38 protein-coding genes and 1 pseudogene are annotated in these 41,400 nt (G+C 44.5%); 19 read left to right on the forward strand and 20 right to left on the reverse strand.

All coding sequences use genetic code 11. From position 1 onward, the window contains the following. Nucleotides 1-139: 139 nt before the first annotated feature. From JGK22_RS20985 to JGK22_RS20995, 3 genes are read left to right on the forward strand one after another with little or no spacing between them, the layout of a single operon-like run. On the forward strand, nt 140-394 hold the full coding sequence (locus tag JGK22_RS20985; protein WP_293184570.1) for a hypothetical protein: 255 nt from the start codon (nt 140-142) through the stop codon (nt 392-394). Between the two features lie 40 nt (nt 395-434). Continuing rightward, the gene (locus JGK22_RS20990) at nt 435-944 is read left to right on the forward strand and encodes a hypothetical protein (RefSeq protein ID WP_293213625.1); all 510 of its coding nucleotides are present in this window, start codon (nt 435-437) and stop codon (nt 942-944) included. Continuing rightward, nucleotides 945-1,190, forward strand: a complete 246-nt coding sequence (locus tag JGK22_RS20995) for an ATP-binding protein (RefSeq protein WP_293184566.1) — start codon at nt 945-947, stop codon at nt 1,188-1,190. A 174-nt stretch (nt 1,191-1,364) separates the two neighbouring features. On the opposite strand, the gene JGK22_RS21000 is transcribed toward JGK22_RS20995, so the two are convergent. Continuing rightward, nucleotides 1,365-2,219 carry a DALR anticodon-binding domain-containing protein gene (locus JGK22_RS21000; protein WP_293213622.1) on the reverse strand — a complete coding sequence of 285 codons (855 nt, stop codon included), beginning with the start codon at nt 2,217-2,219 and terminating at the stop codon, nt 1,365-1,367. Nucleotides 2,220-2,575: 356 nt separating this feature from the next. Between JGK22_RS21000 and JGK22_RS21005 the strand changes: the two genes are divergently transcribed. The 5 genes from JGK22_RS21005 (at nt 2,576) to JGK22_RS21025 (ending at nt 7,606) form a co-directional block, all read left to right on the forward strand. Then, nucleotides 2,576-3,397, forward strand: coding sequence for a Crp/Fnr family transcriptional regulator (locus JGK22_RS21005; RefSeq protein WP_293313556.1), 822 nt, complete (start codon nt 2,576-2,578; stop codon nt 3,395-3,397). A 222-nt stretch (nt 3,398-3,619) separates the two neighbouring features. Beyond that, nucleotides 3,620-4,192, forward strand: a complete 573-nt coding sequence (locus JGK22_RS21010) for a haloacid dehalogenase-like hydrolase (RefSeq protein WP_293184578.1) — start codon at nt 3,620-3,622, stop codon at nt 4,190-4,192. 334 nt (nt 4,193-4,526) lie between these two features. Next, entirely contained in the window at nt 4,527-5,156 is a 630-nt protein-coding gene (gene mtnB, locus JGK22_RS21015; protein ID WP_293184558.1) for a methylthioribulose 1-phosphate dehydratase, read from the forward strand. A 263-nt stretch (nt 5,157-5,419) separates the two neighbouring features. Continuing rightward, complete coding sequence (locus tag JGK22_RS21020) at nt 5,420-6,454, forward strand: patatin-like phospholipase family protein (RefSeq protein WP_293313559.1); 1,035 nt, start codon at nt 5,420-5,422, stop codon at nt 6,452-6,454. A 336-nt stretch (nt 6,455-6,790) separates the two neighbouring features. Beyond that, on the forward strand, nt 6,791-7,606 hold the full coding sequence (locus JGK22_RS21025; protein WP_293220466.1) for an MlaE family lipid ABC transporter permease subunit: 816 nt from the start codon (nt 6,791-6,793) through the stop codon (nt 7,604-7,606). Between the two features lie 146 nt (nt 7,607-7,752). Here JGK22_RS21025 and JGK22_RS21030 read toward each other — a convergent pair whose 3' ends face one another. Then, entirely contained in the window at nt 7,753-9,036 is a 1,284-nt protein-coding gene (locus JGK22_RS21030; protein ID WP_293232595.1) for an SGNH/GDSL hydrolase family protein, read from the reverse strand. Nucleotides 9,037-9,602: 566 nt separating this feature from the next. On the opposite strand from JGK22_RS21030, the gene JGK22_RS21035 reads away from it, so the two are divergent. Next, on the forward strand, nt 9,603-9,947 hold the full coding sequence (locus JGK22_RS21035; RefSeq protein ID WP_293184551.1) for a Dethiobiotin synthetase: 345 nt from the start codon (nt 9,603-9,605) through the stop codon (nt 9,945-9,947). Between the two features lie 46 nt (nt 9,948-9,993). Here JGK22_RS21035 and JGK22_RS21040 read toward each other — a convergent pair whose 3' ends face one another. Together JGK22_RS21040 and JGK22_RS21045 are read right to left on the reverse strand one after the other, a co-directional pair. Beyond that, nucleotides 9,994-10,191 carry a hypothetical protein gene (locus JGK22_RS21040; RefSeq protein ID WP_293184548.1) on the reverse strand — a complete coding sequence of 66 codons (198 nt, stop codon included), beginning with the start codon at nt 10,189-10,191 and terminating at the stop codon, nt 9,994-9,996. 650 nt (nt 10,192-10,841) lie between these two features. Next, nucleotides 10,842-11,546, reverse strand: coding sequence for a glycoside hydrolase family protein (locus tag JGK22_RS21045; protein ID WP_293184574.1), 705 nt, complete (start codon nt 11,544-11,546; stop codon nt 10,842-10,844). Between the two features lie 605 nt (nt 11,547-12,151). Here JGK22_RS21045 and JGK22_RS21050 point away from each other — a divergent pair. Continuing rightward, nucleotides 12,152-12,301 (forward strand): hypothetical protein, encoded by a 150-nt coding sequence (locus JGK22_RS21050; RefSeq protein WP_293184545.1) that lies wholly within the window; start codon nt 12,152-12,154, stop codon nt 12,299-12,301. 172 nt (nt 12,302-12,473) lie between these two features. Here the strand turns inward: JGK22_RS21050 and JGK22_RS21055 are convergent, their stop codons facing one another. After that, entirely contained in the window at nt 12,474-13,133 is a 660-nt protein-coding gene (locus JGK22_RS21055; RefSeq protein WP_293225535.1) for an NAD(P)H-binding protein, read from the reverse strand. A 525-nt stretch (nt 13,134-13,658) separates the two neighbouring features. Between JGK22_RS21055 and JGK22_RS21060 the strand changes: the two genes are divergently transcribed. Further along, nucleotides 13,659-14,372, forward strand: a complete 714-nt coding sequence (locus tag JGK22_RS21060) for a DUF1997 domain-containing protein (protein ID WP_293184572.1) — start codon at nt 13,659-13,661, stop codon at nt 14,370-14,372. Nucleotides 14,373-14,677: 305 nt separating this feature from the next. On the opposite strand, the gene JGK22_RS21065 is transcribed toward JGK22_RS21060, so the two are convergent. From JGK22_RS21065 to JGK22_RS21080, 4 genes are all read right to left on the reverse strand, one after another. Next, a complete protein-coding gene (locus tag JGK22_RS21065) occupies nt 14,678-17,653 on the reverse strand; it encodes an O-antigen ligase family protein (RefSeq protein WP_293313562.1) in 2,976 nt (991 codons plus the stop codon). After that, the gene (locus tag JGK22_RS21070; protein ID WP_293208037.1) at nt 17,653-19,419 is read right to left on the reverse strand and encodes a hypothetical protein; all 1,767 of its coding nucleotides are present in this window, start codon (nt 19,417-19,419) and stop codon (nt 17,653-17,655) included. Before JGK22_RS21070 ends, JGK22_RS21065 begins: the two co-directional genes overlap by 1 nt. Before the next feature lie 79 nt (nt 19,420-19,498). Further along, nucleotides 19,499-20,173, reverse strand: coding sequence for a hypothetical protein (locus JGK22_RS21075; RefSeq protein WP_293208035.1), 675 nt, complete (start codon nt 20,171-20,173; stop codon nt 19,499-19,501). Nucleotides 20,174-20,199: 26 nt separating this feature from the next. Next, nucleotides 20,200-20,634, reverse strand: coding sequence for a hypothetical protein (locus JGK22_RS21080; RefSeq protein WP_293208033.1), 435 nt, complete (start codon nt 20,632-20,634; stop codon nt 20,200-20,202). A gap of 393 nt (nt 20,635-21,027) precedes the next feature. Here JGK22_RS21080 and JGK22_RS21085 point away from each other — a divergent pair, with 393 nt between their 5' ends. Beyond that, nucleotides 21,028-21,222 (forward strand): hypothetical protein, encoded by a 195-nt coding sequence (locus JGK22_RS21085; protein ID WP_293208030.1) that lies wholly within the window; start codon nt 21,028-21,030, stop codon nt 21,220-21,222. Between the two features lie 79 nt (nt 21,223-21,301). On the opposite strand, the gene JGK22_RS21090 is transcribed toward JGK22_RS21085, so the two are convergent. Continuing rightward, nucleotides 21,302-21,748, reverse strand: coding sequence for a PEP-CTERM sorting domain-containing protein (locus JGK22_RS21090; protein ID WP_293208757.1), 447 nt, complete (start codon nt 21,746-21,748; stop codon nt 21,302-21,304). A 97-nt stretch (nt 21,749-21,845) separates the two neighbouring features. Between JGK22_RS21090 and JGK22_RS21095 the strand changes: the two genes are divergently transcribed. Beyond that, nucleotides 21,846-22,334, forward strand: a complete 489-nt coding sequence (locus tag JGK22_RS21095; protein WP_293313565.1) for a hypothetical protein — start codon at nt 21,846-21,848, stop codon at nt 22,332-22,334. 1,050 nt (nt 22,335-23,384) lie between these two features. Here the strand turns inward: JGK22_RS21095 and JGK22_RS21100 are convergent. The 4 genes from JGK22_RS21100 to JGK22_RS21115 form a co-directional block, all read right to left on the reverse strand. Continuing rightward, entirely contained in the window at nt 23,385-24,650 is a 1,266-nt protein-coding gene (locus JGK22_RS21100; RefSeq protein ID WP_293313568.1) for a hypothetical protein, read from the reverse strand. 20 nt (nt 24,651-24,670) lie between these two features. Next, on the reverse strand, nt 24,671-24,835 hold the full coding sequence (locus JGK22_RS21105; protein WP_293208770.1) for a hypothetical protein: 165 nt from the start codon (nt 24,833-24,835) through the stop codon (nt 24,671-24,673). Between the two features lie 243 nt (nt 24,836-25,078). Further along, nucleotides 25,079-25,573 (reverse strand): hypothetical protein, encoded by a 495-nt coding sequence (locus JGK22_RS21110; RefSeq protein ID WP_293184532.1) that lies wholly within the window; start codon nt 25,571-25,573, stop codon nt 25,079-25,081. 529 nt (nt 25,574-26,102) lie between these two features. Beyond that, on the reverse strand, nt 26,103-26,780 hold the full coding sequence (locus JGK22_RS21115) for a hypothetical protein (protein ID WP_293184530.1): 678 nt from the start codon (nt 26,778-26,780) through the stop codon (nt 26,103-26,105). 308 nt (nt 26,781-27,088) lie between these two features. On the opposite strand from JGK22_RS21115, the gene JGK22_RS21120 reads away from it, so the two are divergent. After that, a complete protein-coding gene (locus tag JGK22_RS21120; RefSeq protein WP_293198968.1) occupies nt 27,089-29,302 on the forward strand; it encodes an ATP-binding protein in 2,214 nt (737 codons plus the stop codon). Between the two features lie 223 nt (nt 29,303-29,525). Continuing rightward, nucleotides 29,526-30,992, forward strand: a complete 1,467-nt coding sequence (locus tag JGK22_RS21125; RefSeq protein WP_293313571.1) for a response regulator — start codon at nt 29,526-29,528, stop codon at nt 30,990-30,992. Between the two features lie 191 nt (nt 30,993-31,183). Here JGK22_RS21125 and hisG read toward each other — a convergent pair whose 3' ends face one another. Next, nucleotides 31,184-31,828: an ATP phosphoribosyltransferase gene (gene hisG, locus JGK22_RS21130; protein WP_293184524.1), complete on the reverse strand. Its 645-nt coding sequence runs from the start codon at nt 31,826-31,828 to the stop codon at nt 31,184-31,186. Between the two features lie 225 nt (nt 31,829-32,053). Between hisG and JGK22_RS21135 the strand changes: the two genes are divergently transcribed. Both JGK22_RS21135 and rppA read left to right on the forward strand, forming a co-directional pair. Continuing rightward, nucleotides 32,054-32,704, forward strand: a complete 651-nt coding sequence (locus tag JGK22_RS21135) for a glutathione S-transferase family protein (protein WP_293313574.1) — start codon at nt 32,054-32,056, stop codon at nt 32,702-32,704. A 59-nt stretch (nt 32,705-32,763) separates the two neighbouring features. Further along, entirely contained in the window at nt 32,764-33,450 is a 687-nt protein-coding gene (rppA, locus tag JGK22_RS21140) for a two-component system response regulator RppA (protein ID WP_293313577.1), read from the forward strand. A gap of 15 nt (nt 33,451-33,465) precedes the next feature. On the opposite strand, the gene JGK22_RS21145 is transcribed toward rppA, so the two are convergent. The 5 genes from JGK22_RS21145 to JGK22_RS21165 form a co-directional block, all read right to left on the reverse strand. Continuing rightward, nucleotides 33,466-33,591, reverse strand: coding sequence for a hypothetical protein (locus JGK22_RS21145; protein ID WP_293184517.1), 126 nt, complete (start codon nt 33,589-33,591; stop codon nt 33,466-33,468). 84 nt (nt 33,592-33,675) lie between these two features. Next, nucleotides 33,676-34,512: a metallophosphoesterase gene (locus JGK22_RS21150; RefSeq protein ID WP_293184514.1), complete on the reverse strand. Its 837-nt coding sequence runs from the start codon at nt 34,510-34,512 to the stop codon at nt 33,676-33,678. Between the two features lie 284 nt (nt 34,513-34,796). Further along, a complete protein-coding gene (locus tag JGK22_RS21155) occupies nt 34,797-36,215 on the reverse strand; it encodes an adenylate/guanylate cyclase domain-containing protein (protein WP_293184512.1) in 1,419 nt (472 codons plus the stop codon). A gap of 247 nt (nt 36,216-36,462) precedes the next feature. Next, entirely contained in the window at nt 36,463-36,858 is a 396-nt protein-coding gene (locus tag JGK22_RS21160) for a response regulator (RefSeq protein WP_293157660.1), read from the reverse strand. Further along, nucleotides 36,849-40,475, reverse strand: a complete 3,627-nt coding sequence (locus JGK22_RS21165) for a GAF domain-containing protein (RefSeq protein ID WP_293184510.1) — start codon at nt 40,473-40,475, stop codon at nt 36,849-36,851. The genes JGK22_RS21160 and JGK22_RS21165 overlap by 10 nt, the downstream gene beginning before the upstream one ends. Before the next feature lie 242 nt (nt 40,476-40,717). Between JGK22_RS21165 and JGK22_RS21170 the strand changes: the two genes are divergently transcribed. Both JGK22_RS21170 and JGK22_RS21175 read left to right on the forward strand, forming a co-directional pair. Next, complete coding sequence (locus JGK22_RS21170; protein ID WP_293184507.1) at nt 40,718-41,041, forward strand: hypothetical protein; 324 nt, start codon at nt 40,718-40,720, stop codon at nt 41,039-41,041. A gap of 92 nt (nt 41,042-41,133) precedes the next feature. Next, nucleotides 41,134-41,400 (forward strand): annotated as a pseudogene (locus JGK22_RS21175) (photosystem II q(b) protein); the annotation flags it as partial.

The raw sequence follows: 41,400 nt of genomic DNA on the forward strand, positions 1-41,400 counted from the left end.
AACCAGGGGCAAATAGTCTCGTGCGATCGCCCGAGTTGCGGACAAAGCTACCCAAATAGTCAAGGATGGGTAGCTTTGTCCATAAATTAAGTTACAGTTCCTAACCCTGGGCTTTCACTTTTTGGCCGCAGGTGTGGCTGTGGGAGAAACGCCCCTGTTTATTACTTTAGGAGAACCGGAAGCGCAATTGCGCGCCAATGCCGAAACTCTCGGTTTTGACATGGAGGCGATGGCCTTCCTCGATTTGAGCCCCTCCTCAGAATTTTTTACCGAAGTTCAAACCTACGACATTTTCTCGCCGTCGGAGGTGGAACGAGAACCGACTACACAAAAGATTATCGATCGAGTCCAAGCTGTCAATTTCTACTCTGCTGCGCCGCTGCGAATCGGTTAACATCCCGGTTGGGGCGATGATGGCACAAGGAAGTCTTTAGGTGATACCTGTGGAACCTTTGCTGTATTCGCCGGATCAGTTTGCGAGTATGGTACGCCAAGAGGTGGAACAGGAAAAGACGCGGATTGTGATGATTGACAGTATTTATGGCTATCAGATTTCGATGCGCGGGCAAGATTTGGTGAATAATTTGCACGCTTTGTGCAAGTATCTCAAGAATATGGGAGTCACGGTGATCTTGATTAATGATGTTCTGCTGCTGGGTCGAGCTGAGTCAGGAAAAATGGCGCTTTGTTTGCTACCGCTAGACTTGGCAAAGTTTTGTAAAGAGTTGGTATCGGAATTTCAGAACAGCCTGAAGTTGAAACCTCAAAACGATCCGGTGACGCTGATTTTTGTGAATCAGTGTCAATCGGCGATTGCCTGTTTGGAGGCTAGCTTGCTGCGGCGCATTCTCAGCAATTTGCTGTCTAATGCTATTAAGTATTCTCCTCCGAATACCGAAGTAGTTTTTGAATTAAAACTAACTGAAACCGAGGCTGTTTTTTAGGTGCAAGATGCCGGAATTGGCATACCTTTGGCAGACCAAGAACGGCTGTTTGATTCATTTTTTCGTGCGAAAAATGTCGGTATAATTCCCGGTACAGGACTGGGGCTGAGCATTGTTAAAAAATGTGTGGACTTGCACGGCGTCGAAATTGCGTTGAGCAGTGAAGAAGATGTCGGTAGTAAATTTACCGTAACGCTGCCGCTCGCAAAACTGGAAGAAGAGCAACTGTCGCCTGCAACGCCTTAAACTAGATGCAGGCACGATCTTGAGATATTCAGTATGGAAATCGCAGATGTAATCGCGCTAGTCCATCCGGCGATCGCAGTAGCGCTAGTTTTCAAATGGTTTGTAGTAAGGACTTTAGTCCCCTAACTTTTATGAGGACTAAAGTCCTCACTACAAACATTTTTTATGATTAAATCAAAGTTCTATAGGAGCAATGGCATTTAATAGCTCTTCTAGGATAAACCGCAGCAAGGATTGAGTTGCTAATATTAAACCCAATCGGGCTTGAGCGAGTTTTGGCTGTTCTGTTTTGACTTCGCCCCAAATTCGGCACTGGCTGTAAAAAGTCTGAAATGCTGCGCTCAAACTATTGGCTAATTTGAAATAATTAACAGGTTTTTCGGGTTGATTTGCCTCAAAAACCGGAGCTAAACAGTCTAGCACTGCGATCAGTTCCGAAATTAAACTGCGTTCTGCTGGAGCTACTAATAGCAGCCGACGATCGCCCTCGTCAACCCAAGGAATAGGATTTGGGGCCGCCAGCGACCAAATTTGCGGCGCTGTGGTGACATTCGGCTGTGCGATCGCAATTAACCGATCGCGATCGGCCATTCGCAGCAGGGAACAGCAGCGTGCGTGGCTGTACTGAATCGGAAACAGCCGATCGGCGGATATAACAGGAGATAAAGTGCGATATTCTGGAACAGGGAGGGGAATTTGAGCTAATCGCTGCAACCAGAAAGCTAAACCCGCATCAGTCAGCTCTAGCTCAATTATTCCTGACGGTGCGACTTGAACGGCGAAATCTGGACAACACAGCGGCTTGAGAATTTCAGCCAACTGTGCGGCGATCGCCTGCGGTGTCTGGTCCCAAGTTGCAGCCCATTTCAGGGCGATCGCAGACACGTACACCACCCGCTCCCTATTTTTAGCCCGATTTAACGGAATTTCGCTCGTTGTGCCTTGCTCTTCGATCGCGAAGAGAAACCTTAAGAGCAAAAAACACTTCACTGTAACTTCCGGGCACTGGGATATATTTAATGTATCCATATCGGCTATTCTTGCAGTAAAAGTGCCTAGAGACTGTTACCACTTGCGCTATCTTTGTACGTTAAACTGCTGATGTCAAAGGTAGTCGATCGGCTCGCCCGGGCGAGTTCACATCGAAGGAATGGGCTTTCTAGCGATTTTTGGGGTAAATATACAATAATTTACGATCGACTCATTGCCGAATTCTACCATTTTTATGTATTTTTTGCTACATTGAGTTTTTAGGTGAAACTGAGAAGAGTCAGCACAGTTAAGAAGCGTGTCAGCTCAATGGGGGGTTGGTTGTCTCACTTAGTATCGCAATGCAGGCAAAAGCTGTTTTTCTCACTAACTAAATATATCCCAGAGCCTCACTTATGCAATCAACTTCCACACCTCTAGAAACGATCGATCGACCGTTTATCACCTGGCAGCGAATTATCGACTGGGCCCAGGAACACTACCGCTGCCGGACTTTTAGCAAAGACGAGAAGATTCCCGCCAGACCCGGACTGCTCTATTTAGTCCAGAAAGGTTCTGTGCGGCTCGTCGGTAGCGCTCAAGTTAGCGCCGCTGCAACAAAGTCCAAATCCGTTTCCAAAACTACAGAAGAAGCTTTTTTGGGCTTCGTCGGCGCCGGTCAGCCCTTTGAACTGGTTGCTCAGTCTCCCTTTACGCTCCAAGCTTACGCCCACGCCGATCACACTCACGTAGTGTGGATGTACTGGCACGATTTGGATAATTGGCCTCACTTCCGCCGGGAAATTTTGGATGCGTTTCGCTACCAGCACCAGCGAAAGCTCCTCTGGCTGAGCACTTTGGGACAGCGCCGGACGATCGACAGATTGCTGGGTTTTCTCACTTTGTTGATCGAAGAGTTCGGCGAACCCTACGTAGGTGATGGAGAACCGGATGTGGTGCGGGGCTATCGGTTGCCTTGGGCCTTGACTCACGCTCAAATTGGCAGCGCCATCGGCTCGACGCGGGTAACGGTGACGCGGCTGATGGGCAAATTGCGATCGAAAGGTTTGATTAATACTGAGGATGATAATTTAATCTGTTTGCCTGCTAAGGCTACTCCCCAAAAGACAAAAAATCAAAAGCAGGATGTAGAAGCATTCCTCGAAGACGATCTCGAAGACGATCTCGATGAAGATTTCGACGATTCTCTCGATGACGATCTCGAAGAATCTGCATAAAATCCTGCGGGTGATTGCTAACAGCACTTAGCTATTATAGTATGGCTGTTTTCTTCTTGCTTCTTGCTTCTTCGGTGTACGATGAGTTTTGTAAACTTTTCTCGTTCTCGAATGGTGCGAATGATGTCGGACAAGCAAAAATCTCCAATCCCGAACAATCAGCAACGGGTGGTATTCTGCGACTTTGACGGCACGATAACTGTTGAAGAAACTTTTGTGGCAATGCTCAAGCATTTTGCACCGGAATTGTCGTCTCAACTGATGCCGGAAATGTACGCGAGAAGGATCAGTTTGCGCTCGGGAGTGCGGCAGTTACTAGAGTCTATTCCCTCGGAATGTTATGGGGAAATTGTGGAATTTTCTAGGGGACAACTGATGCGGCCGGGATTGGTGGAATTGCTGGATTTTTTGGACGCGCAAAGGGTGGATTTTGCGATCGTTTCGGGCGGCCTGCGGGTTATGGTAGAGACGGTTATGGGTGATTTGGCACACCGGGCGATCGCAATTTATGCTGTAGATGTGGACGCTAGCGGCCCTCACTTGCAAGTCAATTCTGAGTTTGAAGGAGATACAGAATTGGTATCTAAGGTGCGAGTGATGGCGCAGCACCCAGCCCAGGAACAGGTGGCCATCGGAGATTCGCTGACGGATTTTAACATGGCTTTGCAGGCGAACTCGGTGTTTGCGCGCGATCGGCTTGCCGAATATCTAGACGAACAGCAAAAGCCGTATACTAAATGGGATAATTTTTTTGACGTGTTGGAAAATTTATCCCAGCAATGGAATTGCAACTAAACTATTGGCCAAACAGGGCATAGGGCATAGGGCATGGGGCATGGGGCATGGGGAATGGGGCATGGGGCATGGGGCATGGGGCATGGGGCATGGGGCATGGGGCATAGGGCTGCGGTATGTGTATTAGACTTGAATTGCAAAAATCGGAAAACACCCTGAAATTATCTGCGTTTATCTGTGTTTATCTGTCTGACATTTGCGGTTGAAGGATCGATCGAAGACTTATGCAATCTTGTCTATTGGTAAAGTGCGCGTTGCACACCCTGCACTTAGATATGCCAGCACAATTCCTATTAACGTAAAAGGTAGATAAAAAACTGAGGATTAGTAGAGAATGAGTGAGGATGTGAGATCGGATTTAATTGTAGCAGCCAAACATTTTTACGATCGCGGTTGGATGGCTGGGACTGCTGGCAATCTTTCAGCCCGCTTACCAGACGGCAGTTTTTGGATTACTGCTAGCGGCCGCCAGAAAGGGCAGTTAACCCCTTCAGATTTTATCAGAATGAGCTCCGAAGGCGCGATCGTCGAACAACCCGTTCCAGACAGCCGCCCTTCCGCCGAAACCAGCATTCACTTAGCCGTTTACGATTGTTTTCCAGGCGCTAAAGCTTGCTATCACGTACACTCAATCGAGGCAAATTTAGTTTCTCGGCTAACAGCAGATGATTCAGTGCCTTTACCTGCGATCGAAATGCTGAAAGGTTTGGGGGTGTGGGAGGAAAACCCACAGGTGGCGATACCCCTATTTGCAAATTATTTAGAAGTGCCTAAAATAGCCAAGGAAATTTGTGAATATTTCGCCGTTTGTGTACCCTCTGTACCCGCGTTGTTAATTCGCGATCACGGCATCACAGTCTGGGCAGACTCAACCGCCGCCGCCTACAATTATGTAGAAATTGTAGAATATATTTTTCGCTACACCCTCGCAGCCAGCCAATTAAACTTAAATTTGAGATGTTAGATTGGGCCAGTCTCGGACGCAAAATCTAATATTTCTAGGGCGTGCAGAGGCGCAGCTTGCCACTAAATATCGCGTCCAACCAGTTTTTTATTCCGGGACTTTCATTCAGTTGACAGTTGACAGTTGACAGTTGACAGCGACCTCTACGCTTAAGTCCGAGGATTGGAGTAATGAATAGTCTGATTTTAATTTCTCCCGGGCTTGGGGCTTTCAACCAATTCTTTCTGGTAACGAACTAGCAAATATCGAGAAAAGGCAAAAACATGGCTAAATATACCCGAGTTTTATCGATAGATGGAGGCGGAATTAGAGGGATTATCCCCGCGCAAATTGGAGTCACCCTAGAGTCAAAGCTACAACAAAAAAGCGGCAACCCAGATGCCAGAATAGCTGACTATTTTGATTTAATCGCCGGCACGAGTGCGGGAGGAATTTTAACCTGCCTCTATTTGTTTCCGGATGCCAAAAATCCCAGCAGGCCTCAGTGGACTGCCCAAGACGCGGTTAATTTTTCGATCGATAGTGGCATCGACTTTTTTCAAAGTTCATTTTTGAAAACACTCGAATCTCTAGACGGTTTGATAGATGAGAAATATCCGAGCGATGCGTTAGAAAAATTTTTTTGGCAAAATTTCAAAGATTGCAAACTCAGCCAACTCCTGAAACCTTGTTTAATTTCCAGTTACGATGTCGAAAGGAGAAAAGCTCATTTTTTCAATCAAATAGATGCTAAAAAATATCCAGCAGCAGACTATTTTCTCAGAGATATCGCCAGAGCCACATCTGCTGCTCCCTCTTACTTTGAACTTCCCAAAATCTACTCTTTGACAAACGAATCCTACGCTTTAATTGACGGAGGAGTATTCGCCAACAATCCCGCACTTTGTGCCTATGCCGAAGTGAGAAATAAATTAAGAATTCCCGAGACTCGCTCCGACAAAGGCCCGACAGCAAAAGATATGGTAATTTTATCGCTGGGGACGGGACAAGCTCAGAAAAAATTCCCCTACGAGGAAGTGAAAAATTGGGGTAAAATTGAGTGGGTTCAGCCTTTGATTAATATCATGATGACGGGAGTTGCTGAAACTATAGATTATCAAATTATCCAAATTTTTGATGCCATTGACAAACCCAATCAATATTTGAGAATTTCTCCAGATTTAAGCCACGAACCACGACTGCCGATTGATGATGCCTCGGCAGAGAAAATATCAACTCTGGTGAGAATTGGCAAGGAGCAAGCCCAAAAGTATAATGAAGAGTTGGATAAGTTTATCGACTTGTTGCTTGCCGAGTAATCAATAGAAATTAATTCTTTGGTACGTAGTTGCGCTTCAGCGCTCTTAGCTTATATTATAAAGAGCGCGCTTTGTGCAACTGCATACCTTTTGTATAAGTTACCAACCGCAGGGCTGGCAGACTTAAAAAATATATAGCCTTTCTCAAAAAGATGAGGTATAACAGACAGCTCATATAACTACTAAACTTAGGGGGCTAAAGCCCAACAACGTACCTCATTTTTGTGATAACCGCTATATGTTGACAAATTGTGCAATAATTGCTGTACAATTGGCGAAAATCTCAGTAGTGACAGTGCTTCGCCGTATTTGCAATTAATCGCCAGCAGTCAGTCATTGGTTAAAAATTACCAAAAGCGCGATCGACATTTAGATGAAACCTTAAAGAACAGGTGGTTTCAGCGTTTTTTAGTGACGCTGTTCCTAGGTGGCCAAGTCTTGCTGCGCCTACTCCAAGGCAAAATTGACCGCCGCAAAATCATGGAACATTTAGTCACAGTAGGCTTGGATTCTTTGCGATCCGTGCTGCTAATAGCATTTTTTGCAGGCATGATTTTTACTGTTCAATCCGCGAGAGAATTGATTCGGTTTGGGGCGGTTGGGGCGGTGGGAGGTGCTTTTGCAGTGGCATTTTGCCGCGAATTAGCACCAGTTTTAACGGCGGGCGTGGTGGCGGGACAAGTAGGTTCTGCCTTTGCCGCAGAGATAGGAGAAATGCAGGTGACGGAACAAATAGACGCCCTGTATATGTTGAGAACAAATCCCGTTGATTATTTGGTAGTCCCGAGGGTGATAGCTTGCTGTGTCATGTTGCCGATTTTAACAATTTTTTCGGTGGCGGTGGGGATTTTGGGCGGGTTGTTTGTGGCGGTTAATTTTTATGAGTTGGAACCTTCGGTATTTTTGGAATCGGTGCGGACTTTTTTGGGGCCTTGGGATTTAGTAACTGTGGCAATTAAGAGTGTAATTTTTGGGTTGATAATTGCGCTTGTCGGTTGCGGTTGGGGGTTGACGACGGCGGGCGGAGGGAAAGGGGTAGGCCAAGCTGCAACGGCGGCGGTTGTGACTTCTTGGGTGTTTGTTTTTGTGGCGGATTTCTTTTTATCGCTGTTGATGTTTCACGAGTTGGGAATTACGAGAAGCGGGGGGTAATTGTTGTTAGAAAACTCGGCGGTTGAAACCGCGTCTATACAGAAAACTCGGCGGTTGAAACCGCGTCTATACAAACGAAACCTGCCTCCGCAGGTTGAAGAAATAACTACATAAATTAAGTTCGTAGTGAGGACTTTAGTCCTTCTTCATGGCGCCGGAATATAAGGAGGGCGATAAACTCGAATTGCTTGAATAGGAACTGTCCCGTCTGTTTCGGGGACGATTTCGAGGATGTGTTTGGAGTTGCTCAAATTCTGAGCCAATGTTGTAGGATATTCGCGACTTGAATCTGCAATTTGTGGCGGAATGTATGAATCAACAAACATCGGCTTAACTTGCCACGAAATCTCAAAGCCTTTCGGAGTAGGCTTTTTCGAGTATTCATAGGCATTTTGCAGCCACCAGTTTCTCGGTTCGATCGCGACGCGGCCCGATTTTGAAACAAACATTTTGTCGTTGGTACCGCTGCCGTCGTAACCTGTTTGAGAACCTACTACGTCAAATTTAAACTTGGTAGCATCGCTGTTAATCTCAGTGATTGTAGCTTTCCAATCTTCGACGATGAGCGGTTTTTGATTGGATACTTGGATGATTGCTGGCCAACCGACGCCGAGAGTAATGCTGGGTCTGGTGATGCTGTAAAGTTCGGGAAATTCTGAGGGTTTTTTGCCGTCGATCGCAATTTTAGCAGAAATTGCCTTGCCGTTGAAGCTTCGATCGGCGATCGCATCTATCCGATTCCCTTCAAACTCCAAAACTAACTTGCCATTCTGCCACTTAACATCAGTGCCCACTGTATAAGTTTTGACTAAATTCTGCTGCGCTGTTTGAGGAGAACTTGGGTTGTATCGCAGGTAGGGTTTAATGAGAGCAGCTAGCAGAAAATTCCCCCAAGCGTTGAGGTGAATGCTGTCGCTCAATAGCTGTTTTGGCTGCAAGCGATTGTCTGTCAGATATCTGAGCCAAGGTGTGCGAATTTCCGCGATTTCGCAGCCGTATTTATTTGCCAACTCAGGCAACCATTTGGTAGAATGAGTGTTGTGCCATTCGTAGCCTTTGACTTCATTTTCATTGTCGTTTTTACCTGTCGGAATCCAGGTTATGTGGTCTGAATGCAAGAGTATTTCGCTAGTAGTGCGGCGGCGGACATTGGCAATTATCGCTTCGTAATCTTCCTCACCTCCGTAGACGTGGAAAATCAGCAAGTCTGGATAAAAAGGATACAAATCATGTTCGCTGGGACGGATTAAAATAGACGAGGCAAATCCTCCGATTGCGCGATTTTCCACAATCAAATCTGCATCGGGAAATCGCTTTTTTAAGTCCTGCACTACATCTTGCCACCAATCTTGCTGAGTGATGGATTGACCGTAAAATAGGATGCGTACTTGGTGGCGTTCTGTGGGAGTGCTGGTTGCAAGTAACCCCATTGTTCGTTGAATTCCCGCTCCAAAACTAGCATTATTTGCAAGAGGAGCGGGCGGGGGAAATGGGGTGGCGACAGCTATTTTTCTGAGAGCCGGAACTAACAGGAAGCTCAAACACAACACAAGTAGCCACAAGTATCTATAAATCTGGGAGTTTATGCTATTTTTCGGCCGTTTTGCCATTGTTTGATTTTTCCGTTATCTAAAACTTACCAGAAATAATTGGTTGAAAGCCTCTCACGAGTGAGGGAGAAATTAAAATCAGACTATTCATTACTCCAATCCTCTTCCTTCTAGCTAGAGGTCGCTCTCAAACTGTCAACTGTCAACTGTCAACTGTCAACTGTTGAACCCTAACTAGCAAGAGTAGCTGTAGGCTGTGCAATGCGAACCTTCCGAGAGCTTGTATGGTAGATGAGAATGCGGACTTCACGAGTAGCTTTCGGCTGTACAGTGCGCGCCTTACGAGTTGCTTGTTGATTCTTGATTCTGCTATATTAACAAATATACTGCGACAAAAGATGATATAATATTTGCTGATTAATTGCAAGAACTCGATCGCACGTCAAATGGATTACAAAACAGCCCGCAGTTTTCTGATCGACCAAGGAACCGCCCTGGAAACCAAGAAAAATCCCGACGCCTTCCTGATGCGCCTCAAAGAAGGCCAGCCACCCGTACCGGGACAGGTGACATCGATTTTATTAGCTTTAAAAATATTGTTTGAAGGGCTTCAAGAATCTCCAATGCTCGATCGCCAATTAATCTCGGCCCTCCATTTACTCTCCGCAGACAGTTTGCTGCAATTTGAAGCAGGACGGGCCAGAGGAGTTTCTTGGCCGCCCCTGCTGAAAGAAGACTTAAATAGAATTGCGATCGGAGTCAAGAATATCTTTTCGGGAGTCTGGCAATAATTAGCTAAGTCAACTCCCGACGTTCAACAAGAGAAATTGTCAAACTCTACTCGCGAAAGCTTTCTAGGGATGCTAAAAGAGCGGGAAGTCCCGCCAGGGAGGCCGATACTAAAGCCTCATCTTTATACACTCGCGATCGGACTCTGCGGATATTTTTAGCAGCCGAGGTTGTAGAGCCTCGCATCTCCCTATTGCTGGTTTCGACTAGCCCTAAATGTCTGGTTTCTCGGTTCAGGCAAAACATAGCTGTATCCTTATTTGATCCGTAGAGCCTCCAAATTTCTCGGGGCTTGCTCAATATTTATATTGTTACTCGGATTGGTAATAGGGATGAAACCATGAAATAATTATTCACGATAGTCAGGGATCGAGTTAAACTGTATCATAACTCTTATCAAACTCCATCGCAAATCTTATTAATTTGTTACAGAAAGTGTTTGTTTAAGCCGATCGCCCGCTGCGACACAGACACTAGCGGGTGTATCTCAGTTTTGCATTTGTAGTAGTGCGAGCTTAAGAGCTCGCGTATTGTACAATACGCGAGCTCTTAAGCTCGCACTGTAAAAAAAATGCTTTTTGCAAAAATGAGATGCTCCCGACACTAGCTACATGAGACAGTCATGCCTGTCACCGCATAAAATCTCCGGCAACAGGCCTTACTGCCCCGATAACTCCCCCCCACGATCGCCAACAAACTCTTCGTAGTGATGACTTTAGTCCTAATATGCGGACTTAAGTCCGCACTACGAACCTATTTGATATAACGGGTGCATCTCTGTTTTGCATTTGTAGTGCTGTCCCCGCTCGCGTGCTATATATAGCACGCGAGCTCTTAAGCTCGCACTGTAAAAAAAAATGCTTTTTCCAAAAATGAGATGCTCCCGATATAACTCCCTAAGAACCAGCATTTGCCAATTCTTCTCGCAGCACTTTCTGGTAGACTTTCGGCAAACTTGAACTCATAGAATTGTTCTCAATTCCATATCCCAAACTCGTCCAAGTTCCCGACAGCATCCGCAAAACATCAGTTAATCTTTCCTGTCGCAACATCTCAGGAATATCGGCTTTCCAAAATTTGCGATCGCTCAACCAAGCATAAACCACAGCATCTTGATATTCCGGTTCAAAACTGTAATCTTGCCACAATACAAAATTACCAGGCTTTGGATGATAGCGCTTCGCTTTATCTTTCCAAGTTGAAGTCAAAAATTGATACCTACCCGCCGCCGTAGTACATTTGCCAACATTCGGGCCGTTAACAATCTTCACGCACCAGTCAGGATGACGGCTCAAATCTAATACATATTTTCCGCCGTAAACAACGTGATAAGGCCGAGAAACATTGGACTCGCTAGCAGAAATAGTCCGCATCAAAGCTCGAATGTAAGGATCGCCCGTTTTCATAGCCAGCGGTGGCATTTTTCTCACCTCGCTCGCAGACTGCGAAAACTGCTGATTTCCCCGCAAATTTGCTACCAAAAAAACAGCGCAGCTAATTACAGCGCCGATGACAATTATAAATCCGAGAATTTGAAGTTCCGATCGCCTCAGCAAACTTTTTTGGCGGCGGCGCAGTTTCTCGGTTTCAAATGCAGTCATTTCCATTTCGGCGATTTCGGCTAATTTTCGATCCGCCCGCATCCGCCGCACGCGAAAATCGTGTTGGTATAGCGGCGCGGCTAATAGCGTTAAACTCGATAAAGCTCCTGCCAATTTTACCAGCCAGAAATCGAATTCACCTGCGATCGCCACATTTGTGAGAGTGGAGATTCCTGCGAGCATTTGCGCCGGATCGATCGATCGCACTGACCAATAATAAATCGCCATTTGCACCAACAGCGCCAGATTGAATGCAAAAAAAATCACTACTACAGCATTCAACCCTTCTCGCAAGTGCGATCGCACTCCAGTATGCCGCCGCTTGAACTTGCGCGCCACTCGAAAGCGGCCCGGCAGCATAGTCAGCAAGGGATTGAGGATTTTGACGGCTAAAAAGTGAGCGACAAAGAACAAAGGTAACTGAATCAGCCAAGCCGCCAGCAGCAGAGCCAGAAAGCCGATATCGTCGTTGGCGAAAGGAATGCCCCTGCGAAGGACAAAACTAAAACTCTGAGCGAGAGCAAATGCCCTTAACCACGAAATCGGATAGGGGAACCAAGCTGGCCACTTGAGAGTTTTCATCATGCGGGGAAGGGGAAATTTCAATGGCGGATTGTCAAGCTCTTAAGATTTTGCCAGATTTGGCGATCGAAAAATTGGCAATTCCTCTGCGGTTTGTACTGATGGGACTTGGGCGCGGGTGCGTCAGCCGATTTGAGATTCTTCGACTTCGCTGTACAAGTTTTAGATTTTAGATACTTCGACTTCGCTGTACAAGTTTTAGATTTACCCGTAAAAAAACCCGGTTTCTTGGTTCGCTACCAGGGACTAAAGAAACCGGGTTTTTTACCTAAATTGTTGGCTGTAAATGCGTATTTTCGTAAAAAAACCCGGTTTCTGGGAACCAGTGCACCAGTCCTAATTCAATCAAACCACGCCAGCAAACAACTCCTCAAAACTCTTTTGCGGGGCCTCCGGCTTCGCCACAATCTCCACAACCTTGTTGCGAGAAGCAGGCTGAAACAGCGCCTCCACACAGACTTGAGCTACCTTACTGCGGGGAATGCTGCTTTCAAACAGTGTATCTGCACTCCTCATGACGATCGCATCTGAATTATCCTCATTTTTGAGACCGCCCGGACGGACGATCGTATAAGTCAAGCCGGATTTTTGCAAATATTCCTCCGCCTGCTTCTTCCAAACCAGAATCAGCCAAAACAGATTCAGCGGGTGAAAAAACTGAGAAACGCACAGAGAAGTCACCAGCACAAAATGCTCAATTCCCTTAGCCTTAGCTGCCTCCACCAAATTTTTAGTACCCTCCAAATCCACCTTGTAAGGCGCAGTCGGGTCAAAACCCGGGGCCGCCCCCGTCGCGCACAGCAACACCGTACTATCGCCGATCGCATCGCCCAGAGAAGTGGCATTTAATACATCGCCGGTAACTAACTCTGCCTCCGGTGGTAAAATCTGCCTCGCTGTCTCTAGATTTCGGACGAGGGCACGCACTGGAATGCCACGCTTGACTAATTCTGCGACGATTCGGCGGCCAGTCTGACCTGTCGCTCCTGCTACAAATGCTTTCATAAGTCGAGTTATGCTGTTCTAGGGTAAGTTTTGTTACTATCTATTTCTCAATTGTAGGGAGGAAACTCCCCGACCACATCCCCAACCCGACTGATTGGCGTGTATTACAGGAGAGCATGTCAGGAACCTCAGCCCCAACGGCATGAGGCTTGAAAGAGAAATCGGACAAGCCATTCTGACCAGCCTAAGTCTTAACTGACTACGTTTTTTGAGTCATGACACCCTGAGATGCTTTCGCTAGTCTCTTGCTCTGTCGCTGGTGGTTAAACAGTTTTAAGGTCACTGAAACAGTGCTGCTAGCCCAACAAGCTCAGAAAACTTTGACCGACAAGCTAACATTACCCCGAAAGGGAGGCTCAATTGAGCAAAATACTATGCGTACAGGATTGGAAGATTTGAAGCGGTAATTGTCCCGTTGAAAGTGCAATACAAAAGCACCCCGAATTAACCAATCCCAAGGCGGTAGTAAATTCAAAAATGCAAAGCCGTCCTAGAAGGACGGGGTTTCTACCCATAATTTTGATGATGAAGCAGAATTCCGCTGAATATCAAACTGTTGAAGCTTCTGACGAAAATTGCTACGCAGATGCGAGTTTCAGACAGCCCGAAAGTGCAGGTGCGGATGCAGGCGAGGAAGTTGAGCCGATTTGGTTTCACACCCACTTTGAAGACAGCATGGAGATGTACGCCGATGCTGCAACGGTGGCCGAGCATTTCAACAATCACAAGACTTGGTTTTGTCAGTGCGCTGCGCCAATGAAGGCCCAGCCGATCGGCGAAAACGGCTACGATCTATTAATCGGTCGTTTTGGGGCCTTCGGCTACCGAGTTGAAGCAAGAATTGGTTTAGAGTTGCTGCCGCCTGACGCTGAAGGCTGCTATTTGATTCAGACTATCCCGGTTCCGAATTATACCTCGCCCGGATATGAAGTGGATTTTCGATCGGCAATGAAGCTAGTCGAGATACCGTCTGACGAGTTTGCAGCCGATTGGCCTGCGTCGCAACGCGCCCAGCTACCGCCTGCGATTACCAGCGCCACCTGGAAGCTGGATTTAGCTGTAGGGGTTTGCTTTCCCAAGTTTATTCGATCGATGTCTCAACCTCTCATTGAAAAAACCGGCGATGCGCTTTTGGAAAAAATCATCAAACAAGTCAACCGCCGCTTGACATATAAAACTCAGCTTGTTTTCCATGAAAATTTAGGAATTCCCTTTCCCAAAAACCCGAAGAAACACTAACAAAAAAACGCTCGCGGTTGAAACCATAGCGGATCGAATGAAAGATGAGGTACGTTGTTGGGCTTTAGCCCTCTTTCTTAGTTGAACTGCTTATAAGCTGTCATACCTCATCTTTTTAATACCAATTTTTAACGAAATAACAGTATTCTTGTCCCCCCCCTGATTCATGGGGGGGCTAGGGGGGTGTTCGAGTGTTGCACAATTTTAGATAATTGGTATAAGAAACATTATATTATGCTTTTCACTCGCCGTCCTGCCGAGTACCCTTCAGGAAAGCTAACGCCTGCGTTTTTGTAAACCTAGTTTCAACCGCCGCCTGCGTTTCTGCGCCGCCAGCAAGGGAAGCTGACAAAGCCCTTATTTTTACTCACAGTAACGTGACAAGAAGATTTAATCGAACCAACATTAAAACCGCTGTTATTTCTAATCGCATTTCCCCTTCCTCCCTGACTCGCGACTGCCAGCAAACTGCCCTTAACCGTATTATTTTCTACAATTGCATTCTGCATCCCATTAATTTTTTGCTCAGTATCCGCATTCACATAAATCAAAGGCCAATCACCCTTAACATTAGACAATAACTTATTCCCAAAAATCCTCACATCTCGAATCCGAGGCACTTGAGAAATACCGATGTAAGAATTGCCAGTATTACCGACAATCTCCGCTTGCCGAACCGAAGTTCCGCCGCAGCAAGCATGAATCACAATTCCCCCTCCGTCATTGCTGAGAAACTCGGAATCTTTCAGTTGATGTCGGTACACTTGAAAGTCATTATCTTGTATTAAAACATTCCAGCCGGCCCATTCGATCGCCCTACTGTTAAAACTCGTATTTTTCCCAGCGACTCCCGCGCCTGTATCGTCCGTCCACCAGCGCTTGCGGGCATCATCTCGAATCGCATTATTTTTAACAACCAAGCCATTTCCCGACGCTCGGATTCCCGCCCTCATGGTATGATAAACCCAATTATCGCGAATCGCAATACCTTTGCGAAACAGACCCGGCTCAGCACTTGGTTCCGCCGCCAGCACAAAGTTTTCTTCAGATTTGCCAGCCTTGGAACGGTTGACTAAGATACCGAAATGGTTGCTATAGTCGAATCTAACATCATATTCTTCAACAACATCAGTCTTGTCAGATTTTACTTGATATTCAGGTTGCTGGTAATTATCTGTTATACTATCGTTAAGTCGATTGTTGGCAATTAAGACATTAGCCAAAGCATTAACTTTGATATTAGCGACATAGGGATTGGCATATCGCTGCCACGCTGCTTGAAAATTCAGGTCTGGGACTGAGGAACTGGGTTCGGCAACGTTATTGCTGCGGAGGCCGTAAACCACAATATTTCTATTTTGACTGTAGTCGAGATTGCTGAGCAAGTAAATTGGCGATCGGTTAATATCTAGATTAACCACACCAATATTGCTATCAGTATTAGGATTTTCAGTAAAGATTCTTTTAAAAGCCGTGCTGTTCGGACTTCCCATCCCTGAAAGTTGCGGTTCGTATTTAGGAAACACAAATTTTGTCGGAGGATTGTACAAAGTTTGTTTAGCATCTGTCATTGCGGGAGTTTCCCCTCGAATGACTACTCCCGACTTCAAATAGATACTGTCTGGAAACTCATAAGTCCCCGCTGGAAAATAGACAACTCCGCCACCGTTAGCAGCAGCAATATCTCGGGCAAAATTAAACCTGTCAATCAGAGTGCCGCCTTGGAAGTCTTGGATATTGTATGCACAAGTCCATTTAATTTCCGATGTCCAAGGATAAGATTGTTTTCCGTATCGAGAATCTATCGGATTATCCGTTGGCCCGCCGCTGGAACTTCCGCAGCCTAACAGTTGTCCGGGAAATAGCGATGATTTTGCTTTGACAATAAAGTTGTTGATATTATTGAAATTAGTTACATAAAAACTTCCGATTAACGAGACAATAAATATACCCAAAAACATATAAAGCTGAACTTGAGGTGAAATTAATCTTCTTTTCTCGTTATCTTGAGAACAAGGATATCTAACAGCAGCGAAACTGAGAGTCCACCAGGCAATATGTGCGTATTGAGCGCAATCAAACCAGGTAACAGCAAAAACCAGATAAGCAATAGCAACTGCTGCAATCCCGCCAATAGAGGATTGCAGCGCTAAAGATAAATAATATCCCCAAAGTGCAATGCCAGCAATCAGCCCCAAAATACCAACTGATACAGTTGTATCGAGAATCCAATTGTGAGCTTTATAAGTAGGAATTTCTCTGGTGCTAATTTCACCTTTTATGTTAATATAGTCGTAGGTAAACTCGTTCAAGTTGACGACTCTCGGAGTTACTTGAGGATTCCTGATATAGGGATAAGCAATCCCTAAGCCGTCGAATCCCCATCCAAATAACGGGCGTTTTTTGATTCCTCTGGCTGCAAGTTCCCACATGGGCGATCGGCTGGACACGACTTGTTCGATGCTCGGTTTTTGCCAGTTGAGGGGTCTGTTAAGCGTCATGATGCCCGCAGCGAGGGTGCCCATCAGGGCTATACCGGTGAGAATTTTGTAGTATTGGCGTCCCAACAAATAAGCACAGGCAACAATCAAAGCTACAATTGCACTGCGGGTAGAAGTTAGCAGCAGTGCGGGAACAGCTAAAATCAAAGTAATTGCAGTTAATTTAGTATTCGTAAATCTCCAAAACCAACCGACAATAGCAGTAATTGCCGTCAACGCTAAAACTACGGCTGCGTGGCCGCGGTGGGAGTACAATCCTATGGGCTGCTGTCCTTGAAAAATGCTGCTGGCTAAAACATCACCTCTGATTTGTTTCCCCATTGTAGCGGTGTAGTCAATCCGCCAGTCAATGATTTGGGGGAAGATACTAAGAGAAAGAATGATGCCACCAATTAGCAATCCTTGGAATTGGGAATTGATCAGTTGCGGGCGCGCGATTAAGAGCAAGCTGTTGCTGAGAGTGAAGGCGGCAATTAACAGCCAGTATAGCCAGCCATCTCCCATTTGATCTTGACCGAGAAAAGAGGTTAAGGGAAAAGGACTGTGCAGAGTGGAGATAGCTCCTATTGAGAGAAATATTGTCCAAAGTATTAGAGAAATCTTCCATTGTCTGGAAATGGTTAGGACTTTTCTTTGTTCCCACAAAAGAGCGAGATTGACTCCTACTATTAGCCAGATAATTAATACCTTGGGGGAAGTCCAGATGATGCCCCGGCTGCTTCCCCAAGGGTTGATGAGAATGATGCTGAGGGCAAACAGGATGGTGTAGAGGCTTTTCATTACTCTTTGTTTTTCCTATTTTTTAGTCTGGTAATGACAGGCAATATGGCTAGGGCAAATAGTGTTCCTAATGCGGTAGTAGGTTCGGGAACGGCTTCTACGGGGAGGGCATCGTCGTCGGTGTTTTTAGATGAAACATTTTGAGTTTTTGCAGTGAGAGTATCGTCAACATACGATAGTTGTGGGTCTTGAAGTAACTTGCTGCTGATGTTGGCTAAATCTAGTGCATCGGAATTGTTATCCTCTGAAGATAGTTCTGGGTCTTGGAGTAAGTCGGCGCTAATGCCTCCGATATCTGCGTTATTTTCGTTGTTGTCTGTTGACAATGATTCTGAATCAAGAAGTAGATTACTGCTAATGTCAGTTAAATCTATCTTCTTTTCGCTGCTAGGAGTTGATGATTGTTCAGGATTTTCTAGCAATTCCCCACTGACGCTAGCTACGTTTAAATCTTCAGAGCTGGTACGAGTTGATGAGAGTTCAGGACTGAAAAGTAAGTCGCGACTGACGCTAGCTACGTCCACGTTATCGGTGGCATAGTTATTGTTACCTTTGGCAGCACTGTCAAAAAGTAGCTTCAGGGCTAAGGTAAGGGTATTACCACTTCTGAGAGAAGAAGCGGGAACCGCCCGAATCGGACGACCGCCACCACTGGGGCTTGGTGCTGGACGCGGACTCGGCGCTGGAATCGGACTGGGTGCTGGACGCGGACTCGGCGCTGGACGCGGACTCGGCGCTGGAATCGGACTGGGTGCTGGACGCGGACTCGGCGCTGGACGCGGACTGGGGCTGGGGGCTGGGCGAGGACTTGGGGTAGGAGATGGTCTTGGAGTCGGGCGCGGACTTGGGGTAGGGGATGGTCTTGGGGTCGGGCGCGGGGAGGGTGTAACAGAAACGCATCCGCCACCACCGCTAGCACCGGAACAAGGTTTAGGGCTAGGATTTGGGGTAAATGTGCTTGTCCAACCCCATGAAATACCATTGTAAATTTTGACAAATCCAACAGTTTTATTGTTGATTATTTTAGGCCCTATAAACTTAGCTAAGTAAAGTTCAAAATTCCAATCATTGTTGTAAAAGTAACTTGGTTTTGGCCTTTGTATAGAATTGTAAGGTACGTCGAACGCAGAAAACAAAAGGTCTCCTGTTTGAGAGTTGGTTTTTCCAGATAATCCTCCACCGGGATAGAAAGGGTTGAGAGAATTGGGAGTATCAATTAAATCAAAATAAGTTTTTGTCTGACCATAAACCGTTATAGGCTGACCGCCAGTATTAACAGTTGCTCTTTGAATCCAAAAAGTATCATTATTGATGTTTGGATTTGGTTCATCCTGACGGTTCCGCTCGTAATCTACGGAGAAAGAAGCTCCTACTCCACCTTTATTGCCACCCGGAATAGGAAATGTCACTCCTGGATACTTACCAGCTAAATCACCTCCACAAGGAGTCAGAGGTTGACAGGGATAGTAACTTGTAACATTAAAATCTCCGTTTAAATTTGCACCTTTTTTGAATTGCCAGTTAGCTCCATAGCTTTGTCCTAGTATATTCAAAAAATCCCTGCTTCCACCCCGTTCTATTTCCTTTATATTTTTCGTCTTTACAGTAACAATGCCATTAAGATTGCCATCGGCACTACTTACCTGTACAGAATCAGAAGAACTATTTGTTTGACCTTTGATATTAAACGCAAGGCTATGCTGACACATCGGCTCTGTCAGTACCGCTGTTGCTAAAATAATCACGGATAATTTTTGCGATTGCATTTTGGTATTTCCTTATTTTCAAAAAAGATTAGGCTTCGTTCAAATATGATGCCAAAGGCAATTGGGAAGCAAATCTGGCTTAGGAAGAGACTAATTTAATTTCTACCCAGGGAGTAGAAAATAGACCTTTCACAATTCCTTTTAACTGCCTACGTTGTCCATTTTTTAGATTGACGTAAGAAATCTCTGTATTAGCATTTTCGTAGGTCAATCGAACATCATAAGTACCGGGGGTGAAAGTTCCGAATGACAATGAACGACCCCTACTCCGCTCGTAGGCTCCAAATAGAAGCCTATTCTCATTCCAGTAAAATTCTCCTTCCCAAAATACTGTGAAGCTTTTTCCAGGTGGAACCAATGGAAAATCACGCTCAGTCAGAGGTATAAGACTCAATGCAAAGTCATCCATAAAAAGGGCTTTATCATTGAATCCTATGAATTCTGGGGTAAGGTGGTACTTATTGAAACGGATGGGTACTGAGGTCTTGTTGGTAATCCGAATACCAACTCGCCAAGGGGTCTTTATATCAGGCATATTTTCTGGGATGCTCACTACCTGATTCGGCACAACAGTTTCAAAGATGACTCCATCTACTTCAACTGAATTGTTGGTATTAGTTAACTGAACAGATGTTAATTCAGTAGTTTTGACTGCGCTCATATTTTTTGAAGCAAATACTTCGGGAGAAACATGAGCTACTGCTACTCCTCCAGACAAAAATAAAGCCACCAGAAATAGAAAAAAATACCTCATATCTCGCCCTCTCAATTACCGGACAATCAGCGAACAAACCAGAACCACACCGCCGCACCAATTACCATCAGCCAAAATAGTTTCCCGCCACGGACATTCGACTCGGACGGCTGCTTAATCAAAGTATACTTGTAATATCCCTTCATCGGCTGAGTATACTTCTGAATTGGTCTAGACATCGGCCAATCAAACGCAGATTTCGATCGCTCGGACGGCATCCGAACTCCACTGGGTGAAAAACCGTAGGATAGTGGTAGGCGCCAATGCTGCGGTAGGCTTTCTTGTTCGGCAATTTGCTTCTCCGTCAGCGGTACAAACTCCAACTTATACTCACCAGTCAGATGAGGTCTCATTATTTGATAGAAACTGCTACGAAATTGATGGCGTTCGAGCTTTGATGGTGGTCTGTAATTATATTTGTTGCAGCAATGTTTATCAGTGTAGTGTTCTTGCCAGTTCATAATTATTCCTCGTTGATGTCCCTGATAATGAACGAAGAGATTCATAGCGATGGGATAAGTCTAAGCGTAATTAAATAGATTGATAATAGTTATAAAAAAAAACTATCTTAAAAAATTTAACTAATAAATAAAATTTATAATAGTAAGTAACTCAGGCTTAATTTAAGTTGATAAAACATTGCAATCTACACAATATGAGTATTTATATGTAGGTAGGGTAAAGTAGAGTTTACAGAATTTTTACAAGAGTGTCAGTTAACTTGACGGGCTTTTTAAAACAGAGTGTTGCCGAGCGTTATACATGGTATGCGGTTGACTATAAAATTGGTGATTCGACAGCCGCAAAAAATACAATTTCCTCTCGAACTTGGCTCAAGTGAGTCTAAGTGTTGTATGCAAGTAGTTTTACTTAAGTGTGTGATGCCAGTCGAAAGGTCGATCGCACTTTTCGCACCATGCAACTCAAAAGGTCGATCGCACTTATTACACAATTTACTCAAAAGGTCGATCGCACTTATTACACAATTTACTCAAAAGGTCGATCGCACTTATTACACAATTTACTCAAAAGGTCGATCGCACGTTTAGACAATTTACTCAAAAGTTAGACAATTTAGTCAAAAGGTCGATCGAAAACAGACAGACAACAACCTCAATAAATACTCTACTACTTCTGAGTTTTCCTGTTTTTGAGCTTGAGGAATATACCTAATCCGGTGAGTGCTAATAGCGTTCCTAATTCAGTCGTAGGTTCGGGAACGGCTTCGGCTGGGAGGGCATCATCGTCAGGGTTTTTAGTTTTGGAGGCTAGGGAGTTGTTATCCTCTGAGGCTAGTTCTGGGTCTTCCAATAAGTCGCCGCTGATGCCAGCTAAATCAAGTTCATTTTCGTTACTGTCGGTTGATGATAATTCTGGGTCTTCGAGCAAGTTGCCACTGATGCTAGCTAAATTGACTTGGTTTTCGTTGTTGTCTGTTGATGATGATTCTGGGTCTTCAAGTAAATCACTGCTGATGCTAGCTAAATTGACTTGGTTTTCGTTGCTGTCCGTTGATGATAGTTCTGAGTCTTCAAGTAAATCACGACTAACGCCAGCTAGGTTTGCATTGTTCAAACTATTGTCCGTTGATGATAATTCTGGGTCTTCAAGTAACTCACTGCTGATATTTGCTAGGTCTGTGGCATCGCTATCAACACCAAAAGTTGCGTAGGTGCGGGCAGCGCGAATTGGCGAACTGGGCCGCCCAAAGGATGAGGGCGATGTAGTAGTTGTTGTTGATGTTGAGACAACGACAGTTGATGATGTTGACCCCAGTGGAGATGTCACCCAAGGTGTAGGAGTTGGCCAGGGTGAGGGAGTCCAAGGTGAGGGAGTTGGCAAAGGTGTCGAGGTTAGTCGAGGTGATGGTGTTGCTGTTGTTGCCCATGGTGCAGGCGTAGGCCAAGGTGATGGAATCCAAGCTGACGGGGTTGGCCAAGGTGATGAAGTCCAAGCTGAGGGTGTAGGAGTTCGTGATGGAGTCCAAGCTGAGGGTACTGGTGCTGGCCCGGGTGTTGGTGCTGGCCCGGGTGTTGGTGCAGGTGATACTAATATTATTGTTGATGGTGTTGGTGACGGGCTTGGTGCAGGTGCTGGACGCGGTGTTGGCAAAGGTGAAGGGGTTGGTCGTGGTGTTGGTTTTGGTGATGCTGTTACGTAGCCTATGCCACCGCCGCCACTAGCACTACTAGCGACCGGTTCACCTTTGGGTATACGTATGGGTGGCAAGTCGAAGTCGGGAATGATGGGAATGATAAACGGGAATGGCTTTGGGCTTGGAGTTGGAGTTGGCTTTGGAACGGGAACGGGATCTGGTTCTTTGCGACGAGTTACTGTGTTTTTCCAACCCCATCTGATTCCGTTGTAAATGGTGATTGTTCTTTTCTTACTTGTTGGTGGCGTAGTCTCTTGAACTAGGTAGAGTTGCGCTGTGAAATAATTGTTTCTTCTAGCAGAACTTAAACCTGAATTATATGGTCGATCCATAAAGAAGTCTTCACCCGCAAAATCAGTGTTGTTTGGACCGTCGTAGTAGGGATTTTGTTTTTTATTAAAATTATCGATAAAAGGAACACCATGTATCCGAGATGCACCTGGTATAGTGCTACCGTAGTTAGCTTGTACAATCTGAATCCAATAAAGTTTACCTTCACCTGGTTGAGGATCGCCCTTTCCTGGATGATACTTTAAGTGAAAAAGAGATCCCACTCCCCGATAAGTTTCATATTTTGTTTCAGGGATAGACGTACTAGCCCCACCACACGGATCCTTAGGAGAGCAAGCTTGATAAGTTATTACCTCAAAACTACCCTTTAAGTCCTCTGCGGCTGCATTAAAAGTCCAACCAGACCGACGTTGATCAGACAGAAAAGACCATGCTGAAAGAGTTCTTTTAAAAATAGGCGTTCCACCATGGGGCAGAGGCTCCGACCATAATCCCATACCTATCTCCGTTGTGGTTTCTCGATTCTTATCTATTTGGTAAGTAGATACGGGTTCGTAATACCTGGTAGCACCGGGAGTTGGGGGGATAATATTAAAAGCAATACTTGCTTTGCCCGTCAATCCAACTATCAAGAATGATGTTAACAAAACTTGGGAATATTGTCGAAATAACATGGGTTTTGACTCCTAGAGGTATGAGGTTTAAAAGAAATATCAGCTTTTAAGGATAATTAGATGAAATAGGCTCTTTCACTTTAAGCTCAATTCAAGAACGCACTAAGCGAAAGTCTACAAAGGGAGTTGATATTTGACCGCTCCAGATATCTAAAGTCGTGTATGTTTCTACAGACTCGTATATTTTAACCATTGTTTGATCGCTCCTATATGTAAACCTAACTTGGTATGTTTCTAGAGTTAGAGGTTCAAAAACCCATATGCCACCATTTCCGGTAGGAGTCTTAAGTCCAAACTGCTCTTCCCAAAGCCCAAAAATTTCTGCTTCGGGAAAAAAGGTAATATCCTCTCCGGGCATAACGGAAAGAACATCAGAATTAGAGGGCCCGCTAAGGCTAATCCACCCACCTCCGAATGGAATTAGTCCATCTACTCCCATAATTTCTAGAAATAAGGTGAAATAAAAGCTAAATCTAAGGGGAGTAGATGTATTATTGGTAATCCGAATACCAATCTGCACGGGGATTATAAAGGAGGAGTAGTAAATTGATATAGGTGATAAAAATTTCATTAGGTACAGAAGTTTATGTATTAAATTGTTTTTGGGTATGCTTAAAACTCGCTCTGGTACTAAAATTTCAAAGCGAACACCATCCATTTCCACAGCATTGCTGTCTGCTTCTACTGGTTGAACCAAGCGAAGATTTACAAAAGGAGTAATCAATAGTTCTGACTTGCTCTCTTCTACATTTGTTATTTCGACATTATCTATCCCAGGTATTACTCTGTTTGCACAGTTGTGTTGATAGATAAACCTAATTTGATAATTTCCGGGCAATAGTGCCTCAAATAACCAGAAATTATGAAGTTTTATCGACCCGAAAAATTCGTTGAACTCAGTAGAAATTTTCAGTGCAAGTAAGTTATTTTCCCAGGCAAGACTTGCGTCGATCGTGATAGTTTTGGATTCTCTAGGCTCAACTAACATATAATTAATTTCTCTGGTTTCGTAGCACTCCTGCGATAAGTTTAAGTTCGATATAAATTCAGTCAATCTGCCCGCCCATCCTGTTCTATATCTGTTCGGTTGAACTTCAGATTCTGGCTTTTCGTTAACTAATTGCCGCTGTAAGGCTTGACCCTCGGATGTTACAATTTCTGGAATCAAGGTTCCAGAGAGGTTGAAGTGGAAAGACATTGAAGTGTTATTGGTAATATGAATATATAATTCTATAGGAGGCGTGATGCCCGCTCTGTTTTCAGGGATGGTGAGCGCCGTAGGGTCAGGCAGCATAATTTCCATATTAATGCCACTTACTTCCATTGCGTTGTTGTCACTGAATTGTTCTGATGTCATGTTGGTTAACCTTTTGATTTTTAGAGATGAAGGATATCAATACTGATGAATTGCAACGGATTGAGAGAAGTAGCACCGGGCTTGTTTTCGGGGATAGCTAGTGCAATAATTTGTGGCTCTCTGATTTCCAGTAGGAGACCAGATTGTTTGATTTTATTGCTGTTATTCGCTCCTTGAGATGTCATATAGCCTTTCTCAAAAAGATGAGGTATAACTGACAGCCCACACAACCCTTAAACTAATAGGGCCCAAGCCCAACAACGTACCTCATCTTTCTGAGAACTGCTATATTTTGAACCATTCCAAGTTTTGAGTGTTCATTGCCAACTGCTTTTATACTGGCATAGGTTATTACCACGATCGCAGAAATTACTAAAGCCAATAAAAACCGCAAAAGATACTTCATCGCTCTCTGGATTATCAAATAATCAGCGAAAAAACCAGAACCACACCGCCGCACCAATTACCATCAGCCAAAACAATTTACCGCCACTTCCTGAATCTGACGACCCAGTTAGCAAAACATACCTGTAATACCCCAGAACTTGCCCAGATTCGTTCTCAAGAGGCACAGAATTATCTCGACCATCCCAATAATTTCGGGGAGGATATTGCTGTTGATAATCCGAAATACTTTGCCAAGGAACTCGGGATGTTGGGCAATAATTGTGAGGAATATTCTGCTTGGTATTCGGTGGATAACTGTAGCATAGCTGCTGTCGGAAATGCAGTGATAAGCGCTCTCTTTGAGCCAGTTCCTTTTTAGTAATCGGCACAAACTCCGACTTCAAGTCGAAAACAGGGCGCGGGCCAACTTGGCTACAGCAATTACCACAAAACTGATTGTGAGTAAGGTTTGATGGTGTAGAGCAATTAGATTTGTCGCAGTAATGTTTTTCACTACCCTGTTGTTGTCGGTACATAATTCCTCCTGATTAGTGCAGGCGCGAGTGAATATTGCTAACAATATTCCTTCCCCTGCCTTCCTTCAAATACGGGACTTTCTGCAAACCAACTACAACCACAACACCCGATCGATTGCCACAAACCCAATGAATCTTTAAACAACAGTGGCTTTCGATCTCAACAATCAACCAAACAATGTCTCTGATACAAATGAACGAAGAGATTGATATCAATAGTCACAAACTTAAGCGATGAATGACAAGCTTGTCAACAGTTATTATAAATTATATTACAATAATTATATTGTGATAAAAAAATTTATATTAACTCCCTGGCTTAATTAAAATTCAGAAAACATTGCAAATTGATGAATAAAGTTCATATTTATTCATAGAGTCAAGAGTGTTAGGGGCGATCGCTTATTATGTGATGGACGGAAAGGTCGATCGCACTTTTCACACCATGCAACTCAAAAAGTCGATCGCATTGCACAATGCCAGCCGAAAGACCAACGTTATCAACCGCAAATACTTGGTCAAATGTAATTCAACTTTGTGTATCCACTACGCAAAACTCTACATAAGGCGTGAATACTTGCCCCGTCCACATCGCATCAAACGATTCCTCCTCCATCAAATAATGATAGTATAGGATTTCTTCATCGCTGCAATAGTTTTGTCGATCCTCGTTGTATAATCTTGACCATTCCTCATTTATTAAATAATGATAGTATTGTACTGATTCATTAGTGACTTCATACTTCAATCGAATCGAATAATTCCCTAAATTTTTTAGCGGAAATCCCAAAAATTCACGATTCGTAAAAGGCAGAGACAATAGTAAAGTTTGCTCGCGTTTTTTTTTATTGTGATGTTTGCGATCCCAACCAATACGGGCATTCGGAAAGACCATTACAGACTTCCCCGGCTTAATTAAGTGAAAATCAAATACGTGAGGATATCCAATGCCGTCCGCTTGGTATCCAGCATTAGTATTTTGACCGTCTGCTGCTAGAATTTCGGGAACAAAGTTATGATGGAAGCTAAAACAATACGAGTTTGACCTGTTGTTGGTAATGCGAACATATAACTTGACCGATGTATCATGATTTGATTTGGGTTTTGATGGCATGGGCACAACCACTACCATTTTTGACACAAATATTTCAAATCGGATGCCATCAACTTCGACAGCATTGTTATTAAAAAATTCTCTTTCTGTCATGATGCTTTCCCTCCTTATTCATTCATCCTAACGGTTTTCGATTGGGTGAAGATATCGGGCAAAGGACGGGGAAATACCTTGTCCCTGCGGTATTTAATAGAATTAAAAACTGCTCGATCTAGTATTGTAGCCGATGTAGTAGAAAACCCGCTCCCCTCGCCCCTCGGCAACCAGCAAGTGTCTCAGATCACAAGGCCGGTCGTAGCGAAGCGGGGCGTAAGCCATCGCCCTCACTGCCCAAAAACCTAAAAATATGTCAAATTAAGTAAGGGGTTATAAAATAACTCTTGCCATATCCGTAGACAGTTATGACAACAAAACTAAGAGCTACAGACACAGACAAAATGGAGATAGACTTGCAGCAGTTCAGGGCAGACCAAGAACTGATTCTCAACCAAGTAGATAATGCGATCGCTCTTTTCGACTCGTCTGACAGCTTAGTTTTGTTTAACAAAAAATTGGCCGAGACTTGGGGACTGTCCCCAGAATGGCTGGCAACCAAGCCTAAGTGCGACTTGTTGTTTGCCGAAATTGTCGATCGCGGTTACTTGTCGCTTCAGCAGTGGGAAGAGTTTCAGCAAGCACTGCAAACATCTCAGGATGAAAGTTTATCATTTTATTTCGAGCAATCCAATGCCGTTTGTTTGGAAGTCTTCGCCACAATTACCAACAGCGGCGGGCGGCTGTTTACCTTTCGAGACGTTACCGTATACCAAAACTCCCAAGCTAGTTTGAATGCAGAAGTCAGGCGCCTGACATTTCTTTTAGGCTTAACTGAACGCCTGCAAAACTCTCACAGTTTGCAAGAAATAGGTCAGTTTGCCCTCAGCTATCTGGTAGAAGCGACGAATGCTGCTTTCGGAGACGTAAAAGTGATTAGCGGTAAGGGAAAAGACAGGCAAGCGGCGGCGATTTCCAACCAAGTTTCTACTCAATTTCTGGCTAGTTACGGGGAACCAGTCGCCGCTGGAATGCAAGAATTGCTCGACAAAGGTATTCCCTACGGCACCGGTTTGCTGTGGGAAGTGGTGGAAACTGGTAAAGCTTTGTTTGTCGATGATTATGCCGAACATCCCAATGCTGTGCCGCAATTTCGGCATCCGGGAATCGGACAATTGGGCATTTTTCCGATCGCATCTACTGACGGCACAATCATCGGAGTGTTGACGCTGGAGTCGCGCAACGTCAAAAAACTGCAAGCTTCCCTCCACCAAGAAGTGCTCACGGCTGCTTGTCGGACTCTGGGGGCCGCAATCCAGCGGGCTCAGACACAAGAAAACCTCCGCCAAGTTAACGAACAATTAGAGTATTCTTCTCAGTTAAAATCCGAGTTTTTAGCCTCGATGTCCCACGAATTGCGGACGCCTCTCAACAGCATTCTCGGATTTTCTGACTTGCTGCTGCGCCAAACATCCGGCCAGTTGAGCGATCGACAAGTTAACTATGTAGAACTGATCGAAAAAAGCGGTCAGCACTTGTTGCAGCTAATTAACGATATTCTCGATCTTTCTAAAATTGAAGCAGGAAAAGTAGAACTCAATTTACTGCCTGTTCGCGTTCACGAACTCGCCACAGACTGTCTGAAAATGATTCAGCCGCGGGCAGACAAAAAGCGAATTGCTTTGTCTTTAGAACTCGACTACCGCATTACTAAAGTTTTGCTCGACGAACGGCGAGTGCGACAAATTGTGATTAATTTACTTTCCAATGCTATCAAATTTACCCCCGAACGGGGACAAGTTAAACTTAGCGGGCGTCTGGCCTACGGCAATGAAATTAATGGCGATTACCGCCCTGATTGTTCTCCTGTAAATGCCAGCACTCCCTACTTTTGTCTTGAGGTGAAAGACTCGGGTATCGGCATTCCTCAGGATCGCTGGCACTTGCTATTTCGACCTTTTCAACAGGTGGATTCTTCCCTGACTAGGCGCCACGAAGGTACAGGTTTGGGTTTGGCTTTGACTAAGCGTCTGGCGGAATTGCACGGCGGAACTGTTTCTTTTCAATCTATTTGCGATCGCGGCAGTTTGTTCCGCGTTTGGCTGCCTTTGACGGAGATGCGTCAAGAGTTGGGCAGCTTTGCTGCTTGTGCTTTGGATGCTAAGTTAGTTCCTGCTTCTGCGATCGCATTACCACTTGGCAGCAAGCGGATTCTGGTGGTGGAAGACCAACCTTTTAACCAAATGTTAATTTCAGAGGTGATGGAATTGGAGGGCTACGGGGTAGAGATTCTGGCGGATGGGAAGGCAATGCTCGATCGCATCCATGCCGCCTCTGCTGCGCCGGAATTGCTGCCAGATTTGATTTTGATGGACATTCAGTTACCCGATGTTGACGGGTTTGAGTTGATGCGCCGAGTCAAAGCAAATCCTGTCTGGGAGTCGGTACCGATGATTGCGGTGACGGCGATGGCGATGGCTGGCGATTGCGATCGATGTTTGGAAGCTGGCGCTTCTGCTTATTTGAGCAAGCCGCTGGATCTAAATTTGGCGATCGCTACAGTCCGTTCTTTTCTCAACTAACAATAATTATTTGCAGTTCCAGCAGTGCCATTTATTACAATTTATAAGTGAAAACGTTAGACTCAATAGTAGATAAATTTCTATAGGACTTGCGCGCACTTGCCTCAGAAACCCGGTTCCTGCCAAAAATATCGAGTTTAATAACTAGAAATATACGAATCAACCAGGTTTCGAGCATCTACACGCGCCAGTCCCGAGCTAAATTCAATATACATCATATTCCATGTCAAACAAGTCGCCCTGCATCATGTTGGTTGATGACGAGCCAGCTAATCTAATTTTACTGGAAGAGTTATTGCAAATGAAAGGATACGCCACAGTATCAGCGCGATCGGGCGATGAAGCCCTCTCCCTCGCCCGCGCATCTCGACCGGATTTAATTTTACTAGATATTATGATGCCGGATATGGACGGTTTTGATGTGTGCGAGATCCTGCGGAATGATACCGCATTGCAAACTGTACCGGTAATTTTTTTGACTGCCCTCGATGACGATACCTCTCGCCTGCGAGGGTTGGAAATAATGGCAGATGATTATTTAACAAAGCCTTTTAACAGTCGCTTGTTGCTGGCGAAAGTTGAAAATATTTTGCAGTTGAGCCAAATGCGATCGCAAGTTGCGTCTTCCCAATTCAACCAGCAGGTAAAAGAGCAAAGCAAGCGCCAAATTGCCGCCGCCTGGGAGGCTAACGAATATCTTTCCGAAAAATTTCACCTATTTGTCCCGGAACAGCTTCTCGAACGAATTGCGCCCCAAGGGATAGAATCAATTCAGTTGGGCAATGTCACAGAAGAAGAGCTGACTATTTTATTTTGCGACATTCGCGGGTTTACTGCGATCGCAGAATCTCAAGAAGCACGCGAAACCTTTGAATGGTTGAATGCTTTTTTTACGAAAATGAACGATTGCATCACCTCCCACGGCGGGTTTATTGACAAATACCTCGGCGATGCCATCATGGCAGTATTTGACCAGCCGCATTCTCACGCTATAAATGCGATCGAAGCCGCAGTAGCCATGCAAGAAAGTTTGCATGAATTTAATGTCGAGCGCCACAAATACAATTTAGAATATCCCGTCAATATCGGTACTGGAATTAACACAGGTATCGGCATGATCGGCACCTTGGGTTCCGATCGCCGGATGGACTCTACAGTCATCGGCGATGTGGTAAATACAGCTTCTCGGTTAGAAAATTTAACTAAAATATACGGTTGCCAAATAATTGTTAGCGAAAATGCGATCGTTCATGCGAGAGAATTTCTAAATAGCATAAGTCCGAACTCAAGCTCAAAAGAAAGTTTATTATTAAAGTGTGACTTGGAAGCCGAAACACCGGAGAGTATAATTTCAACTACTCACGCAACAGCAGCCGACAGCCATTCGCCCACCCACAACTATTACTATCGCTGGATCGATCGAGTAACGCCGCGCGGCAAGCAGCAAGCTATTGAAATCTACGAAATCTGGCCAGCATCCAGTCCCGACTCTGAAGCCAAGCAGCTTACCCAGGCTTTATTTGACAAAGGAATTCAAGGATGGCAATCCGAAAGATTTGTCGCCGCCTTGGGATATTTTCAGCAACTAATCGAACAAAACCCTGCTGATACAGTGACCCGTTTTTATATAGAAAAATGCCAAGAAAAACTAGGTCTTATACCTGCCAATATCAGCTCCGAAATGAGATAAATAAAAAAGGTACGTAGTTGCGCTTCAGCGCTCTTTCATAGAAGGTACGTAGTTGCGCTTCAGCGCTCTTTCATAGAAGGTACGTAGTTGCGCTTCAGCGCTCTTGAGCACCCAATCGCAACTACGTACTTAAAAACTAACTCCATAAGAGTGGCTGTTACATCCTGGACTGATCCTAATTTGATCGCACATCAAACCGCCGTCAAAACCTGCTCTCTCAACTTCCCAATCAACTCATTAACCCCGCCAGAATTCAAACGATAACTCAAAGGATGACCAATCAAATAAGCCGAACTTTGAAACAAAACATCAATTTCCACCAAACCATTTTCCCGCAAAGTTTTGCCAGTCGAAACCAAATCCACAATCGCCTCCGACATACCCGTAATCGGCCCCAACTCCACAGAACCATAAAGAGGCACAATTTCCACCGGCAAATTCAAATTATGAAAATATTCCCTCGCACAGTGTACGAACTTAGAAGCAACTCTACCGTGAGGAGGCAAATCCACACTGCGTCTGTAAGAACTAGATTCCTTCACCGCCACCGACAGCCGACACTTGCCAAATTGTAAATCAATTAAATTTGCAACTTTCGGAGTTTTTTCCCGCAAAACATCATAACCCGCAACGCCCAAATCAGCTTGACCGTATTCCACATAAACCGGCACGTCGTGCGTCCTTACTAGCAAAGCTTTTGCCGTTCCGGTAGTGTCATAAATTTGAAGTTGGCGGTTAGAGGAATCGAGAAAAGCACTGAAGTCTAATCCAACGGATTTAAACAGTCGAATGCTATCTCCTAACAGTCCGCCTTTGGGAAGTGCTACGGTAATCATATTGATTTGCGATTGTAAATTGCTTAATTTGGGATGCGGAATCGGCGCTGCCCGAGCGGAAACAGCTTTTTCCTCAACCACAATAGCACAAATTGTTCAAATATCAAAATAAGTTCAGGTATTGCTAATAATTGTGTTTGTGTATAATATATTGTATTGAGGCTGAGTTAAATCGAATTTTCTTAAGGATTGTCTGCTAAATAGATGATAGCTGAAAGTAAAACTATGACCAAATTGACTCTGGTAATCGGCAACAAAAATTATTCGTCTTGGTCGCTGCGTCCTTGGCTGGCGATGAAACAAGCTGGAATAGATTTTGCCGAAGTGAGAATCCCCCTAGACGGGCCGACAACCCATGGGGAAATTCGGCGCTATTCTCCTTCGGGAAAGGTGCCAGTTTTAATTGATGGCGACTTGAAAGTGTGGGAATCTTTAGCAATTTGCGAGTACGTTGCAGAACGCTTTGCAAATGATTTATGGCCGGCGGATGTAGCGCAACGGGCGATCGCCCGTTCCATCTGCGCCGAAATGCACGCAGGCTTCCAAAATCTCCGCGAAAATATGCCGATGGACTGCCGCAACCGCTATCCGGGAGAAGGAATGACCCCCGGTGTCGAAGCAGAGATCGATCGCATCTTGGCAATTTGGCGCGAATGCCGCCAAAAATTCGGCACCAGTGGGGATATGCTGTTCGGAAAATTCACAATTGCTGACGCCATGTTTGCCCCCGTTGTCATGCGTTTTGTCACCTACGAAGTCAAATTAGCTCCCGAAGCAAAAGCTTATGCTGATGCGCTTTTGGCACTGCCTGCAATGCAGGAATGGCTAGCAGCAGCTTGCAGCGAATCGGAAAGTATTCCACATCTTAAAATCTAGCAAAAATCAGTTTGCTTAACCTAAAATCTCCTACCAAAAATCTCATAGTTAAAATCAGGATGCGGATTCTTTTAGTTGATGATGAAGTTGAGTTGACTGACCCTTTGAGTCGAGTTTTAAGCCGCGAAGGTTATACAGTTGATGTCGCATTTGACGGCGCAACTGGCAGCAATTTAGCAATGCAGGGAAATTACGATTTGCTAATTTTGGATTGGATGCTGCCGAGACAATCCGGATTAGCAATTTGTCAGCAATTGCGATCGCAAGGACGGAATACCCCAGTCCTATTTCTCACCGCCAAAGACACCCTAGACGATCGCGTACAAGGACTCGACGCAGGCGCAGACGACTATCTAGTCAAGCCTTTTGAACTGCGAGAGCTCCTAGCCAGAGTCCGCGCCCTACTGCGCCGCCCCCCTACTTTTGACCCCGAAGTGGCTGTCGGGCGCCTGCAAGTTGCAGATTTACAGCTAGACTACGACAATCAAATAGCCTATCGGGGCGATCGAACAATTGACCTATCAGAAAAAGAATGTCAACTATTAGAATACCTAATGCGACATCCCGGTCAAATACTAACACACGAACAAATCCACCAATACCTGTGGAGTGAAGCAGAAAAACCCAGCAGCAACGTATTAGCAGCTCAAATTCGCCTCCTGCGCCGCAAAATAGAAGCACCCGGTGAATCCGTCCTAATTCACACAGTTTACGGCAGAGGCTATCGCTTTGCAGAACCCAGTTAATAATAGGAATTCTGCTCATCTTCCATCTTCCTTCGTGTCCTTTGCGCCTTCGCGGTTCCATCTTTCTTCCGAAGCATTCTTCCTTTTACGCCAGAGGCTATCGCTTTGCAGAACCCACTTAATAATAGGAATTCTGCTCATCTTTCATCTTCCTTCGTGTCCTTTGCGTCTTCGCGGTTCCATCTTCCATCCGAAGCATTCTTCCTTCACACCCTAAAGCAATCCCTACATATCTTGACAAACCAAAGTAATTACCGTCACCTCCGGCGGACAAAATAACCTCCCCGGCGCATAAGTACCCAAACCGCGATTCACGTACAACCAATTACTCCCAACCCGATGCAAACCGCTAGCCCATTCCCAGTGACGAACTACTCGATCGCAAGCCGACACAAAAGGAACAAATTTTCGGATTCCTTCAGGAATCAAATAACCAATTTTTCTCACCCAAGCATACAAAGGCCCGATACCAGGAATCACAATTTGACCCCCATGAGTGTGTCCCGAAAACTGCAAATCAATCCGCCACTGTTGCAGATTTTCAGCAGTATCAGGATTGTGAGACAATACAATCCGAGGAATCGCCGGATTGATTGATGCCATTAGAGGCGCAGGTGCAAAATCGCCAGACCAAAAATCTGCAAACCCAACTAAAGCCAATTCAGACCCCAAAGGATAAATCGCTTCATTGTACAAAACCCGAATACCTGCGTTATTCAAAGCATTAGCAACCTTAATTTTTGCCCCTGGATAATAGTGATCGTGATTGCCCAAAACAGCGTAAATTCCCACCCGACTTTGCAAATTTTTCAATCGCTGCACCAAGCCGTAAATAGGCGCCGGATCGTAGGTAATAAAATCTCCGGTTAAAAAAATTAAGTCTGGTTCCGCTTCATTAGCCGCCACAATCGCCTCTTCTAGCAACCATTCCGACAGCCGCTCCCCGTCATAGTGAAAGTCCGTAAGCTGTACAATTTTAGTACCCGATAGATTTGCTGGAAGATTAGCGATCGGTATTGTTAAACAGTCTACTCGCAGTTTCCCAGTTAATAACCTGTGCATAAATATAAGGTTTATTGAGAGAGCGCAACCTCTAGCTTAGCAAATAAACAGACAATACTGCAAAACTAGATGTTTTTCCCTCTTTTTTCTGCCATCTGACTAATAACTACTAACTGATGACTAATGACTAAGAAATCAGGACACGGCTAAGAAATCAGGACACGGCAGTGCCGTTTCCCTACAATTGATCGCGGTAGGGAAACGGCACTGCCGTGTCCGACCTATCATACTGACTAATGACTAATAACTAATGACTAATGACTAATGACTAATGACTACTGACTTCATTCATGATAAATCACCTCAAAAGTTTCGACAGCTTTCTTCTTACCTTTAACAATCACAGAGCCAATTTTCCTAAACTCAAACATATCTTTAGTAACGCTGTACACACTATCGCTCACCAAAATTTGTCCTCCCTCAGCCATTGACTGCAACCTAGATGCAATATTCACCTCATCCCCTATGGCAGTATAATCCATGTGCTGCGGCGAACCAATATTACCAACAACTACCTCCCCCGAACTAATCCCAATACCAGTCAGAAAATTATCCGTAATCCAAGGAACCGACATCCTCCCAATCCGTCGCTGCATATCGATCGCAGTTTCGATCGCCTTCCTTTCGCGATCGGCCACCTCCGAAGGCGCCCCAAACATTGCTACAATCATATCTCCCACAAACTTATTCACAGTACCTTCATGACTAAAAATTACCTCTACCATCTCCGTGAAATACTCATTTAAATACATCACTATTTTCTCAGCAGGCAGCTCCTCACACTTAGTAGTAAAATCTCTAATATCCGAAAAAAGCACCGTTAAATTGCGCTTAGTTGGATTTAGAGAAATATCTCCTTTAGCTTCGATAACTGCTCGCACCACCTGGGGAGAAAGGTATCTTTCCAAATTATTTTTAATTCGTTCTTCCTTCAATTTACTTTCATGTAAAAGCGCATTCTCGATCGCCGCGGCCGCTTGCGATGCCAAAGCCGTAAATAATTTTAAATCCTGTGCCGTATAGTTTACAAGTTCGTTATGACTAATATTGATAACGCCGATTGTACCGTTCTGAGTTGTTAGAGGTGCACAAATCATAGAACGCATCTCATTGTCTCCCATAACATATCTCGGATCGGACAATACATCATTGACTATTTCAGCTTTACCAGAAACAAAAATATGACCTGCTATCCCCATATTGGAACCGATTTTTGTTTTATGGTTGTACTCTTTACCCCTAGCAGAAACAATCTCCAGTTTTCCTGTCTTTTCATTCATTAGCATCACTGAAATATTGGTAGACTCAATCAACTTTTTCGCTTCAGTTACCACCAATTGACTGACTTCAGCCACACCCAAACAAGTAGCTATTTTGCTTGAAAAATCGTACAAAAAATTAACTTCTTCGTACTTATCTAAAGTATCAACAGCCAGAGTTCTTATATCCAAGTCGGCGCTGGCAGCATAACTCAGCATATCGGCAATAAATGCTGCTTTTTGACTTCCTGTTACGTAACCGATAACTTCATCGGCTAGGATGATAGGATAAGTATTGAAGTAGGTCTGACAATCTTCGCCCAATAAAATAGCCCCTTCAACATTCCGAATAGCCATCGGAGCGTCTAAAACACCGAGCGCGCCCTCAATAACCACCCGCAAATCTCTCTTAGAAATCAATTTTTTGAGATTGATACGAACCATTTACTTTGCTATTAATCATGAGTGAGCGATCTATCGTTATTCATTCGTTTGTAACCAGTCAGCCAATTTGAGGATAGAGATTTTAGATTTTAGATTTACAAGGGCAGATAACTCTGGGAGCTTGAAACTTAGTCTAAAATTTTTGGAGCATCCACGACTATAGCCGGGGGATTGTATCCGTTTTTGGGCAGGCTAGCAACCACCAAAAACCAAAAAATATTCTTGTGAATTGATTGTATACCTCTCGCTACATCTGTGCCGTCAAACCCAGAATTTCCCTAGCTTTGACCAGCACTTCTTTCGGGCGAAAAGGTTTAGTCATATAAAGATTTGCCCCCACAGCCATACCGCTTTGCTTATCATATTCTTGTCCCTTAGCTGTCAACATAATAATGTAAACGTCCTCCATACCTAGTTCATTTTTAACCGTATTGCATACCTCTAACCCGCTCATTTTCGGCATCATCACATCGAGAAAAACCAAATCCGGCTTTTCTTCCTTAATTCTGTTCAACGCCTCAACTCCATCTCTCGCAGTCAGCAACTCTACATCATCCTCATCTTCCAACTTTTCTAGAGCCTGCTCCATCAAAATCAGAATATTCGGTTCGTCATCCACAATTAAAACTTTTTTCACAACAATTTCCCATGAATGTGTTTGCTCAGCCCGTTATCCTCTACAATATCTCCCAAAACAATTATGGAGACTTTTTCCAAGCCCTTAGTAAGGCGCAATTTTTTGACTAATTCTTGCTCTTGAGATAAGGCTTCGTCAATAATAATTAAATCCAGCTCGATCGCTCTCACTCGATCCAGGCATTCTGTAACATCAGATGCCTCCATCACATTATATCCCTGAAAAAGCAACGCAGCCGACAAAATTTTGAAAGTAGAAGCATTGTTAACAACGACCAACACCGTCTTATTAGACATCCCTTGTCGCAGCAGCAAGCCGATCTCCTTTAACAGTCCCGCTATATTTATAGGCTTGGTAAAATACCTGTCAACTCCCAAACGCCAGCCCCTGTCTCTGTCTTGAATTAGAGACACGATGATAATCGGAATCCCCCGAGTTTCTGGGTCATTTTTGAGAACTGCCGCCACATCAAAACCGTCGATGTGAGGCATCATTACATCTAAAATAATCAGATCCGGTTTGACTGCTTTAGCCTGAGAAATAGCATCTCTACCGTTAATTGCCTCCGCGACTTTATATCCTTCTTGTTCCAGTGACTGCCTCAATATATCTCGGATGTTAGGCTCATTGTCAACAACTAAAAGTTGCTGGCCTCCTTTAACGCCGAGCGGAGTTCTGCTGAGCACTTGCTGTTTCAGTTGCCCGATTAAATCATTGATAATTTTGCATTTTTCCACCGACTCAATATTTTTAACTAGCGGTATACTAAAGAAAAAAGTGCTGCCCTTGCCTAACTCGCTTTCTAGCCAAATTCTACCGCCGTGGTGTTCAACGATTTGTTTAGAAATTGGCAGCCCCAAGCCAGTGCCTTTAGGCTTTTCGGTCAGGATATCTCCCACTTGTTTAAATCTTTCAAAAACTTTGCTTTGGTCTTCTGGTGCAATGCCGATGCCAGTATCAATAATGCTAATAACCAGCTCGTCACCCTCTACTCTTGCCCGACAGGTGACAGAACCTGATTCTGTGAACTTGACTGCATTCGAGATTAAATTGATCGCGACTTGAACCATGCGATCCCGGTCTACTAATACCTGTGGCAGTCCGGGACTAAAATCTTTAATCAACTTTAAATTATTCTTTTCTAATAAAGATGACGTAGCGGCGATCGCCTGTTTTAAGATTTGCACTGGATTTGTCGGCTGTAACTGCCATTCAACTCGCCCCGCTTCCATCTTAGCAATATCCAAAACATCATTAATTAAAGATGTCAGCCGTTCAGCTTCTGAGACAATAATGTTAATATTATCTGCAACTTTATTTAAAGCTTTTTTGATTTTTCTGTCTTCCGATACGACTCCGGGAACAATCACTTCTTCTAGTTTTTCTTTAATCAGCGAAGCAAAACCCAAAACCGAAGTTAAAGGCGTCCGCAGTTCGTGAGAAACTGTAGCCAGAAAATCAGTTTTCATTCGGTCAACTTCTCGTTCCACCGTCACATCTCGAATCAAAATCACCGAACCTAGAGATCGATCTGCTTCGTCTTTTACCGCTTCTTTCAGAATAGTGGTCGCTAAAGCTTGACCTATCCTAGAATTTTCTAGTTCCACTTCCAGCGTCACAATTTCTCCCTCTCTATGTTCAGTCGCCTCAACCAATTGGGCTAATTTTTTAGGAAATATTTCGGATACTTTTTTCCCCTTCAGGTCAACATCTTTTAATTCAAACATCGCCAGCAGTGCCGGATTAAACCTGGTAATTTTAGCTTCAATGTCAGTGACTAATAACCCGTCAGCCAAATTGTCAACGATCGCATTTAAGTCTGCCAAAGTCGTCCGCAATTCCCAGGACTGCTTTTTAGTGCGATCGAGCAATTCTGCTTGGTGCATAGCTACTCCCAATTGACTGCCAACCTGAGCCAGCAACCTCACTTCTCCTGCTTCCCACTCACGGGAACCAGAGTTCTGGTAAGCTGCTAGCAAACCCCAGAGATTTTCCCCCACAAAAACAGGCGCTACACAATATGCTTTGGCTTGAATTTGTTCCAGAATTTCGATATGACATGGAGAGTGACCAATTTTATAGATGTCATCAACTACAAAAATTTCTTGATGGCGATACCTGCCACCCTCAGTTTTTTGTAAATAATCATCTTGCCAGACTGTTTTAATTTTATCAGTTACTAAAGGTATCCAACCTTCTGCTACCGACTCCGACACAAATTCCCCGCTCCAGTTTGGAAAAAAACGGTACACTCCAACCCGATCGCAATTGAGAATTTGCCGTACTTCTTGAGTTGTTGCGCTAAATATTTTGTCAATATTTAGCGTCTGGCGAATCCGTTCAATTACTCTAGTTAATGTGCGTTCCTGTTCGGCTGCTTTCGCCTGCTGTTTAGCTTGAAACTGTATTTGTTCTAGGTACTCGGATTGCTGCAAAGCCACGCCCAAATGAGTGGCAATTTGATTCAGTAACTTTACTTCTGTGTCTTCCCAGTGACGCGCACCTGTGTGTTGAAAGGCACTGAGCAATCCCCAGAGTTTCTCTCCTTTAAAAATCGCAACTACCGCACAGGATTTGACACCAAAATATTCTAAAGCTTCTATGTGACAATCGCTCTGGCCGGCATTGTAGATATCATCAGCGATAAAGGTTTCCGCACACCGGAATCGACCTCCTTGGTGTTCGTTTAAGTAGGGATCTTCCCAGCCGCTGCCTACCAATTTCGGCCAGTTTCCCGATTCAGATTCAAAGATAAAGTCGCCGAAATAGTCTTCACGGAATTGATAAATGGCAATGCGATCGACATTCAAAAGTTTGCGAACTTCTGTCGCTGCTGTCTGGAAAATTGTTTCCATATCTAAGGTTTGGCGGATCTTATCAATCATCCGAGTTATGGCTCGTTCTCGGTCTGCTTCCTTAACCAGCTCTTCTGTGCGTTTTCGCAATTGCTCCTCTAGAGTAGTCTGGAGTGCTGTTGACCGCCTATGAGCTTCATCTAAAAGTTTTGCTTGCTGTATTGCTACTCCTAAATGCACCGCAATTTGACTGGCAAAGTCAATTTCATCTTGCTGCCACTGGCGTGGGGCGCGACATTGGTGAATGCAGAGCAATCCCCAAAGTTTATTTCTTTTGATTAAAGGTACGATTAAGTTTGCTTTGACATTAAATTGAGCAAGAACAGCTATATGGCAATCGCTCAATCCGGCTTGATTGATATCATTGACTGCCTGAATTCTTCCTTGCTGATACCGCATTGAATATTGTTTACCAAAGCAGTGATCGTGCACCTTTACAGCTTTTACTGAATGAAACTCTGGGATCACGTCTTCTGACACAAATTCCCCGTCGTCAAATCCTGACTGCTGGTAAAATCGAAATATTGCTACTCGATCGGCATTCAGCAGTTGGCGAACTTCCCGAGCGGTTGATTGAAAAATAATATCTAAGTCTAACGACTCGCGAATTTTGGTCACTACAGCAAATAGCGCCTTTTGTTTGGCAACGATAGCGGGTTCGGGTTTCGATGCCGACTCTAGTTCGGCAACGCGCGCTTTGAGGGTTTTTATCTCGCTTTTGAGGGACTCGTAATCTTCTGTATCTAATCCTAGATAATTTTCTGACATGGGTTTAACTCTCTTGTGGTTAGTTTATTAAGTATTGATAGTTGTTTATTTTGATAAGTATTAACTCAATTTAATTTTTTTTCAACTAACTTTAGAGAGGATTTGCTCGCTCTGGTTTGATAATTATTGATTAAGGCTCAGTGCGCTAGATTGGCGATCGCACGAGTTGAATTGTCGATCGAACGCTACCCCGATCGAAGCTGGCTTACGCACGCAACTGCTACAGCATTTTTATAATATAGATGACTGGAGTAACAAGCTGTTTAAAACCCGCTGAGTCCCCTTCAGACTGGCATTCCCCGCCCCGCATCTATATTCTTTTGGCAATTTTCCAAGCTCAGACACAGCGCCGCATCCCGATCGCGCGCGGCTACCACGGGGAAGATGTCCCCTACAAAACACTATATATATACATTGCGACAACTGCGAGGGATTGCCCCTACAGCATCAATCTGGCATCTTGCACCACAGTCCGCAACGGACTCGCGTGCGGGTTCCACCAAATAATGGGCTTTTTTCGCCTCTGGATCGTTTCATCAGCTTTCCTGATGACTCTCATCAGTTAAGCTGTCGTTACAGGCCTTTACAAACCTTAACGATACCGTTAATAATAGAGACATCATCCGAACATTGAAAAACCAATAGCAATCATAAACACATGACGGCAACCTTACAACAGCGCGAAAGCGCCAATATCTGGTCGCAATTCTGCAACTGGGTAACATCAACCGACAACCGCATTTATGTAGGTTGGTTCGGAGTCTTGATGATTCCTACCTTGCTGACTGCAACAATCTGTTACGTAATCGCCTTCATCGCTGCTCCTCCAGTGGACATCGACGGCATCCGCGAACCAGTTGCTGGTTCCTTGATGCTGGGTAACAACATCATCTCCGGTGCTGTTGTTCCTTCCTCAAACGCGATC

The sequence above is a fragment of the Microcoleus sp. PH2017_08_TRC_O_A genome, from assembly GCF_020738665.1.
Classification (GTDB): domain Bacteria; phylum Cyanobacteriota; class Cyanobacteriia; order Cyanobacteriales; family Microcoleaceae; genus Microcoleus.

Excerpts from the sequence above, each read along its gene's own strand:
- JGK22_RS21000 (WP_293213622.1), bottom strand. The coding sequence starts at position 2,219 with ATGGATACATTAAATATATCCCAGTGCCCGGAAGTTACAGTGAAGTGT.
- JGK22_RS21005 (WP_293313556.1), top strand. The coding sequence starts at position 2,576 with ATGCAATCAACTTCCACACCTCTAGAAACGATCGATCGACCGTTTATC.
- JGK22_RS21010 (WP_293184578.1), top strand. The coding sequence starts at position 3,620 with ATGCTCAAGCATTTTGCACCGGAATTGTCGTCTCAACTGATGCCGGAA.
- mtnB (WP_293184558.1), top strand. The coding sequence starts at position 4,527 with ATGAGTGAGGATGTGAGATCGGATTTAATTGTAGCAGCCAAACATTTT.
- JGK22_RS21020 (WP_293313559.1), top strand. The coding sequence starts at position 5,420 with ATGGCTAAATATACCCGAGTTTTATCGATAGATGGAGGCGGAATTAGA.
- JGK22_RS21030 (WP_293232595.1), bottom strand. The coding sequence starts at position 9,036 with ATGGGGTTACTTGCAACCAGCACTCCCACAGAACGCCACCAAGTACGC.
- JGK22_RS21035 (WP_293184551.1), top strand. The coding sequence starts at position 9,603 with ATGGATTACAAAACAGCCCGCAGTTTTCTGATCGACCAAGGAACCGCC.
- JGK22_RS21040 (WP_293184548.1), bottom strand. The coding sequence starts at position 10,191 with ATGTTTTGCCTGAACCGAGAAACCAGACATTTAGGGCTAGTCGAAACC.
- JGK22_RS21045 (WP_293184574.1), bottom strand. The coding sequence starts at position 11,546 with ATGACTGCATTTGAAACCGAGAAACTGCGCCGCCGCCAAAAAAGTTTG.
- JGK22_RS21050 (WP_293184545.1), top strand. The coding sequence starts at position 12,152 with ATGGCGGATTGTCAAGCTCTTAAGATTTTGCCAGATTTGGCGATCGAA.
- JGK22_RS21055 (WP_293225535.1), bottom strand. The coding sequence starts at position 13,133 with ATGAAAGCATTTGTAGCAGGAGCGACAGGTCAGACTGGCCGCCGAATC.
- JGK22_RS21060 (WP_293184572.1), top strand. The coding sequence starts at position 13,659 with ATGAAGCAGAATTCCGCTGAATATCAAACTGTTGAAGCTTCTGACGAA.
- JGK22_RS21065 (WP_293313562.1), bottom strand. The coding sequence starts at position 17,653 with ATGAAAAGCCTCTACACCATCCTGTTTGCCCTCAGCATCATTCTCATC.
- JGK22_RS21070 (WP_293208037.1), bottom strand. The coding sequence starts at position 19,419 with ATGCAATCGCAAAAATTATCCGTGATTATTTTAGCAACAGCGGTACTG.
- JGK22_RS21075 (WP_293208035.1), bottom strand. The coding sequence starts at position 20,173 with ATGAGGTATTTTTTTCTATTTCTGGTGGCTTTATTTTTGTCTGGAGGA.
- JGK22_RS21080 (WP_293208033.1), bottom strand. The coding sequence starts at position 20,634 with ATGAACTGGCAAGAACACTACACTGATAAACATTGCTGCAACAAATAT.
- JGK22_RS21085 (WP_293208030.1), top strand. The coding sequence starts at position 21,028 with ATGCAAGTAGTTTTACTTAAGTGTGTGATGCCAGTCGAAAGGTCGATC.
- JGK22_RS21100 (WP_293313568.1), bottom strand. The coding sequence starts at position 24,650 with ATGACATCAGAACAATTCAGTGACAACAACGCAATGGAAGTAAGTGGC.
- JGK22_RS21105 (WP_293208770.1), bottom strand. The coding sequence starts at position 24,835 with ATGACATCTCAAGGAGCGAATAACAGCAATAAAATCAAACAATCTGGT.
- JGK22_RS21110 (WP_293184532.1), bottom strand. The coding sequence starts at position 25,573 with ATGTACCGACAACAACAGGGTAGTGAAAAACATTACTGCGACAAATCT.
- JGK22_RS21115 (WP_293184530.1), bottom strand. The coding sequence starts at position 26,780 with ATGACAGAAAGAGAATTTTTTAATAACAATGCTGTCGAAGTTGATGGC.
- JGK22_RS21120 (WP_293198968.1), top strand. The coding sequence starts at position 27,089 with ATGACAACAAAACTAAGAGCTACAGACACAGACAAAATGGAGATAGAC.
- JGK22_RS21125 (WP_293313571.1), top strand. The coding sequence starts at position 29,526 with ATGTCAAACAAGTCGCCCTGCATCATGTTGGTTGATGACGAGCCAGCT.
- hisG (WP_293184524.1), bottom strand. The coding sequence starts at position 31,828 with ATGATTACCGTAGCACTTCCCAAAGGCGGACTGTTAGGAGATAGCATT.
- JGK22_RS21135 (WP_293313574.1), top strand. The coding sequence starts at position 32,054 with ATGACCAAATTGACTCTGGTAATCGGCAACAAAAATTATTCGTCTTGG.
- rppA (WP_293313577.1), top strand. The coding sequence starts at position 32,764 with ATGCGGATTCTTTTAGTTGATGATGAAGTTGAGTTGACTGACCCTTTG.
- JGK22_RS21145 (WP_293184517.1), bottom strand. The coding sequence starts at position 33,591 with ATGAGCAGAATTCCTATTATTAAGTGGGTTCTGCAAAGCGATAGCCTC.
- JGK22_RS21150 (WP_293184514.1), bottom strand. The coding sequence starts at position 34,512 with ATGCACAGGTTATTAACTGGGAAACTGCGAGTAGACTGTTTAACAATA.
- JGK22_RS21155 (WP_293184512.1), bottom strand. The coding sequence starts at position 36,215 with ATGGTTCGTATCAATCTCAAAAAATTGATTTCTAAGAGAGATTTGCGG.
- JGK22_RS21165 (WP_293184510.1), bottom strand. The coding sequence starts at position 40,475 with ATGTCAGAAAATTATCTAGGATTAGATACAGAAGATTACGAGTCCCTC.
- JGK22_RS21170 (WP_293184507.1), top strand. The coding sequence starts at position 40,718 with ATGACTGGAGTAACAAGCTGTTTAAAACCCGCTGAGTCCCCTTCAGAC.